At 44.3% G+C, this 52,430-nt stretch carries 43 protein-coding genes and 3 tRNA genes (1 of these 46 running past the window's edge); 37 read left to right on the plus strand and 9 right to left on the minus strand.

The window, feature by feature from the left end; translation table 11 throughout:
* A protein-coding gene (gene nadB, locus ACED60_RS13325) for an L-aspartate oxidase (RefSeq protein WP_009847657.1) crosses the window boundary here: on the minus strand, window positions 1-467 show its beginning. It extends 1,150 nt beyond the left edge of the window; only the first 467 of its 1,617 coding nucleotides appear in the window; its start codon is at window positions 465-467; the stop codon falls past the left edge of the window.
* Between the two features lie 389 nt (window positions 468-856).
* Here nadB and rpoE point away from each other — a divergent pair, with 389 nt between their 5' ends.
* The 11 genes from rpoE to acpS all read left to right on the plus strand — a co-directional run bounded on the left by rpoE (window position 857) and on the right by acpS (window position 10,291).
* Window positions 857-1,435 (plus strand): RNA polymerase sigma factor RpoE, encoded by a 579-nt coding sequence (gene rpoE / locus ACED60_RS13330; protein ID WP_004735377.1) that lies wholly within the window; start codon window positions 857-859, stop codon window positions 1,433-1,435.
* Between the two features lie 26 nt (window positions 1,436-1,461).
* Complete coding sequence (locus ACED60_RS13335) at window positions 1,462-2,085, plus strand: sigma-E factor negative regulatory protein (protein ID WP_029223850.1); 624 nt, start codon at window positions 1,462-1,464, stop codon at window positions 2,083-2,085.
* Complete coding sequence (gene rseB / locus ACED60_RS13340) at window positions 2,082-3,044, plus strand: sigma-E factor regulatory protein RseB (protein ID WP_009847655.1); 963 nt, start codon at window positions 2,082-2,084, stop codon at window positions 3,042-3,044. The genes ACED60_RS13335 and rseB overlap by 4 nt, the downstream gene beginning before the upstream one ends.
* Window positions 3,041-3,511 (plus strand): SoxR reducing system RseC family protein, encoded by a 471-nt coding sequence (locus ACED60_RS13345; protein WP_009847654.1) that lies wholly within the window; start codon window positions 3,041-3,043, stop codon window positions 3,509-3,511. Before rseB ends, ACED60_RS13345 begins: the two co-directional genes overlap by 4 nt.
* 137 nt (window positions 3,512-3,648) lie before the next feature.
* Window positions 3,649-5,442, plus strand: coding sequence for a translation elongation factor 4 (gene lepA / locus ACED60_RS13350; RefSeq protein WP_009847653.1), 1,794 nt, complete (start codon window positions 3,649-3,651; stop codon window positions 5,440-5,442).
* 245 nt (window positions 5,443-5,687) lie between these two features.
* Window positions 5,688-6,584, plus strand: a complete 897-nt coding sequence (gene lepB, locus ACED60_RS13355; protein WP_017103267.1) for a signal peptidase I — start codon at window positions 5,688-5,690, stop codon at window positions 6,582-6,584.
* A gap of 26 nt (window positions 6,585-6,610) precedes the next feature.
* Window positions 6,611-7,288, plus strand: coding sequence for a ribonuclease III (gene rnc / locus ACED60_RS13360; RefSeq protein WP_004735383.1), 678 nt, complete (start codon window positions 6,611-6,613; stop codon window positions 7,286-7,288).
* A complete protein-coding gene (era, locus tag ACED60_RS13365) occupies window positions 7,281-8,252 on the plus strand; it encodes a GTPase Era (protein ID WP_004735384.1) in 972 nt (323 codons plus the stop codon). The genes rnc and era overlap by 8 nt, the downstream gene beginning before the upstream one ends.
* A gap of 102 nt (window positions 8,253-8,354) precedes the next feature.
* Entirely contained in the window at window positions 8,355-9,083 is a 729-nt protein-coding gene (gene recO, locus ACED60_RS13370) for a DNA repair protein RecO (RefSeq protein WP_012604785.1), read from the plus strand.
* Complete coding sequence (gene pdxJ / locus ACED60_RS13375) at window positions 9,080-9,817, plus strand: pyridoxine 5'-phosphate synthase (protein ID WP_009847651.1); 738 nt, start codon at window positions 9,080-9,082, stop codon at window positions 9,815-9,817. The genes recO and pdxJ overlap by 4 nt, the downstream gene beginning before the upstream one ends.
* 93 nt (window positions 9,818-9,910) lie before the next feature.
* Window positions 9,911-10,291: a holo-ACP synthase gene (acpS, locus tag ACED60_RS13380; RefSeq protein ID WP_009847650.1), complete on the plus strand. Its 381-nt coding sequence runs from the start codon at window positions 9,911-9,913 to the stop codon at window positions 10,289-10,291.
* 288 nt (window positions 10,292-10,579) lie between these two features.
* On the opposite strand, the gene barA is transcribed toward acpS, so the two are convergent.
* The gene (barA, locus tag ACED60_RS13385; protein ID WP_371727745.1) at window positions 10,580-13,393 is read right to left on the minus strand and encodes a two-component sensor histidine kinase BarA; all 2,814 of its coding nucleotides are present in this window, start codon (window positions 13,391-13,393) and stop codon (window positions 10,580-10,582) included.
* 165 nt (window positions 13,394-13,558) lie between these two features.
* On the opposite strand from barA, the gene rlmD reads away from it, so the two are divergent.
* From rlmD to rpoS, 13 genes are all read left to right on the plus strand, one after another.
* On the plus strand, window positions 13,559-14,878 hold the full coding sequence (rlmD, locus tag ACED60_RS13390) for a 23S rRNA (uracil(1939)-C(5))-methyltransferase RlmD (RefSeq protein WP_371727746.1): 1,320 nt from the start codon (window positions 13,559-13,561) through the stop codon (window positions 14,876-14,878).
* Between the two features lie 136 nt (window positions 14,879-15,014).
* Window positions 15,015-17,240: a GTP diphosphokinase gene (gene relA, locus ACED60_RS13395; protein ID WP_009847647.1), complete on the plus strand. Its 2,226-nt coding sequence runs from the start codon at window positions 15,015-15,017 to the stop codon at window positions 17,238-17,240.
* Window positions 17,241-17,572: 332 nt separating this feature from the next.
* Window positions 17,573-18,388, plus strand: coding sequence for a nucleoside triphosphate pyrophosphohydrolase (mazG, locus tag ACED60_RS13400; RefSeq protein WP_029223900.1), 816 nt, complete (start codon window positions 17,573-17,575; stop codon window positions 18,386-18,388).
* A gap of 132 nt (window positions 18,389-18,520) precedes the next feature.
* Window positions 18,521-20,161: a CTP synthase gene (locus tag ACED60_RS13405; RefSeq protein WP_012604779.1), complete on the plus strand. Its 1,641-nt coding sequence runs from the start codon at window positions 18,521-18,523 to the stop codon at window positions 20,159-20,161.
* An 81-nt stretch (window positions 20,162-20,242) separates the two neighbouring features.
* Window positions 20,243-21,541, plus strand: coding sequence for a phosphopyruvate hydratase (gene eno / locus ACED60_RS13410; RefSeq protein ID WP_009847644.1), 1,299 nt, complete (start codon window positions 20,243-20,245; stop codon window positions 21,539-21,541).
* A gap of 463 nt (window positions 21,542-22,004) precedes the next feature.
* The gene (gene ftsB, locus ACED60_RS13415) at window positions 22,005-22,286 is read left to right on the plus strand and encodes a cell division protein FtsB (protein ID WP_012604777.1); all 282 of its coding nucleotides are present in this window, start codon (window positions 22,005-22,007) and stop codon (window positions 22,284-22,286) included.
* The gene (ispD, locus tag ACED60_RS13420; RefSeq protein WP_009847642.1) at window positions 22,286-22,987 is read left to right on the plus strand and encodes a 2-C-methyl-D-erythritol 4-phosphate cytidylyltransferase; all 702 of its coding nucleotides are present in this window, start codon (window positions 22,286-22,288) and stop codon (window positions 22,985-22,987) included. Before ftsB ends, ispD begins: the two co-directional genes overlap by 1 nt.
* Before the next feature lie 2 nt (window positions 22,988-22,989).
* The gene (ispF, locus tag ACED60_RS13425) at window positions 22,990-23,469 is read left to right on the plus strand and encodes a 2-C-methyl-D-erythritol 2,4-cyclodiphosphate synthase (RefSeq protein ID WP_041472915.1); all 480 of its coding nucleotides are present in this window, start codon (window positions 22,990-22,992) and stop codon (window positions 23,467-23,469) included.
* A gap of 22 nt (window positions 23,470-23,491) precedes the next feature.
* A complete protein-coding gene (gene truD, locus ACED60_RS13430; protein WP_371727747.1) occupies window positions 23,492-24,538 on the plus strand; it encodes a tRNA pseudouridine(13) synthase TruD in 1,047 nt (348 codons plus the stop codon).
* A gap of 98 nt (window positions 24,539-24,636) precedes the next feature.
* The gene (gene surE, locus ACED60_RS13435; RefSeq protein ID WP_065678044.1) at window positions 24,637-25,380 is read left to right on the plus strand and encodes a 5'/3'-nucleotidase SurE; all 744 of its coding nucleotides are present in this window, start codon (window positions 24,637-24,639) and stop codon (window positions 25,378-25,380) included.
* Window positions 25,381-26,007, plus strand: coding sequence for a protein-L-isoaspartate(D-aspartate) O-methyltransferase (locus ACED60_RS13440; protein ID WP_009847638.1), 627 nt, complete (start codon window positions 25,381-25,383; stop codon window positions 26,005-26,007).
* A gap of 35 nt (window positions 26,008-26,042) precedes the next feature.
* A complete protein-coding gene (locus tag ACED60_RS13445; protein WP_371727748.1) occupies window positions 26,043-26,981 on the plus strand; it encodes a peptidoglycan DD-metalloendopeptidase family protein in 939 nt (312 codons plus the stop codon).
* Window positions 26,982-27,079: 98 nt separating this feature from the next.
* Window positions 27,080-28,060 (plus strand): RNA polymerase sigma factor RpoS, encoded by a 981-nt coding sequence (gene rpoS / locus ACED60_RS13450; protein ID WP_041472911.1) that lies wholly within the window; start codon window positions 27,080-27,082, stop codon window positions 28,058-28,060.
* 142 nt (window positions 28,061-28,202) lie between these two features.
* Here the strand turns inward: rpoS and mutS are convergent, their stop codons facing one another.
* Window positions 28,203-30,764 carry a DNA mismatch repair protein MutS gene (gene mutS / locus ACED60_RS13455; RefSeq protein WP_371727749.1) on the minus strand — a complete coding sequence of 854 codons (2,562 nt, stop codon included), beginning with the start codon at window positions 30,762-30,764 and terminating at the stop codon, window positions 28,203-28,205.
* A gap of 124 nt (window positions 30,765-30,888) precedes the next feature.
* Here mutS and ACED60_RS13460 point away from each other — a divergent pair, with 124 nt between their 5' ends.
* Window positions 30,889-31,383 carry a CinA family protein gene (locus tag ACED60_RS13460; RefSeq protein ID WP_029225457.1) on the plus strand — a complete coding sequence of 165 codons (495 nt, stop codon included), beginning with the start codon at window positions 30,889-30,891 and terminating at the stop codon, window positions 31,381-31,383.
* A 139-nt stretch (window positions 31,384-31,522) separates the two neighbouring features.
* On the plus strand, window positions 31,523-32,563 hold the full coding sequence (gene recA / locus ACED60_RS13465) for a recombinase RecA (protein WP_009847633.1): 1,041 nt from the start codon (window positions 31,523-31,525) through the stop codon (window positions 32,561-32,563).
* 299 nt (window positions 32,564-32,862) lie between these two features.
* On the opposite strand, the gene ACED60_RS13470 is transcribed toward recA, so the two are convergent.
* The 6 genes from ACED60_RS13470 to ACED60_RS13495 all read right to left on the minus strand — a co-directional run bounded on the left by ACED60_RS13470 (window position 32,863) and on the right by ACED60_RS13495 (window position 40,137).
* Window positions 32,863-33,663, minus strand: coding sequence for a TrmB family transcriptional regulator (locus tag ACED60_RS13470; protein WP_009847632.1), 801 nt, complete (start codon window positions 33,661-33,663; stop codon window positions 32,863-32,865).
* A 54-nt stretch (window positions 33,664-33,717) separates the two neighbouring features.
* A complete protein-coding gene (locus ACED60_RS13475; RefSeq protein ID WP_371727750.1) occupies window positions 33,718-34,779 on the minus strand; it encodes an ROK family protein in 1,062 nt (353 codons plus the stop codon).
* Window positions 34,763-36,601, minus strand: a complete 1,839-nt coding sequence (locus ACED60_RS13480) for a glycoside hydrolase family 13 protein (RefSeq protein ID WP_371727751.1) — start codon at window positions 36,599-36,601, stop codon at window positions 34,763-34,765. Before ACED60_RS13480 ends, ACED60_RS13475 begins: the two co-directional genes overlap by 17 nt.
* Before the next feature lie 9 nt (window positions 36,602-36,610).
* Complete coding sequence (locus ACED60_RS13485; protein ID WP_029223077.1) at window positions 36,611-37,444, minus strand: sugar ABC transporter permease; 834 nt, start codon at window positions 37,442-37,444, stop codon at window positions 36,611-36,613.
* A 37-nt stretch (window positions 37,445-37,481) separates the two neighbouring features.
* Window positions 37,482-38,765, minus strand: a complete 1,284-nt coding sequence (locus tag ACED60_RS13490; protein ID WP_371727753.1) for a carbohydrate ABC transporter permease — start codon at window positions 38,763-38,765, stop codon at window positions 37,482-37,484.
* Between the two features lie 127 nt (window positions 38,766-38,892).
* Window positions 38,893-40,137 carry a maltose ABC transporter substrate-binding protein gene (locus tag ACED60_RS13495; RefSeq protein ID WP_017100763.1) on the minus strand — a complete coding sequence of 415 codons (1,245 nt, stop codon included), beginning with the start codon at window positions 40,135-40,137 and terminating at the stop codon, window positions 38,893-38,895.
* A 500-nt stretch (window positions 40,138-40,637) separates the two neighbouring features.
* On the opposite strand from ACED60_RS13495, the gene ACED60_RS13500 reads away from it, so the two are divergent.
* The 11 genes from ACED60_RS13500 to ACED60_RS13550 all read left to right on the plus strand — a co-directional run bounded on the left by ACED60_RS13500 (window position 40,638) and on the right by ACED60_RS13550 (window position 52,292).
* Complete coding sequence (locus ACED60_RS13500) at window positions 40,638-41,669, plus strand: hypothetical protein (protein ID WP_009847626.1); 1,032 nt, start codon at window positions 40,638-40,640, stop codon at window positions 41,667-41,669.
* A 37-nt stretch (window positions 41,670-41,706) separates the two neighbouring features.
* Window positions 41,707-42,747, plus strand: a complete 1,041-nt coding sequence (gene lpxD / locus ACED60_RS13505; protein ID WP_371710402.1) for a UDP-3-O-(3-hydroxymyristoyl)glucosamine N-acyltransferase — start codon at window positions 41,707-41,709, stop codon at window positions 42,745-42,747.
* Between the two features lie 98 nt (window positions 42,748-42,845).
* On the plus strand, window positions 42,846-43,328 hold the full coding sequence (locus ACED60_RS13510) for a glycosidase (RefSeq protein WP_371727754.1): 483 nt from the start codon (window positions 42,846-42,848) through the stop codon (window positions 43,326-43,328).
* A 255-nt stretch (window positions 43,329-43,583) separates the two neighbouring features.
* A complete protein-coding gene (locus ACED60_RS13515; protein ID WP_012604763.1) occupies window positions 43,584-44,705 on the plus strand; it encodes an ABC transporter ATP-binding protein in 1,122 nt (373 codons plus the stop codon).
* A gap of 363 nt (window positions 44,706-45,068) precedes the next feature.
* Window positions 45,069-46,940, plus strand: coding sequence for an alpha-amylase family glycosyl hydrolase (locus tag ACED60_RS13520; protein WP_371727755.1), 1,872 nt, complete (start codon window positions 45,069-45,071; stop codon window positions 46,938-46,940).
* A gap of 250 nt (window positions 46,941-47,190) precedes the next feature.
* Complete coding sequence (gene alaS / locus ACED60_RS13525) at window positions 47,191-49,773, plus strand: alanine--tRNA ligase (protein ID WP_371727756.1); 2,583 nt, start codon at window positions 47,191-47,193, stop codon at window positions 49,771-49,773.
* A gap of 220 nt (window positions 49,774-49,993) precedes the next feature.
* Entirely contained in the window at window positions 49,994-51,175 is a 1,182-nt protein-coding gene (locus ACED60_RS13530) for an aspartate kinase (RefSeq protein WP_371727757.1), read from the plus strand.
* A gap of 92 nt (window positions 51,176-51,267) precedes the next feature.
* On the plus strand, window positions 51,268-51,465 hold the full coding sequence (gene csrA, locus ACED60_RS13535) for a carbon storage regulator CsrA (RefSeq protein WP_009847619.1): 198 nt from the start codon (window positions 51,268-51,270) through the stop codon (window positions 51,463-51,465).
* Window positions 51,466-51,939: 474 nt separating this feature from the next.
* Window positions 51,940-52,032, plus strand: a tRNA-Ser gene (locus ACED60_RS13540).
* Window positions 52,033-52,078: 46 nt separating this feature from the next.
* Window positions 52,079-52,155: transfer RNA gene (locus ACED60_RS13545), tRNA-Arg, on the plus strand.
* Window positions 52,156-52,199: 44 nt separating this feature from the next.
* Window positions 52,200-52,292: transfer RNA gene (locus tag ACED60_RS13550), tRNA-Ser, on the plus strand.
* Window positions 52,293-52,430 lie beyond the last annotated feature (138 nt).

The following is a 52,430-nucleotide window of genomic DNA, read 5'->3' on the forward strand; positions in this document are numbered from 1 at the left end:
TCGATGTTTGGGTGATTCTTGACGTTATCTTGCAGTGAGGTTTGCATCGCCATGCCAGTTGCATCGGCAGCGTGCAGAATTCTGCGGTGACTGTGGCCGCCCTCACGAGTGAGGTGATATTTTGGTTGGCCTTCTGTGCTGTTCTCATCTTTATCAAATGGAACACCACCATCAATCAGCCATTGCACACACTCTTTAGCATTTTCAGCAATGAATTGAACTGTATCTTCTTCGCATAACCCAGCCCCAGCAATTTGAGTATCTTCTACATGAGACTCAATACTGTCCGATTCATCGAACACCGCCGCAATACCACCTTGTGCGTAATACGTCGATCCTTCGCTGCGTGGTCCTTTGCTTAATACAATTACTTTTGCATGTTCTGCTACGCGTAAGGCTAATGACAAGCCTGCCGCACCACTTCCTACCACTAATACATCACACTGATGTTCACGGTTTGCGTTCATAAAACTTATTAAATCCCGGGCTATAGTCGAGTTGTCCATGCTCAATTGACTTCGTCTTGTTTTAGGAGTTTGGGTAAGACTGTTATAATCTTTCCCTAGTCATCCTAAAACACGACACAAAATCAATATATAGACAGCTATCTAGAAATATTTAATTGCTCAATACCATTGCTTTTGCTCAAGTTTCCCCAAATTGATAGGGATAACTATTTTTATTACATCACATTGTGAAACAATAATGGCAAATAATTTTAGGAAAGTTGGAACTTTCGGTATTTGGCTTAGTCACAATAGTGCTCTTGTAGACGGTGGTGTCAATACTACATTTCGCATAATTAGTACCCATATCTGTGAAGGTAAGGGTTATAACAATAGGAGTACCCGCTCGAATGAACGAGCAGCTAACCGATCAAGTGTTGATTGAGCGAGTTCAGAGTGGAGATAAGCAGGCATTTAACTTATTAGTGGTTAAGTATCAAAACAAAGTTTGTAATCTTATCTCTCGATACGTGAATAATTCCGGTGATGTACCTGATGTAGCACAAGAAGCTTTTATTAAAGCTTACCGCGCGATACCTAACTTTCGTGGTGAGAGTGCTTTCTATACATGGTTGTACCGAATTGCCGTGAACACCGCTAAAAATCATATTGTTGCCCAGAGCCGCAGGCCGCCAGCAACAGATGTAGATGCAGAAGATGCAGAATATTACGAAACAGGCAGCGCGTTAAAAGAAATATCGAACCCTGAGAACTTAACGCTGTCAAACGAATTGAAACAAGTTGTTTTTGGAGCGATTGAAGCGCTACCCGAAGACTTAAAAACTGCAATGACGTTGCGTGAGCTCGAAGGTTTGAGCTACGAAGAGATTGCAGAAGTAATGGATTGCCCTGTAGGAACCGTACGTTCGCGTATTTTCCGAGCTCGTGAAGCGGTAGAAAAGAAAATTAAACCTCTTTTACAACGCTAGAACTTGTAATAATTATGGTGAAAATAATGGCTGATAAAGAAAAGCTTTCGGCACTCATGGATGGTGAAACGATCGATAAAGCTCTCATAGTAGATCTCGAATCTGATCAAGAAAGCATGGATACCTGGCAGAGTTACCATTTAATTGGTGATGTTATGCGTGGGGATGCGCCAGAAACTCCAGAGTGGAACATTGCTAACAGTGTAGCGGCAGCGCTTGATGATGAGCCTGCACATGGTTCAATGTCGAACCTGCACCAAGTGAATGTTGAACCTATTGTTGCTCCGATAGAAGAGCAGCCTAAACCTCAGCAAGCGAAGCGTCAGCTTCCTGCGTGGTTACAACAGTTTGGACAAGTTGCCGTGGCAGCGTGTGTTTCATTAGCAGTTGTATTAGGTGTTCAGCAATACGGCGGCAGCGATCCCGCAGCTCCAGAGCAGTTGCCTGTACTCCAGACGATTCCATTTGCAGGTTCTGCGGAACCAGTAAGCTTAACGCGTGACTCTGTTGAGAGACCTGCATCTGAAGCTAACATGCAAGAGCAACGCAAACGCGTTCATGCATTGTTAGAAGATTATGAGCTACAACTAAGATTAAACAGTGATGCATCGCCAATGGAAGATGCACACCTAGAATCGGATATTGAATGAAGAAAATCCTGGTCAGTGCACTGACACTGTTCAGCTTGATGTCTCCAACAGCCTTTGCAGAGGAAACCACTGCAAAGGCCTTGTTACATCAAATGAACGAGGCCAGTCAGCATCTAAATTACGAACTCTCCTACATATTGATAAAGAAGAGCAGTATTGAACCTCTGCTTTATCGTCATGCAGTTAACGACGACCAACAACTTGCACACCTTGTTTATCTAAGCGGCCCTGTTCGTGAGGTTATTCGACGTGGCAATGAAGTTAGCTACATCGAACCGGGTACAGAGCCATTTACTATTCAGTCTGGCAGCATGGTTGCACCTGTCATTCCGATGATTAATCGAGATATCGATTCTCTCAACCAATACTACGATTTTGTAAAAGTTGGGCGTTCTCGTGAGGCGGGCAGTACCACGCAAGTATTACGCGTCGTGCCGAAAGACGGCCTTCGATACTCTTATGTGGTTTGGGTCGACGAGAAAACCAACCTTCCTTTGCGTGCCGATCTTTTGGATCGTGATGGCGAAGTGCTGGAGCAGTACCGCACTATCTCTTATGTCGTGAACGATAAAATTGCAGAAGCAATGGGCGGCTTGAATCAAGCTAAATTGCCGAAGGTTTTGTCATTGCCAGAAGGCTTGGTGAGTGAGACCGACTGGCAAGCCTCGTGGGTGCCAGAAGGATTTAAATCGAAAGAACTCAGCCGTTACCAAATGGCTGCGACCGAGAAAATGGTTGAAAGCCAGCTTTTCAGTGATGGATTATTTAGCTTTTCGGTTTATATCGCCGATAAAGACGAACATTCATTGAAAGGACAGCTGGTACGCCAAGGGCGAAGAACCTTGCACAGCTTAGTGATTGGCGACAAAGAAATCTCTGTGGTTGGTGATATTCCGCCAGCAACGGCCAAGCGTATCGCTCAATCCGTCACGTTCAATAAACCGGCACCAGCGCAATGATGACTGCGTTGGCAACCGTTAGCTCAGTCGAACAAAAAGGTAAGCAATATTTTGTTCAACTGAGCTGCGAACAACAAACCAGTTGCAGTAGCTGCTCATCTCAAAAAAGCTGCGGAACGGGTATTGTGACCAAGGCTGTTGGCAATAAATCCTTGTTTTGGCAGCTTAAAACCCAAAGCTTAGTTAAAGCAGGCCAGATCGTAGAAATTGGCTTTCCAGAAAAAAGCCTACTTCAGTCTGCGGCTATTGTTTATCTTATCCCGCTTTTCATGTTGATGGTTGGTGCTGGTTTTGGACAACTCTTGTTACAACCCTTACTCCAAGGGGGCGAGGGCATTGTTATCTTAACTGCAGCGCTGTTTACTGCTGGTGGTATTGGTTTGGCGAAGCGCTTAGCTAAACCAATGGAAGACAAATCCAAGCAAGAAGTTGTCTTGATTAGAATCCTAGGCAAGTCTCTCATCTAATTTATGATGCTTATTGCCCTTAAATTGGGTAGAATCTGCCAACTTGATTGAAATGCCGCCACCAATGCTGACTGTAGATTGGACGCGTTGCGGCTTTCTTATTATCCCTATTCAAAGAGTTTAGTCACACCAAGCCTATGAAGCACATTCGTAATTTTTCGATTATCGCCCACATCGACCACGGTAAGTCGACCCTTTCTGACCGCTTAATCCAAGTTTGTGGAGGGTTAAGTGAACGTGAGATGGCAGCTCAAGTCCTCGATTCTATGGATATAGAACGCGAGCGTGGTATTACAATTAAAGCGCAGAGTGTGACTTTAGATTACAAAGCTAAAGATGGTGAAACTTACCAACTTAACTTTATCGATACCCCTGGACACGTAGACTTCTCTTATGAAGTATCTCGCTCTCTAGCCGCTTGTGAAGGCGCGCTTCTTGTAGTGGATGCCGGCCAAGGTGTTGAAGCTCAAACTCTAGCAAACTGTTACACCGCGATCGAAATGGAACTGGAAGTAGTGCCAATCTTGAACAAGATTGACTTACCTGCTGCTGAACCTGAACGAGTTGCTGAAGAAATCGAAGAGATCGTTGGTATCGATGCGATGGAAGCGACGCGTTGTTCTGCAAAAACCGGTATCGGTGTTGATGACGTTCTTGAAAACATCGTAACGGCTATCCCGCCACCGGAAGGTGATCCAGAAGCGCCACTACAGGCTCTGATCATTGACTCTTGGTTCGATAACTACCTAGGCGTTGTTTCTTTGGTTCGTATCAAGAACGGTAAGCTGAAGAAGAACGACAAGATTAAAGTAATGTCGACAGACCAAGTTTGGGGTGTTGACCGTCTAGGTATCTTCACACCTAAGCAAATCGACACAACTGAGCTAAATACTGGCGAAGTTGGCTGGGTTGTTTGTGGTATTAAAGACATCCTTGGCGCACCTGTTGGTGATACGTTGACGCTTGCAAAAGGCGGCAGCACAGAACGTCTACCTGGTTTCCAAAAAGTGAAGCCTCAGGTATACGCAGGTCTATTCCCAGTATCGTCTGATGACTACGAAAACTTCCGTGACGCACTAGGCAAACTAAGCCTGAACGATGCATCACTATTTTACGAACCAGAAAGTTCAGCAGCACTTGGCTTTGGTTTCCGTTGTGGCTTCTTAGGAATGCTTCACATGGAGATCATCCAAGAGCGTTTAGAGCGTGAATACGACCTAGACCTAATCACAACGGCACCAACCGTAGTGTACGAAGTTGTAAAAACGGATGGCACAATTCTCTATGTTGATAGCCCGGCTAAACTGCCTGCTATTAATGACTTAGAAGAAATTCGTGAACCGATTGCTCGCTGTAATATTCTGGTACCTTCGGATTACCTAGGCAACGTGATCACACTGTGTGTTGAGAAGCGTGGCGTGCAAGTCGACATGGTTTATCACGGTAACCAAGTTGCTGTGACGTACGATCTTCCAATGGCTGAGGTGGTTCTAGACTTCTTCGACCGTCTGAAGTCAACGTCTCGCGGGTACGCATCATTGGATTACAACTTCCAACGTTACGAAGCATCAAACATGGTACGTGTAGATGTATTGTTGAATGGTGAAACGGTTGATGCACTGGCGATCATTACACACAAAGATATTGCCCAGTCTCGTGGTCGTCTACTGGTTGAGAAGATGAAAGAATTCATCCCTCGCCAGATGTTTGATATCGCGATTCAAGCCGCGATTGGTAACCACATTATTGCTCGTTCTACAGTGAAACAACTGCGTAAGAACGTAATCGCAAAATGTTACGGTGGTGATATCAGTCGTAAGAAGAAACTTCTTAAGAAACAAAAAGAAGGTAAGAAGCGTATGAAGCAGATCGGTAACGTTGAACTGCCTCAAGAGGCATTCTTAGCAATCCTTCATGTTGGCAAAGACTAGGTATCAATCGCACTAACTATCTGCTGAACATTACTGGTTAAAATCGTTTATTTCTTTGTTGCAAAGATTGCAATTAGGCCCACTAGTCACTGCACTTTGCGCCTCGAACTAAACGATTTTTCCTGCGTAATCTTCCCAGCATTTAGTCAGCATGATTGATACAAATTAGAAATATTAAGCAGAGTGAAAGAGTTATGCTCTTTCACTTTCGTTATTTTTAAAGAAATGAAATTTAAGGGATATCAATGGCTAATACATTTTCGCTTATCTTAGTGATCGTAACTCTAGTGACTGGCATTGTATGGGCGTTGGAAAAGTTTGTGTGGGCGAAGAAGCGCCAACAAAAACTGGCTGACGTTGAAGCACAGTCGAATGGCCTAGACGCTGCAACCAGCGCAAAAGTTACGGCTCAGCCTTGGTGGGTTGAGAACAGTGTGTCCATTTTCCCTGTAATTGCATTTGTTTTGGTTTTGCGTTCATTTATTTATGAACCGTTTCAAATTCCATCTGGCTCGATGATGCCAACACTATTGGTTGGTGATTTCATCTTGGTAGAAAAGTACGCTTATGGTCTAAAAGATCCTGTATGGCGCACTCAATTGGTAGAAACAGGCAAACCAGAACGTGGTGATTCAATCGTATTCAAATACCCACCTCAGCCGAATATCGACTACATCAAGCGTGTTATTGGTATGCCGGGTGATACCATTCGCTACAGCAGCAATAAAGAAATCTGTATTCAAGCGAAGGGTGGCAGTAGCTGTAAACCAGTGAAGTTGAGTAACGTTGAAGAAAGCCAATTTATTCAAGATGGTGTGCCTCTAATTCAGTTGAATGAACAACTGGGTGACGTGGAGCACCAAATCTTAGTTAACCCATTACGCCGTGATCGTGTGCAAGCATATCAACCTCGCAATGGTGTTAACGAGTGGATCGTTCCAGAAGGCCAATACTTTGTTATGGGTGATAACCGTGACAACAGTGCTGACAGCCGTTACTGGGGCTTTGTCCCTGAAGCAAACCTTGTTGGTAAGGCCGTTGCTATTTGGATCAGCTTCGAATTCGAACGCGGTTCAGACAGTGTACTTCCAACATGGATTCCTACTGGTGTGCGTTTTAATCGCATCGGTGGGATTCACTAATCGATCACATAACACATCGAGAGAGCATGAATTCTCCAATTGATAAACTAGAGAGAAAGATTGGCTATCAGTTTAATGATGCCGATCTTATCCATTTGGCGCTGACTCACCGCAGTGCCGCAGGTAAACACAACGAACGTCTTGAGTTTCTGGGCGATTCAATTTTAAGTTTTGTTATCGCTGATGATCTTTACCACCGTTTCCCTAAGGTAAACGAAGGTGATATGAGCCGCATGCGCGCAACATTAGTACGTGGTCATACATTGGCAGAACTAGGTCGTGAATTCGAACTAGGAGATTACTTAAAATTAGGTCCAGGTGAGTTGAAGAGTGGCGGTTTCCGTCGTGATTCTATTCTAGCGGATGCGGTTGAAGCGATCATCGGCGCTGTCTATTTAGATAGTGATACCGAGGTTGTTCGCCGTATTATTTTAAGCTGGTACCAATCTCGCCTAGAGTCTATTCAGCCTGGTGTATCTCAAAAAGATCCAAAAACTCGCTTACAAGAGTTTTTACAAGGTCGAAGAAATCCCCTACCTGTCTACACAGTGACTAATATTAAAGGTGAAGCACACAACCAAGAGTTTACGGTTGAGTGTGAAGTGGCAGGTGTGGATAAACCTGTTATCGGTAAAGGCACTAGCCGCCGCAAGGCAGAACAAGCGGCTGCTGAAACAGCATTAGAGCAACTAAGCAATGTCTGATAACAATCAAGATTTCGATATCGATGCATTCTTTTCATCTGATAGCAAAAAAACGGGCCTACCGGAAAACCAACACTGTGGCTTCATCGCTATCGTGGGTCGACCAAACGTAGGTAAATCGACGCTTCTGAACCATATTTTGGGCCAGAAAATCTCGATCACATCACGTAAACCTCAGACGACACGCCACCGTATTATGGGCGTAGAAACTGAAGGTGATTACCAAGCGATCTACGTTGATACTCCTGGACTTCATATCGAAGAAAAGCGTGCAATCAACCGTTTGATGAACCGTGCGGCGAACAGCTCACTGAGTGATGTGAACCTAGTATTCTTCCTTGTTGACGGTACTCACTGGACTGACGACGATGAAATGGTACTGAACAAGCTGAGAAAAACAGATTTCCCAGTCGTCCTTTGTATTAACAAAGTCGACAACGTTCAAGACCGTACAGACGTGATGCAACATATGATGGAAGTGTCTAAGAAGATGGACTTCCTTGATGTTGTGCCAATCTCAGCGAAGCAAGGTAAGAATATCGATGTACTGCGTAAGCACGTTCGTAATTCTTTACCAAAAGCGACGCACCACTTCCCTGAAGAGTACGTAACGGATCGCTCACAGCGCTTTATGGCCTCTGAAATCATCCGTGAAAAACTGATGCGATTCACAGGCGAAGAGCTACCTTACTCAGTAACGGTTGAGATCGAGCGTTTTGATTACAACCCAGATAACGATGGTTTCCACATCAATGCTTTGATTCTTGTTGAACGTACTGGTCAGAAGAAGATGGTAATTGGTAAAGCGGGCGAGAAGATCAAAACGATTGGTCGTGAAGCTCGTATCGACATGGAAGAACTGTTCGGTCGTAAGGTTTACCTAGAGACTTGGGTTAAAGTTAAGTCTGGTTGGGCTGACGATGAGCGTGCACTTCGCTCGTTAGGCTACATCGACGATCTATAATATATTGAACGTCACTTTCTGATATTAAGAAAGTTGAATTGAATATAAATACAAGAGAGAGTGCGAACTCTCTCTTTTTGTATCTGTAAGAAGGGTAAGTGATTGAGCGAAGGGTTACAGCGATGCTTTGTGTTGCACCGTCGACCATACAGTGAGTCGAGCCTGATTCTGGACGTCTTCAGCGAAGAGTACGGTCGGGTGACGTTGATGTCTAAAGGTGCGCGGAGTAAGCGTTCTAATTTGAAAGGTGCATTGCAACCTTTTACGCCGCTACTGCTTAAGTGGTCTGGCAATGGTTCAATGAAAACGTTGCGCCAAGCTGAACCGATCAGCTTGGGGCTTCCTCTTGCTGGCATTAATCTGTATTCAGCAATGTACGTTAATGAATTAGTTGGGCGAGTGTTGATGGCCGAAGTGGCCATGCCCGCATTTTTTCATGACTATCTTCATGCCTTAACAGAACTCGCTCATAATGAGAACCCTGAGCCAGCACTGCGTCGTTTTGAATTGGCTCTACTTTCCGCTATGGGGTATGGCGTCGACTTTTTACACTGCGCGGGCACTGGCGAAGCGATTGATCCGAGCATGACTTATCGCTATCGAGAGCAGAAAGGCTTCATCGCTTCGGTGCGTCGAGATAACCTGACTTTTATGGGCGATGAACTTATCGCAATCAGTGAGCGTAGGTTTATCACTAAAGAGCAGTTAAAAGCGGCAAAACGCTTTACACGCATAGCCTTAAAGCCGTATCTTGGCGGCAAACCATTAAAAAGTAGAGAGCTATTTATGCCAACAATAGCCCTCTCTAGAGCACGGAGTATTGGAAAATGAGCTCAATCCTTTTAGGCGTTAATATCGACCATATTGCAACTCTACGTAATGCACGTGGTACTAAATATCCAGACCCAGTACACGCAGCTGAAATTGCTGAACGTGCGGGTGCTGACGGCATTACGATTCACTTGCGTGAAGATCGCCGTCATATTGTTGATCGCGATGTACGTATTCTTGCTGAGACAATCCAGACTCGCATGAACTTAGAGATGGCCGTAACGGACGAGATGGTTCAAATTGCACTCGATACTAATCCTGAGTTCGTTTGCTTAGTTCCAGAAAAACGCGAAGAGCTAACGACTGAAGGTGGCTTGGATGTAGTTGGTCAACTTGAAAAGATCAAAGCGGCGACCGAAAAATTGTCGGCTGCTGGTATCAAAGTATCTCTGTTTATCGATGCCGATCGTGAGCAAATCGATGCTGCGAAAGCGTGTGGCGCACCGTTCATTGAACTGCACACTGGCCACTATGCTGATGCTAAAACTGAAGAAGACCAACAAGACGAGCTTAAAAAGATTGCTGCAGGTGCAAGCTACGCAGACGACCTTGGTATTACAGTGAATGCGGGTCACGGTCTGACTTACCATAACGTAGCGCCAATTGCGGCACTTCCTGAGATTTACGAGTTGAACATCGGTCACTCGATCATGGGCCGCGCAGTCTTTGATGGTTTGAATAAAGCCGTTGCAGACATGAAAGCCGTGATGGAAACAGCGCGCAACAACGCTTAGTTCTTTAACTCGGCATTCGTTTAGTTGTAAGCGTTAAGCGGTTAATCAGTAGAATCGAAAAGTTAATAGATAGAAGTTGGTAGTAGGGTAAACATGGCTGTTGTTGGATTAGGTACAGATATCGCAGAAATTGAACGTGTTGAAAAGGCATTATCGCGAAGTGGTGAGGCTTTCGCTCAGCGTATTTTGACCGATTCTGAATTTGAAGTATTCCAGCAACTTAAGCAAAAAGGGCGTTACCTTGCAAAGCGTTTTGCTGCAAAAGAGGCGGCGTCTAAGGCATTAGGCACAGGCATCGCTCTTGGTGTGACCTTCCACGATTTCGAGATTTCAAACGATGAGCATGGCAAGCCAGTTCTAAGCCTGCATAAAAAAGCGCGTGAAATCGCAGATGCGAGTGGTACAAAGTCGATTCACCTGACTATCTCTGATGAGCGCCATTATGCGGTGGCGACGGTACTACTCGAGTCGTAAATAGATTACCGCTACTTTATACCAATCGTAGTAAATAACTGTTCACCCTAGCTTGTTAAAAAACTCGATAACTTCGTTAGAATTTTTGATTGTAGAATAACTACTTATCGAAAAATCCTGCCTTGTTCTCAAGCTTTTTTCCTACGCTATTTTTGATCACTTACTTACTGTGATTGGTATTATATCTAGCACCCTAGGTTCTAGACAGAAAAAAGCAGAGCTCATGAGCTCTGCTTTTTTATTGGCTGGTAAATCGTTTAATGAATATTTGTGAGTAAGAAATATTCGCTAGGTCTTGGCTGGTTTCAAATAATGAATCGCGGTTGCTTGAACCTTATCTAATTCATCCTGAAGTTCAAAAAGCTCCGGTTCAATGTCTTCAACAGAAGTGCCTGAACGAAGTTCTTTCTCTATCGTTGCACATACCGACTTAAGCCTTGGTACCCCACTGTATGAGCTGCTGCCATGCATCTTGTGGATGATGTGTGTCAGCGCTTCAACGGGGTAGTCACTGTCTTCGATCGCTTTTTCCGCGGCTTCATAAACTTCAGGAATAAAATCTACGAGCATTTGCAGCATATCGCGTGCGAGGTCTTCTTTATTGGCGGCTTGTTTCAAAGCAGCTTGCCAATCAATGATGATGTTCTTGTGCTCGCTGGCTTCAACTTCTGAAACAGAGTTGTGGTCGATTTCAGCAGAGACCGCCGGGTGATCTGGGTCTATTTTATCAATGTGCTCAATCTCAGAGGTAGGGCTCCAATGAATAAGAACCTGTTGTAACACATGCTCTTCGATAGGCTTGGTTAGGTAGTCATCCATACCTGCTTCAAGTAGTCGGTCACGCTCTCCCATCATTGCATGCGCAGTAACAGCAATCACAGGCGTGTTTGCATTGTTCGCCAACGCCTTAATTTTTTGGCAAGCGGTCACGCCGTCCATCTGCGGCATTTGAATATCCATGAAAATGACATCAAATGGAGTCTCTGTCGCTTTGTCGAGAGCTTTCTGACCACTAGTACAACTGATCACTGTCTCTACGCGCTCTTTTAGCAGCGCAGTAATCAGTTTAAGGTTGGCTGGGTTGTCGTCGACCGCCAAAACCGTAAGCGGTAGTTTCTCTTCTGAATGTGTTTCAATAGCGGGTGCAATTAAGGTTGGCGCTTGATTTGATACCAAAGTTTGCAGCAACTTCTTGCGAGAGAGAGGCTTAGTAATGCATTGAACATCGACCTCTTTCATCAATTGCTCACCCAACGCTAGCTCGGTACTTGGTGTACCAATAATCACGTTCTGAGCGATCTTCTTCGCGCCAATCGCCCAACCACTCACGGTATCAAATTGATACTCTTGGTTCGCGGCTAAGTTAAGTAGAACGTAGTCATACGAGGTAGATTCGTCAGGCATAACCGAACGGTACGTTACCACCAAGCCTTCTTGGGTTAGGATCTGCTGAGTAATTGATGCCGCTTGCATGTTTGGCTCGATAAGCAGCAGTTGCTTGTCTTGCAGGCACTGAGTCTCAATTAATTCTGTCATCGGCATATCGGTAGTCGATAGTCTCAGGGTGAACCAGAAGGTGGAGCCTTGGTGAAGACGACTGGTTAGGCTGATCTCTCCGCCCATTTGGCTGACCAGTTTTTGGGTGATTACCAGACCTAAGCCTGTACCACCATAACGACGAGAGATGCTCGCATCGGCTTGGCTGAAGGCTTGGAAAAGTTGTGCTTGTTGGCGCTCTGAGATACCAATGCCCGTATCTCGAACCATAAACTGCAGCTCAATGCTGTCTTCGCTTTGTGAACGAAGTTCAACGCTGATGTCAATGTTGCCACGCTCGGTAAACTTGATCGAGTTACCCACGAGGTTAGTCAGGATCTGTTGGATACGCAGTGGATCACCAACAACGCCTGGTGGTACTTTCGGGTCGATGTTAAGCGTAAGCTCAAGACCTTTTTCATGAGCATTAGTGGCTTGAAGGTTAACCACCTCTTCTAGGCTCGCTTGGAACTCAAATGGGATGTTCTCGAGCGCTAATTTACCGGCTTCCAGTTTCGAGAAATCAAGAATATCGTTGATGATGCTGAGTAGATTATTTGCTGAACGTTCAATGGTCTGCAGGTAATCGGTTTGGCTGTTCGATAGGTGTGTCTTGAGCATCTGACGAGTAAAGCCAATCACACCGTTAAGCGGTGTTCTCAATTCGTGAGACATGTTAGCCAAGAACTCAGATTTAACACGTGCCGCTTCTTGAGCGCGTTTTTTCGCAATGTCTAACTCAACGTTTTGAATCTCTAATTGCTCTAGGGTTTCACGCAGATCAGATGTTGCTTGGTCGATGCTGTGTTGCATCTCGACGTGATATTCTGATAGCGAGACCGCCATCGCGTTGATACCGTTTTTCAGTGAATCAAGCTCGCCATGCATTTTGCCTTCGATACGCACATCTAAGTGGCCACGACGAATTCGGTCGACCATGTTTTTCATGTGTGTGATCGGTTGGGTTACATCGTGCATCAAGCGGAAGGCAAATACCCCAGAAAGCCCAAGACCGAGGATCAGCACCAAGAAGGCAGAGAACACTTCTTGATATTGCTGCAATCGAAGTGACGACAAGTCTAACTCTATCGCAATATAACCGATCGCTTGGTTCGCTTGAGACTGGCCATTAGCTGAGTTGATGTATTGTCCCTCAGCGATGATGGGTGTCCTAAGAATCAGCGTGTTATCGAGCAGGTTCGATGAGCTTAAATGCGGAATCGGTTTATCTTTCGGATAGGTCAGGCTTTCAAAATCAGGATGGAAGTTTGACGTTACAAACAACTCATGGCGTTCATCAAACACCGCAATACTGCGCACTAACTTAGAATTTTTTCGATGTGCATAGCTAATCAGCTGACGAACAGACTCTCGACTTTCGAGCTTCATGCCAGACTCACTCGCAATCGCTAGTGGTTCAATGATGCTAGTACCAGTGTTAACCACTTGACCCTCAAGGTCTTGATAGCGGTTAAATGAGAAAAATGCACTCAATAGCAGCCCAATAATCAGGGTTGGAGCTAGAGTTAAGGTAATTACACGGGCTCTTAAGCCATATCTGGTCATGTTCTTTAATTACATCGAGGTCTGGATATGGGAAAATAACGCACACAATGGCGGTTAAGTGAACGGTAAGCTTAATCAAAGCCGTGACGTTCGACAATGATTCCAAGACAGAATAGTGAGTCCTGGATACCAATTACTTATTAAAAGATACATTAGGCACAAGCAATGGCACGTTTTTTCCAACCAAAAAAGAAAACTCAACTCGAGACCAAGCATCAATCGGTTTTGGTTGAACGAATGGATCACAATGGCGCTGGCATCGCTTATCAGAAGAACAAACCCGTTTTCATTGATGGCGCATTGCCCGGTGAGCAGGTGGTTATTCAACTTACTGAGAGCAAAAGTAAGTTTTCTCGAGCAAAACTCATCAAATTACTTCAACCGAGTGAGCTGCGTTTAAAGCCATTCTGTAAGCACTTTAATCAGTGTGGTGGCTGTCATCTTCAACATCTCGATTACTCATCTCAGGTTGAGCATAAATCACAATCTTTGACGCACCTGATGAGCAAATACCAAACGGCTAACACCGAAGTCGCCCAGCCGATTGTCGGTGATGAAACCGGTTATCGTCGTCGCGCGCGTATCAGTCTGTTTGTTGATAAGAAGACACAGCTGCTTCAGTTTGGTTTCCGTAAGAAACAAAGTAAACAGATTGAAAACATCACCGACTGCGCGGTGCTTGACCCTCGCCTTAATGTATTGCTGCCAAAACTGAAAAGTTTACTGAACACTTTCAGTAGCCTTACGTCTTTAGGACATGTTGAATTGGTGTTGGGTGATACTGGCCCTGTTATGGTGCTGCGTCACCTTAAACCTTTGGTTGAAAAAGATGAGCAAGCGTTGATGACGCTCGCGAAAGAAGAAGGTGTAACGCTGTACTCGATGCCAGAAACCGATAAGTTGGTTCGTTTGGTGGGTGATTCGCCAAGCTATAGTGAAACCGGTGTAACCTTACCTTTTGAGCCAAACCACTTTATACAAGTTAACCAGAAAGTGAACCAACAGATGGTTGCTCAAGCGATTGAGTGGTTAGAGCCTCAAGCGGATGAGCGTGTGCTTGACCTGTTTTGTGGTTTAGGCAACTTCAGTCTGCCTATCGCACAACAATCGGCGTTTGTCGTTGGTGTGGAAGGCGTTGATGAAATGGTTCAACAGGCAACGGCTAATGCGGCGTTAAACCAGTTAAGCAATACGGAGTTTTATCAAGCGAACCTCGAAGAAGATTTATCTTCACAGCTTTGGGCAAAAGAGAAATTCGATAAAGTATTACTTGACCCTGCACGTGCTGGAGCGAGTGGGATCGTTGATCAAATTTCAGCGTTAGGAGCGAAGCGTGTGGTTTATGTTTCGTGTAATCCTGCTACTCTAGCGAGAGATTCTGAGAGTTTAGAAAAACAAGGCTATCAATTAGCCAAACTTGGTATGTTGGATATGTTTCCCCATACCAGTCATTTAGAATCGATGGCTCTCTTTATCAAGGCTTAGAAGCCCTTAAATAAGGCTTAAAAATGAATCACAAAGGCGCAGGGAAGCCTGCGCTGATATCAATATGAGTCGAACTAACTTGGAATCAGTTAGTCATATTGAATTGGGTATAAAACATAATAACTAGGAAGGCATGATGGTTGCGGTACGAAGCGCACATTTAAACCCAAGCGAACAGTTTGAGCTAGAAAGTTGGATTGCGTCACTGAATCAAGACGTAAAAACCTCGAATAAACTGACCAAAGTTTATCGTCACTGTGAAGAGCTATTAAAAGATCACGAGCAAGCGTCGCTCCTGCTTTGGCGTGGACGTGAGATGATCGAAATCTTGGTTACGTTGTCGATGGACCGTGCCACTTTAATTGCAGCGCAACTTTTCCCCGTTGTTTCAAGCGGCGTTTTTGGACGTGAAGCGTTTGAAGAAAGCTACGGTAAAGAAACCGTAAAGTTAATTGATGGCGTTGAAGAAATGGCAGCTTTGGGCCAGCTCAACGTTACCCTTGAAGGCAGTGCTGCCTCGGGACAAGTAGATAACGTTCGTCGAATGTTACTGGCCATGGTCGATGATTTCCGCTGCGTCGTCATCAAGCTAGCAGAACGAATTTGCAACCTCATCGAGGTAAAAAAGGCCCCTGATGCTGTTCGCCGTGCGGCAGCAAAAGAGTGTGCTAACATCTATGCGCCTCTTGCAAACCGTTTGGGCATTGGTCAGCTAAAGTGGGAAATTGAAGATTACGCTTTCCGCTATCAACAACCAGATACCTACAAGCAGATTGCCAAACAGCTGTCAGAGCGTCGTATCGTGCGCGAACAATACATCACTGACTTTGTTGATGACCTAACATCAGAAATGAACCGTTCAAGCATCAATGCTGAAGTCAGCGGTCGTCCCAAACACATCTACAGCATCTGGCGTAAAATGCAGAAAAAGGGCTTAGAGTTTGATGAGCTTTTTGACGTGCGTGCGGTACGTATTATTGCTGACCAACTGCAAGATTGTTATGCCGGTCTAGGTGTGGTTCACACAAAATATAAACATCTTCCAAGTGAATTTGATGACTATGTGGCGAATCCTAAGCCCAATGGTTACCAATCGATTCATACCGTGGTTCTTGGCCCTGAAGGCAAGACCATCGAAATTCAGATCCGTACCAAGCAAATGCACGAAGACTCTGAGTTAGGTGTGGCTGCGCACTGGAAGTATAAAGAAGGTGCTTCTAGCGGTGTACGCAGTGGCTACGATGAGAAAATCACGTGGTTGCGTAAGCTTATCGACTGGCAAGAAGAGATGTCAGATTCTGGCGAAATGCTGGATGAAGTACGTAGCCAAGTCTTTGATGACCGAGTCTATGCCTTTACACCACGCGGTGATGTGGTCGATTTACCAATGGGTGCAACGCCGTTGGATTTTGCTTACCACATTCACTCGATGGTTGGACACCGTTGTATCGGTGCCAAAGTCGCAGGTCGAATCGTTCCGTTTACTCATAAGTTGGCGATGGGCGATCAAGTTGAGATCATTACTCAAAAAGAACCGAATCCATCACGTGATTGGTTAAATCCGACCACAGGTTTTGTTCATTCAAGTCGAGCTCGAGCAAAAATTAACGCTTGGTTCCGCGCTCAGAGTCGTGAGAAAAACCTCGAAGCTGGACGAGACATCCTAGAAGTCGAGCTAGGCAGAGTCGGCGCAACACTGAAAGATGCTGAGCAATATGCGCTGAAACGATTCAACGTCAATACACCTGATGAATTGTATGCAGGTATTGGTAGCGGCGATTTGCGTATTAACCAAGTGGTTAATCACATCAATGCTCTGGTCAATAAGCCGACGGCTGAAGAAGAAGATAAGAAAGCACTCGAGAAGTTGCTTGAGTCTGACAATAAGCCAGCGCATCAGAGCCGTCCGAAAAAGGATGCTGTCGTTGTTGAAGGTGTTGATAACCTAATGACCCACTTGGCTCGTTGTTGTCAGCCTATCCCGGGGGATGTGATCAAAGGTTACATTACTCAAGGGCGTGGTATCTCAGTACACCGCAGCGATTGTGAGCAGTTAAGTGAACTTAACCTACATGCCCCTGAACGTATCATCGATACGGTGTGGGGAGATGGTTTTGTAGGCTCGTATATCTTAACACTGCGTGTAGAGGCGCTAGAACGTACCGGCTTGTTGAAAGACATCACATCCCTGTTCTTGAACGAAAAAGTCAGTGTGACGACAATGAAGAGCCGTATTGACTATAAACGTCAGCTGTCGGTGATGGATTTCGATTTGGAAGTGACCAATATTGAAATTCTGAGTCGAGTGACAAGCCGAGTAGAACAGATCAAAGATGTTATGAGCGTAAAACGCCTAGGCTAGTTTTTACGTCGTACTTGGCCTTCTAACTGTGTTAACTGCACTATACTCGCTTCATCACATAGGCAAGCTATGCTCAGAAGTCTCGTAAGTTTGTTGCCTTGTTAGAAGAGCCAATTACTTAGTAAAACAAAGATAGTCGTCATTCCCTACAGTGAGGGACGAACGTGGATAGGGAATCTCTCCAAGCGATTTGAGATCCCCAACTCGCTCATTCTTCGCTCTTGAGGATGACCGAAAAAATAGAAAGGTGAGTGGTTTTGGCTACTCACCTTTTTTAGTTTTAGAAGACGGTATAAATTTAAAAATCAAAGACAGTGAATAGGAATAAAACGATGAATCACCCGATTGAACAACTTGAACAGATCATGACTAAGCTGCGCGATCCTGAAGGTGGCTGTCCTTGGGATTTGAAACAAAATTTTGAAACAATTGTGCCGCATACTATCGAAGAGACCTACGAGGTGGTGGACGCGATTCACAACAAAGATTGGCCAAACCTGCAAGAAGAGTTGGGTGACCTGTTGTTTCAGGTGATCTTCTACAGTCAATTAGCAAAAGAGCAGGGCTTGTTTGAGTTCTCTGATGTGGTCGACGGTATCAATGAGAAGCTAACGCGCCGTCATCCACACGTATTTTCTGATACAGAGTTTGCCAGTGATGACGAAATTAATGCCAACTGGGAAGCTGAAAAAGCCAAAGAGAAAGCACAGGCAGGCAAAACTCAAGAAAGTATTCTAGACTCAATACCAAACTCTCTACCTGCACTTTCGCGTGCTACAAAAATTCAAAAGCAAGTCGCGAAATTTGGCTTTGATTGGGATTCTATTGGTCCAGTCGCCGACAAGGTTTTAGAGGAAGTTGATGAGGTGCTAGAAGAAGCGCTTCAAGTAACGCCAAACGAAGATTTAGTTGAAGAAGAACTGGGTGATTTGTTGTTTGCTACCGTCAATTTAGTGCGACATTTGGGTAAAAATCCAGAAACGGCTCTCAATAAAGCCAATCTGAAATTTTCACGCCGCTTTAAAGGTGTGGAACAAAAAGTTCGTCAGCAAGATAAAATTTTGACCGACTTTTCTCTACAACAGCTTGATTCCATATGGGATGAAGTCAAAGTGGCGGAGAAAAGATCATCAAAGCTTTTATCATGAATTGATTTGAAGCAAAAAATAAAAAATAGCAGTGTGATAGATTTCACGTTGTGGCGATAAGGGGCTTCTGGTATATTTTCATCCCGTCCAGAAGTAATCCATTTCCCTCATTCAACCAATTTCAGGTTAAACATGACGACAAATTACATTTTTGTTACTGGCGGGGTTGTATCCTCTCTAGGTAAAGGTATTGCAGCAGCATCTCTTGCGGCTATTTTAGAAGCTCGTGGTCTTAAAGTGACTATGATGAAGCTTGACCCTTACATCAACGTTGATCCAGGCACAATGAGCCCGACTCAACACGGTGAAGTGTTCGTTACGGAAGATGGCGCTGAAACTGACCTTGACCTTGGTCACTACGAGCGATTCATTCGCACCAAGATGACTAAGCGTAACAACTTCACTGCAGGTCGTGTTTACTCAGACGTACTCGCTAAAGAGCGTCGCGGTGATTACCTAGGTGCAACTATTCAGGTTATCCCGCACATCACTAACTCTATCAAAGAACGTGTAATTTCTGGCGCAGCTGGCCACGATATCGCGCTAGTTGAAGTTGGTGGTACGGTTGGTGATATCGAATCTCTACCATTCATGGAAGCGATTCGTCAGCTAGCAGTAGAGCTAGGCCGTGAACGCGCAATGTTCATGCACCTTACTCTAGTGCCATACCTAGCAGCTGCGGGCGAAGTGAAAACTAAGCCAACGCAACACTCTGTAAAAGAGCTGCTGTCTATTGGTATTCAGCCAGACATTCTAGTTTGTCGTTCAGACCGCAACATTCCTTCGAACGAGCGTAAGAAAATTGCTCTGTTCTGTAATGTGCAAGAAAATGCAGTTATTTCTATGCGCGATGTTGACTCTATCTACAAGATCCCTCAGCTTATTAAAGCTCAAGGCACTGATGAACTTGTATGTAAGCGTTTCGGCATCACAGCTCCAGAAGCAGACCTGTCTGAATGGGAACAAGTAATTTACGAAGAAGCTAACCCAACGGGTGAAGTGACGATTGGTATGGTTGGTAAGTACATTGAACTACCAGACGCATACAAATCAGTAAATGAAGCGCTAAAACACGCGGGCTTGAAAAATCGCCTAAGCGTTAATATTAAATACGTAGATTCACAAGACGTTGAGTCTCGTGGCGTAGAAGTTTTAGAAGGCCTAGATGCAATCCTAGTTCCTGGTGGCTTTGGTGATCGTGGTGTTGAAGGTAAGATTCTTGCTGCTCAATACGCTCGTGAAAACAAAGTACCTTACTTAGGTATCTGTCTAGGTATGCAAGTAGCACTTATCGAGTACGCTCGTAACGTTGCGAAAATGGAAGGGGCACACTCTTCTGAATTCTGTACTGAAACTAAGTACCCAGTTGTTGGTCTTATCACTGAGTGGACTGATGGCGAAGGTAAAGTTGAAGAGCGTACAGAAACATCTGACCTTGGCGGCACAATGCGTCTTGGTTCACAGCTTTGTCACCTAGCGAAAGGGACAAAAGCTTACGAATTATACGGTAGCGCGACGATCCATGAACGTCATCGTCACCGTTACGAAGTGAACAACAATCTTCGTCCACAAATTGAAAAAGCGGGCCTAAAAGTATCGGGTCTATCTGCGGACAAGAAACTGGTTGAAGTTATCGAGAACCCGAATCATCCATGGTTCGTTGCTGCTCAATTCCACCCAGAGTTCACTTCAACACCTCGCGATGGTCACCCATTGTTTGCAGGTTTCGTTAAAGCAGCTGGCGAGTTCCAGCGCGGCGAATTAGAGAAGTAAAAAGGAATACAGGTAGCTGCGTAAGTTGTGCTGCTACCTTTAAATTTGACATTTATATATTCAACGAGAAGGAAACATTCAATGTCTAAGATCGTTAAAGTTCTAGGTCGTGAAATCATCGATTCACGTGGTAACCCAACTGTAGAAGCTGAAGTACACCTAGAAGGCGGTTTCGTAGGTATGGCTGCTGCTCCATCTGGCGCATCTACTGGTTCACGCGAAGCTCTTGAGCTACGTGACGGCGACAAATCACGTTTCCTAGGTAAAGGTGTTCTTAAAGCTATTGAAGCTGTAAACGGCCCAATCGCTGAAGCTCTAGTAGGTTCTGACGCTAAAGCACAAGCTGACGTTGACCAAATCATGCTTGACCTAGACGGTACTGAAAACAAGTCTAAGTTCGGTGCGAACGCTATCCTAGCTGTATCTCTAGCTAACGCAAAAGCTGCTGCTGCTGCGAAAGGCATGCCTCTTTACGAGCACATTGCTGAGCTAAACGGTACTGCTGGTCAATTCTCTATGCCTCTACCAATGATGAACATCATCAACGGTGGTGAGCACGCAGATAACAACGTTGACATCCAAGAGTTCATGATCCAACCAGTTGGCGCTAAGACTCTTAAAGAAGGTCTACGTATCGGCGCTGAAGTATTCCACAACCTAGCTAAAGTTCTTAAGTCTAAAGGCTACAGCACTGCAGTTGGTGATGAAGGTGGTTTCGCTCCTAACCTTAAGTCTAACGCTGAAGCTCTAGAAGTTATCGCAGAAGCTGTTGCAGCTGCTGGTTACGAACTAGGTAAAGACGTTACTCTTGCTATGGACTGTGCAGCATCTGAGTTCTTCGACAAAGAAGCTGGTATCTACAACATGAAGGGCGAAGGTAAAACTTTCACTTCTGTAGAGTTCAACCACTACCTAGCTGAGCTAGCGAACAACTTCCCAATCGTTTCTATCGAAGATGGTCTTGACGAGTCTGATTGGGATGGCTTCAAGCACCAAACTGAACTTCTAGGCGACAAGCTTCAAATCGTTGGTGACGATCTGTTCGTTACAAACACGAAGATTCTTGCTGAAGGTATCGAGAAAGGCGTAGCTAACTCTATCCTTATCAAGTTCAACCAAATCGGTTCTCTAACAGAGACTCTAGCTGCTATCAAGATGGCTAAAGACGCTGGCTACACTGCAGTAATCTCTCACCGTTCTGGCGAAACTGAAGATGCAACTATCGCTGATCTAGCGGTAGGTACAGCTGCAGGTCAAATCAAAACTGGTTCTATGAGCCGTTCTGACCGTGTTGCTAAGTACAACCAACTTATCCGTATCGAAGAAGCTCTAGGTTCTAAAGCTCCTTACAACGGTCTTAAAGAAGTTAAAGGTCAATAATTCCTAGCGAATTATTAATCTAAGCTTTTTAAATGCCTCGCTTATGCGGGGCATTTTTTTGTCTGTAGAAAATGACGGGAAGAAGCTCTAGGTTCTAAAACTCCTCCTTTTTACAACGAAAGCGGTCTTAAAGACGTTAAAGGTCAGCACTTTCTTCAAGACTTAAAGCCTCGTGAATTATTAGCTTAAAGCTTTTGAAAACGCTCTACTTCGGTAGGGCGTTTTTTTTGCTTGTAGGAAAGTGAGATCTAATTTCTAAAGCTCCTCCTCGTTACATCTAAAGTTCGTTATTCCCTAGACTGACGAAGGAAGGAGTAGGGAATCTCATTGTTACCATATCTATCCCGACAATAATTCTCCGACTTATTGATTCCCTAACACCACATATCTCGCACCAATAAGCTCATTATGGTATATATGTGCCTTATTCTAGTTCCTTCTTTTTCAACCGGCGAAAGGTGTTATGCGAATTTTTGCTTTAGTACTGCTCATAGTGTTTGGCTGGCTACAACACACACTGTGGCTCGGTAAAAATGGTATTTCTGATTACTACGGTGTGAACAACGAAATCCAAGTTCAACAGCAAGTAAACGAAAAGCTCCATCTTCGTAACGCAGAGATGTTTGCGGAAATCGATGATCTACGCCAAGGCTTAGACGCGATAGAAGAGCGCGCACGTCATGAGCTTGGAATGGTAAAAGAAGGCGAAACGTTTTTCCGCATCATTGGTGAGGAATCCCATTAATGTCGACTCAACTTCAAAGTGTGATTGCCGTTGTACCTGCAGCGGGCGTCGGTAGCCGAATGAAAGCAGACCGCCCTAAGCAATATCTTAAGATTAACGGCAAAACGATTTTAGAGCACACCATTGAGAAATTACTGTCTCATCCACAAGTCTCTCAAATTGTCGTTGCGATCAGCGATGATGACCCCTATTACCCGGAGTTAGCACTCAACCAGAATCCCAAAGTGGTCAGAGTGTCTGGCGGAAGCGAACGAGCGGATTCGGTACTCTCTGCGCTAAACTGTATCGCTGAGCAGCAGCTTAGCGATTGGGTAATGGTTCACGATGCGGCAAGGCCTTGTGTTCAACTCAGTGATATCGACAAGCTAATTTCCGGCGCGATGAGCCATGATGTAGGGGCTATTTTAGCGGCGCCAGTTCGTGACACGATGAAGCGAGGTGCCCAAGGGCAGATCGAACATACCGTTGAGCGAGCCGATCTATGGCATGCACTTACGCCGCAAATGTTCAGAGCAAAGCCTCTGTGGAATGCATTAAGCGAGGCGTTGCAACAAGGCGTTTCGATTACCGATGAAGCCTCAGCCTTTGAATGGAAAGGTTTATCGCCCGCTTTAGTGGCAGGGCGTTCAGATAATTTTAAGATTACTCAGCCTGAAGATTTAGCACTTGCTGAGTTCTATTTAAGTCAGAATAAGGAATAATGATGATTCGTATTGGCCATGGCTTTGATGTACATAAGTTTGGTGGTGAAGGTCCGGTAATTATAGGTGGCGTTAGAGTCCCTTATGAGCAGGGTCTTATCGCACACTCAGATGGTGATGTTGCCCTTCATGCGTTGAGTGACGCTTTATTAGGTGCGATTGCTGCCGGTGATATTGGTCGTCATTTCCCCGATACTGATGATGAGTGGAAAGGCGCGGATAGCCGTGAACTTCTAAAAGATGTTTATCGTCGAGTAAAAGAACAAGGCTACGTGATTGGTAATGCCGATATTACTATCATGGCGCAAGCTCCAAAGATGGCGCCTCATATAGACTCTATGTGCCACGCTATCGCACAAGATTTAGAAACCAGCATTAGCAATGTGAATGTAAAAGCGACGACCACTGAGCGTTTAGGTTTTACAGGTCGCAAAGAGGGCATCGCATGTGAAGCGGTGGTCCTAATTACTAAAAGTGCGTAAGCACCAACACGAAAAGAACAGCATGTCAGATATTTTATCTTCATTGGCTTATCTAAACGGTAAACCAACTGCGAAAGCAAAACTAAAAGCAAAAGCCGAACACTTTGTCGTTAATGAAGACTTAGGTTTTGAGTTCACTGGTGAAGGCGAACACCTTATGGTTCGTATTCGTAAAACGGGTGAGAACACGAGCTTTGTAGCAAACGAGCTGGCTAAAGCGTGTGGTGTTAAGTCGAAAGACGTGAGTTGGGCTGGTTTGAAAGACCGTCATGCTGTGACAGAACAGTGGTTGAGCGTGCATCTACCAAAAGGTGAACCTGACTTTTCTGCTTTTCTTGCACAATACCCAAGCATTGAGATTTTGGCGACAGCACGCCACAACAAAAAGTTACGTCCAGGCGATTTAGTTGGCAACCAATTCGAGCTAACTTTGTCTGAAGTAACGGACTGCGATGATGTAGTCAAACGTTTGGAAAAAGTCGCTCAAGTGGGCGTGCCAAATTACTTTGGTGCTCAGAGGTTTGGCAATGAAGGTAACAACTTATCTGAAGCTCGTCGTTGGGGGCGTGAAAACGTTCGTACGCGTAATCAAAATAAGCGCAGCTTGTACCTCTCTGCAGCTCGTTCTTGGATCTACAACTTAATTCTTTCTGACCGTATTGAGCACGATGCGTTTGCTTCGGCATTGGTCGGCGATATTGTAGTTAAAAACGATGCTCAACTTGCTGTGACAGCCGCTAATATCGAAGCTGTAAACCAAGATATCGCCAATGGTTCTGCGTTTATTACCGTTGCTTTAGCTGGAGATAATGCGTTACCGACGACGGATGCGTCTCAAGCTCTAGAGCAGAAACACCTTGATGCTGAACCGGATCTAATGGCGCTTATTTGTGGCAACCGTATGCGCCATGATCGCCGTGAAGCCTCGTTGAAGCCGATGGGTTTAGTGTGGAAAGTAAACGAAGACAATGTCACTCTTAAATTCTCTCTGGACGCAGGCTGCTTCGCAACCGCTATCGTTCGTGAGTTAGTTGAAGAAGTACACGTAGAAAGAACCTACGAGCAATAATGATTCTGCTTGGGTCTAAGTCACTTTATATTGATATTTAAGTGACTTTATATCGGTATTTAAGTGACTTGGCATTGGTACAAAAGAAAGGATACAAGATGAAGATTTTACTCAGCAACGATGATGGTGTGCATGCTCAAGGTATTCATGAGCTGGCAAATGAATTACGTGATCTTGCTGAAGTTATCATTGTGGCACCTGACCGTAATCGCTCTGGTGCTTCAAATTCATTAACTTTGGAACAGCCTTTGCGTGTTCAAGAGATTGCTAGAAATACCTATTCGGTACAAGGAACACCGACCGACTGTGTACATTTCGCATTGAACGAACTCCTAAAGAGTGACATGCCTGATCTGGTTTTAACGGGTATTAATCACGGAGCTAACCTTGGTGATGACGTGCTTTATTCAGGTACAGTCGCAGCAGCAATGGAAGGCCACTTTTTAGGTGTTCAATCGGTGGCATTTTCTCTGGTTGGAAAACAACATTTTAAGACAGCGGCAGCGGTTGCTCGCCGTATTGTCGAACAACATTTAGCAAACCCAATCCCGACCAATCGCCTGTTAAACGTGAACGTCCCTGACTTAGCATTAGACCAAATATCGGGTACTCAGGTGACACGTCTAGGTGCTCGTCACCATGCTGAAGATATGATTAAGCAGAAAGACCCACGTGGTCATGATATCTATTGGCTTGGCCCTCCGGGTAAGGAGCAAGATGCTGGTGAGGGTACTGATTTTTACGCCATTGAACATGGTTTTGTGTCGGTAACACCACTACAAGTTGATCTGACGGCACATGAGTCGTTGGGTGCGATGACTACATGGTTAGGGGATAAATAAGTGAGTAATCCACAAGCTGAGCGCTTAGTTACTTTTCTGATAGAAAATGGTATTCAGGATCAAAAGGTTCTTGATGCTATTTACTTACTACCGAGAGAGAGCTTTTTATCACAGGCTATGCATCATCAGGCCTATGATAATAATGCGCTGCCTATCGGGCAGGGGCAGACAATTTCTCAGCCTTACATTGTTGCTAAAATGACCGAGCTGCTTGAGTTACAACAAGACAGCCGCGTTTTGGAGATCGGAACGGGTTCTGGTTATCAAACGGCTGTTTTGGCTCAGTTGGTTGATCACGTGTATTCGGTTGAAAGAATAAAGTCGCTACAATGGGATGCTAAGCGTAGGTTGAAGCAACTCGATTTCTACAACATCTCAACCAAGCACGGTGATGGTTGGCAAGGTTGGTCTTCTAAGGCGCCTTTTGATGCGATTATTGTCACCGCTGCTGCAGAGTCGATCCCTCAAGCGCTTTTGCAGCAGTTGAAAGATGGAGGCCGCTTATTAATTCCGGTCGGAGATGACGAACAGCAACTGTTGAAGATTGTTCGCCACGGTGATGAGTTCTTATCGAGTGTTATCGAGATGGTGCGATTTGTACCTCTTGTACCTGGTGAGTTAGCTTAATAAAATTATTAATGGTGTAGGTGGATAGAAAGTCGATGCGTTCGAAGGTTTTTAAAGGAAGTTCTCTACTGCTTAGCTGTGCACTTGTTGGGTGTGCTGCGAATTCGCCTGCGCCAGTTTCAAGCTTAAACAAGAATTACTCATCGATTGATCGTGGTAGTTATCGTGGTAGTTATCGTGGTAGTTATCGTGGTAGTTACTATGAAGTGAAAAAAGGCGATACCCTTTATTTTATTGCTTACGTAACAAATAAAGATGTTAAAGAGCTGATTCGCTATAACAATCTGTCTGCACCTTATACCATCCATCCCGGACAGAGCCTTAAGTTATGGCGTCCTAGCTACAACGCTCCAGCGTATGGTAAATCAACGGTAGCGGTTGCAGCCGTCGCTGCGCCTGTTGCCGCATCCACAACTTTGTTGGCCTCAAGCAAACCTAAAACAACACCTCAAAAGAGTAAAAAATCTAAACCTGCGCCCGCTCAAACAACCACCAAAGTGGCGAAAAAAGATCTACAAAAGAAGGTTGTACAATCCAAATCAAAGGAGTATGTTGGTTCTAAAGGTAAACAGAATGTTACACCGCCAACAAAACCAACGAGTAACAAAGTATCCAAATGGTTATGGCCAACGAAAGGGAGAGTAATTAAGAATTTCTCTGTAGGCGAACAAGGAAATAAAGGCATAGACATAGCAGGACAGCGAGGTCAGCCAATAGTATCTACTGCAGGGGGAACGGTTGTTTATTCGGGTAATGCATTACGAGGCTACGGCAATCTAGTGATTGTGAAGCACAATGATAATTACTTAAGTGCATACGCGCATAACGACCGACTATTAGTATCTGAAGGGCAAAGTGTGAAACCAGGGCAGAAGATTGCAACAATGGGAAGCTCTGGAGCCAGCAGTGTCAGGCTGCACTTTGAGATTCGTTACCAAGGTAAATCAGTTAATCCCAAACGGTATTTACCTTAAATACAATATGTAAAAATTACGTATTGTATGGAGTGACATAGTCATTTAGCGACATATGAAGTTGTAATGTCATGCTAATTTCGCCAGGGGGAGGCGTTATGAGTATAAGCAATGCAGTAACCAAAGAAGAGTTCGATCTTAGCCAAGCAACCACGGAACAGGAAGCTCTTGGAAAAGCAAAACGAACAGTCACTAAGAAAACCGAAGCGAAAGAAGAGACTGAAGTTACGTCTAAAAGCTTAGATGCGACTCAACTCTACTTAGGCGAAATCGGTTTCTCACCACTATTAACCGCTGAAGAAGAAGTGCTTTATGCACGTCGAGCTCTACGCGGTGATGAAGCAGCACGCAAACGCATGATCGAAAGTAACCTGCGTTTGGTCGTAAAAATTTCTCGTCGTTATAGCAACCGTGGTCTTGCACTTCTCGATCTTATTGAAGAAGGCAACCTAGGTTTGATTCGCGCCGTAGAGAAGTTTGACCCAGAGCGTGGCTTCCGTTTCTCAACTTACGCAACATGGTGGATTCGTCAAACCATTGAACGTGCGCTAATGAATCAGACTCGCACTATCCGTTTGCCAATCCATGTTGTGAAAGAGCTGAACATCTACCTACGTACCGCAAGAGAACTTTCACAAAAACTTGACCATGAACCAACGGCAGAAGAAATTGCTTCTAAGCTAGACAAACCTGTTGGTGATGTGAGCAAGATGCTTCGTCTAAACGAAAGAGTGAGCTCTGTTGATACGCCTATTGGTGGTGATGGTGAGAAAGCGCTACTGGATATAATTCCGGACATCAACAACTCAGACCCTGAGGTTTCAACTCAAGATAGCGATATTAAGAACTCGTTGATCTTCTGGCTTGATGAGCTGAATCCGAAGCAGAAAGAAGTGCTTGCACGTCGATTTGGACTATTAGGTTATGAACCGTCAACATTAGAAGAAGTAGGCCGTGAAATCAGCCTGACTCGTGAACGTGTTCGTCAAATCCAAGTTGAAGGTCTTCGCCGTCTACGTGAGATTCTTATCAAGCAAGGTCTGAATATGGAAAACCTGTTCAACGTAGAAAACGACTAATTGAACAGATGATGCTGCTTCTCTAAATAGAAGGCAAATAAAAACGCTGACTTAAAGTCAGCGTTTTTTTGTTTGTGGCTTTGGTATTTCATGCCGTCTAATCAAAATCACGGACGGCAATAACAAGCTACTTGATAAGAAACTAAAGCAGCTTCTTCAAGCGGTAGAGTTCTTCTAATGCTTGGCGAGGTGTCAGATCATCAGGATCAACATTCGCAAGTGCTTGTTCTACTTCACTTGGTTCAGGTATCAGGCTCAGTTGGTTCGCGATATCAACGCCACTTGGCTTTGATGTCGGAGAGTCGATACTCAATGCTTCTAGCTGAGTCAGCTTCGCACGTGCGTTTTTGATCACTGCTTTAGGCACGCCAGCCAATCCTGCAACCGCAAGGCCGTAAGATTTACTTGCGGCACCTTCTTGAACTGCGTGCATAAAGGCAATGCTGTCGCCGTGTTCTACCGCGTCTAGGTGCACGTTAGCCAGTGTTGGAAGTTGGTTAGGCAGCTCAGTTAGCTCAAAGTAGTGCGTTGCAAATAGTGTCATCGCATTGATTTGATTAGCTAGCCATTCCGCACTTGCCCAAGCCAGAGACAGACCATCGTAAGTACTGGTACCACGACCGATTTCATCCATTAACACAAGGCTATTTGGTGTTGCATTGTGCAGGATATTCGCGGTCTCTGTCATCTCAACCATGAAGGTTGAACGACCCGAAGCTAAGTCATCGGATGCGCCAATACGCGTAAAGATACGGTCGATAGAACCAATCGTCGCGCTTTCTGCTGGAACATAACAACCAATATGAGCCATCAGCGCAATGAGTGCAGTCTGACGCATGTAGGTCGACTTACCACCCATGTTTGGACCTGTGATGATCAGCATCTTACGTTGATCATTGAGGTCGATAGGGTTAGCAATAAAGGGTTCGTCCATCACTTGTTCAACAACGGGGTGACGACCGGCCTGAATTTGTACGCCAGCAGACTCTGTCATGGTTGGACGACAGTAATCAAGGGTGTCTGCACGTTCAGCTAAGTTTTGTAGAACATCCAGTTGAGACACTGAAGAAGCAATGTTTTGTAGTCGCTCTAGATAAGGCAGTAACAAATCAAACAACTCATCCCACAACTTCTTCTCGATAGCTAGGGCTTTCGATTTAGAGCTAAGCACTTTGTCTTCGTGCTCTTTTAGCTCAGGAATGATGTAACGCTCTGCATTTTTCAGCGTTTGACGGCGAACATAGTGTGGTGGCACAAGGTGGCTTTGTCCGCGGCTTACTTGAATGAAGAAACCGTGTACGTTGTTGTAGCCCACTTTAAGTGTATCGATACCATGACGTTCGCGCTCTTCTTGCTCAAGTTTATCAAGAAATTCGGTTGCGCCAGCTGCAAGGTCGCGCCATTCGTCTAACTCGGAATTGTAGCCTTCTGCAATTACACCGCCGTCACGGATAACCACGGGAGGGTTCTCTTTGATCGCTAGCTCAAGTAGTTCAGAAACCTCATCCACAGGCGAGGCATATTGAGCAAGTTGAGTTAGGTATGGGTGCTTCAATTGCGTCAGTGTTTCTGCAAGTTCTGGCAAATATTCCATCGCTTGGCGAAGTCGTGCCATATCACGAGGACGAGCTGAGCGAAGTGCTAGTCGAGCAAGAATACGTTCGATATCCCCGATCTGTTTCAAGGTTGGCTGTAGCTCTGTAAAGAGAGCCAAATCTTTCATTTCACCAATAGCATCTAGGCGCTGATCGAGTGCAGAGATATTGCGCATTGGTTGATGTAACCAGCGCTTAAGCATACGGCTACCCATAGCCGTCGCGGTGTGATCAAGTACTTCGGCAAGGGTGTTATCAGTACCACCAGCAAGATTTTGCGTGATCTCCAAATTACGGCGAGTCGCTGCATCGAGGATCACCGAGTGATCTTGCTTATCCATCGTCAGTGAACGGATATGTGGAAGGGCAGTACGTTGGGTATCTTTCACGTATTGGATCAAACAACCAGCCGCACATAAGCCTAGTTTCGCGCCTTCTACGCCAAAGCCAACCAGATCGCGAGTACCAAACTGCTTATTCAATTGCTGCTTCGCGGTATCTAATTCAAATTCCCATACCGGGCGGCGGCGATTGCCATTACGGCTTGCCATTAGATTTACAGGTTCGAAATCTTCAGGGAACAGTAGCTCACGAGGTGAGGTTCTCTGCAGTTCTGCCGCCATTGCTTCTTCGGTTTCCGGCTCACATAGCTGGAATCGGCCAGAAGTAATATCAAGCGTCGCGTAGCCAAATTTACCATTGTGGTGGTAAATAGAGGCAATCAGGTTATCAATGCGCTCAGAAAGCAAAGCCTCATCGGTCACGGTACCGGGTGTAACGATACGTACGACAGCACGCTCAACCGGGCCCTTTGAAGTTGCTGGATTACCAATCTGCTCACAAATCGCTACGGACTCGCCCAACTGCACTAACTTCGCAAGGTAACCTTCAACGGCGTGGTATGGAACGCCCGCCATAGGAATAGGCTCACCGTTTGAAGAGCCACGCTTGGTTAGCGAAATATCGAGGAGTTGAGAGGCTTTTTTAGCATCATCGTAGAAAAGCTCGTAGAAATCGCCCATGCGGTAGAACAGCAGAATTTCTGGATTTTCTGCTTTTAGCTTTAGGTACTGCTGCATCATGGGAGTATGTTTTTGATCGGCTTTCACAGTTAACTTCTTTCGTTTATTTCTATTGCGGCTTAGGATACGTGAAAGCGTTTCGTGCGAAAAGCGACACATGCGAAAAGATGCGAATCCGAATGATATGACAGTAGATAAAGGGAAGTTGATGATGCAGATGACTCAAGATCTTAGTGAACAGCTTGGATACTTACTTGCTAAACATAAACACGTTTTAGTGACGGCTGAATCTTGCACTGGCGGTGGGGTTGCTAGTGCGGTGACGGATATCGCAGGGAGCTCTGGTTGGTTTGATCGCGCTTTTGTTACCTACAGCAATGAAGCGAAGCAAGAGATGATCGGCGTACAGCTTAAAACCTTAGTTGAGTTCGGTGCGGTGAGTGAGCCTGTCGTAATAGAAATGGCGAGCGGGGCATTGCAACATTCAAATGGGACTATCTCTGTATCGATCAGTGGTATTGCTGGCCCAGGTGGCGCGACCGAAGATAAGCCTGTTGGAACGGTATGTTTCGCTTGGAAAGCACTAAACGGTTGGGATAAAGTAGAAACGCATGTATTTACAGGCGACAGATCACAAGTACGCCAACAAGCCACGCACCATGCCCTACAAGTTATTTATGATTACCTATCAATGGAAGGTAAGTAACATTTGTACAAATTATTTTCATACAGGTATAGACACTGTATGAATCAACAGTATAATAAAAGCCAATTAGTCACCCCTATGTGGGTTAGAAATAGATTCTAGATCGCTTGTTAAGACAACCGATTATGTGGAGATAGTAATGGACGAGAATAAACAAAAAGCGTTAGCCGCAGCCCTTGGTCAGATTGAAAAGCAATTTGGTAAAGGTTCAATCATGCGTCTTGGTGATAACCGCACAATGGACGTAGAAACTATTTCTACAGGTTCTCTATCTCTAGATATCGCACTAGGTGCTGGTGGCCTACCTATGGGACGTATCGTAGAAGTTTACGGTCCGGAATCATCAGGTAAAACAACGCTAACGCTTGAGCTTATCGCAGCAGCACAGAAAGTGGGTAAAACGTGTGCATTCGTCGATGCCGAGCACGCACTTGACCCTATCTACGCTCAAAAGCTGGGTGTTGATATCGACGCTTTGCTTGTGTCTCAACCAGATACGGGTGAGCAAGCGCTTGAAATCTGTGATGCACTGGCTCGTTCAGGTGCTATCGATGTTCTTGTTATTGACTCGGTTGCTGCACTAACACCTAAAGCTGAGATCGAAGGCGAAATGGGCGATAGCCACATGGGTCTGCAAGCTCGTATGCTTTCTCAAGCAATGCGTAAGCTAACAGGTAACCTTAAGCAGTCAAACTGTATGGCTATTTTCATTAACCAAATTCGTATGAAAATTGGTGTAATGTTCGGTAACCCAGAAACAACAACAGGTGGTAATGCACTTAAGTTCTACGCATCTGTTCGTCTTGATATTCGCCGTACTGGTGCAATCAAAGATGGTGATGAAGTTGTTGGTAACGAGACTCGTATCAAGGTTGTTAAGAACAAGATTGCTGCACCATTCAAACAAGCTGAAACTCAAATCCTTTACGGCAAGGGCTTCAACCGCGAAGGTGAGCTTATCGACTTAGGTGTTAAGAATAAGCTAGTAGAAAAAGCAGGCGCTTGGTACAGCTACAAAGGCGACAAGATCGGCCAAGGTAAAGCAAACGCTGGTAAATACCTGCGTGAAAACCCAGAAGTTGCTCTAGAAATTGATACTAAACTTCGTGAGTTACTGCTAACTCCTGCTGTGCTTGAAGAGAAGGGTGCAGAGAAGGAAGAAGAAAACGAAGAGCTATAAGCTAACGTTTTGTTAAGTCATCTTCAAAGAATGCATGACTTTGAAAGATTTTAAAGCCTCGAATTTTCGAGGCTTTATTGTTTTAGTCGTAAAAATGTAAAGTATTTGATTGTTTAGAGGAAAGTGACGGTAGGTTGGCTGCTCTAGATGACTTATAGTTATGCACTCATAAATCTATTCTTTATCAAATAACCAAAGAAACCCTTTGGATTAAATAGATTCCCGTCAAAATTTCTTTCCCCGAAAGGCCTATTACTAGACCTTTGTTCGTATCTTATTATTGAATTCGATCTGCTGAGTTAGTGCTTCTTAAGCTCGTCGAGTACCATGGCATTATGCTGTTCGTGAATCGTATTTACTCTGACGTGTTGGTGCTGATTAGGAGCCAGGCGCTCGTATTCTGTTAGGTAAATATCGCTGTGAATATGCTCTGCTATCATTTTTACAATTAAGCGATTATTGGCATACAAACCTAAGGTTTCTTCACGGTGTGAGAACATGAGGGCGAGCTTCATATCGGCTACGCACATAAAGCGGTGTGAAGGGTATTCGGTTTCTTCATTTTCAGAACGCGAATGTAGTTCTATCTTTTCATGTGGGCTCGCCATTTTGTTGAATGAAAAGCCAATCACTCGTACTCCACGTTCCACGGCGTCGCATAATTCTTTGCCAAACAACTCAAGGTTAAAATCGGTATTCAGGTAAATTTCTAGATTTGCCTGATTAATGATTTCCTTGGCCTTTTGAAGTAAGTTGTCGAACCCCGATACGTTGTAAACAAACTCTTTTTCCTCTTTCAGCATCATCTTAGATAATTCTGATTTAAGGAAATTAATATTGGTGACGGTCTTTTTTTCTATCTGGCTGAAAATCAAGTCTGGTGATTTAGCTTCGTACTCTTTAGTGTCGCCATCAGACATGAAAATGTAGCCATTGGCGTAAAGATTATCGATAGACGAGTAAACAGAAGAGCGGGAGATAGAGATCTCTTTCGCGATTTTATATCCGCTGGATTGGCCATTTTTGAGTAAATTAATATAAACAAGCGCATCGGTTTTGGTAAACCCAAAATCCATTAATTTGGTGACTAGCTCTGACACGGGTTGTCCTCTGAAACTATTCAATATCTTCTCCTTCTAAGGTTACCATTCTTGTCACGACGAGCGTAAATGATTGTTGTGATTTTTTTCAGCGATGAGAAACGCTCCGCGAGCAAAGGTGAATTCATCTTGTTTTGGGTGAATAATCACTGGAATTTCATTAACGTGAATGTAGCGAGACAATGCGACTTTTAAATCTGCCGTTAATGTAGGGTAGGTCGTTGCTTCGCCTGATAATACGAGTCGTGTGGGCTGTAATTGCTGAATGGGATTAACTAAACTGCGCGCCAATTGGTCGATATAAGTACGATATATGCGCGATGCATGCGGTTCACTTAGGTCTACGCCTGAAAAAATTTGCGTTAAAGTTTGGTCTTTTAGCACGACTTGATGATATTGCCGCTCAATACTTGGTGCGGATAAAAACTGTTCAATGCAGGCCTCATTTCCACAGCGACATACAGGAGTTAAGCCATCAACGAGCCATTGAAAATTAGGCAACCTTGAATGTGCCCAATGTGAGCTTAATGGGTGGTGCACTTGCTCGTTATTTTGATAAAAACTTATGCCACAACCATCGCCCAAAAATACGCTGAGTATGGCCTCTTTGTATAAATCTCTAGCCCTCTTATTTAGACTTGAACCTGCCGAGAGTGGTTGTTCAATTGAGTCAGCGCTTTTCATGGCGTTACTAATAGCGTCGCACGCAATGGCCGCACTGTGTGAATGCATCACAAGCGAGCAGTCGACCTTGAAATGCTGATTCAGGTTTCGTGTTAATTGGGTGATTTCTGTCGAGTGAGTAGGACTTGATTTTGCAACTTTATGTACGGATTGGCGATGAGATAAAAAAAACTCAGATACACTTATGCCTATCGCGGCGATACGTCCATAGCGGTAGCTGACGCTTGATATTCGGCTTATCAAATGTTGAGTCAAGTGGGCAAGGTCGCCAGGAGTGCGCTGCACCATTCTATACACCTCTTGTCCGTTAGAGGTGCTGGCGACCGAGTAAATAGAGTGGGAATCAATCGCGATTCCCATCACTATATTTGGTTCTGCTTTAATGAGCATGATTTGATTAATGACACACTTGGATTTAGTTCGCTTGCTCAATCACGTAGCCATAAGCGCTAATGGTCAGTGATTTTCCATCGAGCATGATCTGTTTATCTTTATCGCTGTTGTTTAGAACAAACATTAAATTGCCACGGAGGTAAGCGATACACTCTTTGTCTGCCGTCCCTTTTTCATCCTCCACGTTTAACCAGTCAATGCTAGGCTGATTAAAATCGGGATTGGCTTTACGCAAAGCGATCATTTCTTGAATGAAGTTTTTGAATTCTAAGTCTTGCTCTGATTCTTCCCATATCATACATTTTCGGTTGTCTTCGCTGCCCATGCCGCGGCCGCCATCCATACCAATTTCGCCACCATAATAAATGCATGGAGCACCGACTTGAGTGAACATAAATAAATAAGCTAATTTAGCTTTACGTTTGTCGCCCTGGCATAAAGAGATAATGCGAGTGGTGTCATGGCTATCTAATAAGTTAAACATCGCTTCGTTTACGTTGCGTGGGTATGCCATGTACGACGCGTTCACTGCATTTACAAAGCTCTCTTTATCAACGTCGCCAAGACCAAAGTAGTCGGTAATGGCTTGTGTCAGCGGGTAATTCATCAACGAATCGTATTGGTCGCCGCGTAGCCAAGGCATACCTTCGTGCCAAATCTCTCCAAGAATGTAGCAGTCTGGGTTGGCATCTTTTACGACTTTACGGAAGTCACGCCAAAACGCGTGGTCCACTTCGTTGGCTACGTCTAAACGCCATCCATCAATGTTGAACTCTTCTACCCAGTGGCGCGCCACGTCTAATAAGTATGCGCGACACTCTTCATTTTCAGTATTCAGCTTTGGCATTTCGACGACGTTGGCGAAGGTTTCGTAGTTTAAGTTCCAGAAATCCCAGTCTTCTTTTGGCGTATCTGGGTATACAGGGAACTGATTGATCCAAAACCAGTCGGCGTATTTGGACTTTGCCCCGTTATTCACAACGTCTAGCCATAGTGGTGATTGAGACCCAATGTGGTTGAACACCGCGTCGAGCATAATTTTCATGCCGCGTTTATGGGCTTCATCGACGAGTGCTTTAAAAGCTTCATTGCCGCCAAAGTGAGGGTCTACATTGTAGTAGTCGACAGTGTCGTATTTATGGTTGGCGTTGGCTGTGAAAATAGGGCACAAATACAAACCATTCACGCCAAGATCTTGCAGGTAATCGAGTTTATCGATCACGCCCCATAAATCGCCACCCATAAAGTTGTCGGATACAGGTCTGGTTCCCCAAGGCTGTACGTTGGCAGGTGATGTTTCAGGGCGACCATTAGCAAAGCGCTCGGGGAATATTTGGTACCAAATAGTGTCTTTTATCCACGTCGGTGTCTTTAAAACGTCACGAGGGTTTATGTAAGGAAAACAGAAGAAATTACTTAAGTTGCTCAGCTCGATTTCTGCGTTTTCAGTCGTTGAAATGTCGGCGCAGCGTTTTTCTCCAAATAGAATCTTTTCGCCGCCTTTTCCGTACAAAATAAAGCCATAACGGCTACGACGTTTCGGTGGAGTAAACTCTGCAAACCAGTGGTCGTGATACTCGGTTTCCCCTTCATGAATCATGGTCACTTCATTGCCACCCACCCAACCGTGTGCATCACTGCCACCTAGATTGCCACCATCGAGGCCGCCTTCTGCCCAGTGGTACGGGTCGCCGATCCAAAGTGAAACCTTGTCTAGTTCGCCTTTTGCACTGCGTAAGCGAAGGTGAAGCGTTTCATTGTTGTAAGCGTAGCTGTCTGCACTTTTTGCTGAGTGAGTCAGCGAGCTTTTTGTAATCGGTTTGTTGATAACTGAATTTGTAATAGCCATAGCGGAAATCATCCCTAATTATTATTCTTTAACTGCACCGCTGACGAGGCCGGTAGTAATGTGTTTTTGAGTCGCAACAAATAGCAAAGTGATGGGCACTGCAACCAATAATGAACCCGCGGCAAACAGCGTGAAATTCTCCGCTGAGTTAGATGAAATCCAACTGAAAATACCGATGGCTAGCGTCATTTTTTCTTCGCTGCGTAAGATAAGCGTAGGTAAAATGAAGTCCATCCAAGGTGCGGTGAAAGACACTAAACCAACAAACACTAAGATAGGTTTCGCGAGAGGGAGAATGATCTCGAGGAAAATCGTCATGTGGCCTGCGCCATCAATTTTTGCTGCTTCATCTAATGAAGTGGGAATGGCATCGAAATAACCTTTCACCAACCAAATCATGAATGGTAATGAGCCCGTTACATACACAAATAACAAGCCAGCATAGGTATCAATCAATCCCATTTTTGATAGCAAGATGTAGATAGCCGTCATTGAAAGAAAGGCCGGGAACATCTGCAATACAAGAATGCTCATCATAATGTTGCGCTTACCATTGAAGCGGTAGCGAGAGAACACAAACGCTGAAATAGTCACGACAACCAGTGAGATAACCATATTCGCTGTCGCGAGAAGAAAGGTGTTTTTATACCAGTCTAAATAGGGTGTGTCCGTGAACAATGCGCGGTAGTGGTCGAGCGTAAAGTCAATGCTTGTGAAAGAAGAACTGAATAAGTTATTCCCCGTTTTGAATGAAGCTAGCACTGTCCAAATCACTGGTCCAAGTACTAATAATGCGTTGGCAATGAGAAATAGGTACACGACTAGGGTGCCTATTTTGCCAATGTATTTGTCCATGTTAATTAACTTATTCGTACTATTTAAATTAGCCATGTTACATACCTACATCGTCTTTGAATGACTTCATGCGGCTGAATTGCCATATCGCAATACCAGACAAGAACAAGAAGATAATGATTGAGATAACCGAAGCGATTTGATACTGCTGGAAGTCGAGCGTGAGCTTGTAAATCCAAGTGATCAGAATGTCGGTGTGCCCTGCGAATCGATATTCAGGGTTGATAGGACCCCCTTCGGTTAACAGGTAAATCGCCCCAAAGTTATTGAAGTTATGGGCAAAGGTCATGACCAACGATGGGGCCACTTGGTGCAACACCATAGGCAGGGTGATTTCTTTAAATTGCTGGAACTTGCTTGCACTATCGACTTCACTGGCTTCATAAAGTTCGCTTGAAATGTTAGTCAGTGCCCCTGCAATAAGCAGCATAAAGTAAGGTGCGCCAACCCAAACACTCACCGCGATAACGGTAATTTTTGCGGTGAAAGGGTCTGATAAGAAGGCAATCGAATCAAAGCCCCACGAGTTTAACGTTGCGTTGACTGGTCCAATACCATTCAGTAGCAAGCGGAACATCAATAAGGTCACGAAAGCAGGAATGGCATAAGGGAGAATAAAGATAAAGCGCCATGCTTTTTTTGCTTTAATGTTTCGATTTTGTAGCGCAAGCGCCAGTAAAAAACCAAACCCACAAGTACATATGGTGGCAAAAAATGCCCACAGAACCGTCCAAGAAGCGACACCGAAGAAAGTGCTCGACCATATTTTCAGTTCAAATAGTGAAACAAAGTTTTTAAACCCCACCCAATCTACAAGGTTTCTTGGTGGGATATGATGAGGTGCCGAATAGTTAGTGAAAGAGACGAGTACCGTAATTATGATTGGTAAAATAATGAATGCGATACTGGCAATAAAAGCTGGCGATAGCATGATGAACGCGAACTTTTGGTCGTAAATGTCTTTAAATTGTTCTCGAAGGTTCAGTCGTGACTTAAGGCTGACTTTTGCATCTTGGACATTAGCGATGTACAGACAGATGAATAAGAAGCTGTAGAGTAGGGCTATGACCCCTTCGACCAACATAAAGACCGAGTTATCGCCCTGTAATATTTTAAAGCCTTCACGAACTTGAGCGACATCTCCTAAAGTGACTAAGCCTTTTAGCGAGGCCAACAGCTCCGGGAGAATCAACAATGTGATTAGCTGCATGGCTAAAAATACACCGCCTTTTATCCAATGACCTTTTACGATCTGTGTACTCCCCATAATAAGGAGTGAAGCGGGCATTCGCGATGCCGGCTGATTCTCTGTTAACAACATTGTTTATCTCTATTGTTTAGGTTGTCGTTATGTATTCGTTTTCTGGTCACGCCCTGAACTAGCGCTGTGGCTTTATGACACAGCGCATGAGCTAAGTCGCTTGTGAGTCGCGACGGGAGTTCAGAGGTTACTCTTGTAATTCTATTTGTTCTTCGATGATCGAAAGCGCACGGTCTAGAACAGAACTCGCAGGTTTATCGTTTACCCAGTAGTCTGTAATAGCACTGGCCATTGGTGACCAAATGAAGCCCATTTCAGGAATAGATGGCATTGCGTCTGAGTAGAAACCTTGCGTAATAATGGCGTAAGTTGCTTCATCGGCATCAACAATGATCTCTTCCATAACTGACTGGATAGGAGGGAGTGCTCTTGACATCTCATAGCGTTTTTTCAGCATCGCGTCGGAAGTAAGGTAGTCAGCAAATAATTGTGCGGCTTTCGGATACTCAGTGTAAGAAGACACAACCGCAAGACGAACAGTTGCAAAAGTGCGTGGTTGTTGGCCTGCTAATTTTGGCATAGGTACAACACCAAGATTTATACCTGATTCTTGATACCCTTCGATTGCCCAAGGGCCGTCGATAATAGCGGCGACTTTTCCTTCATTAAATAAGCCACGACGTACTTGCGGGTTGCGCATATCAACTGGATTTGAATTGTTGGCCACTTGCAGGGTTTTCATTGCTTCTAAGCCTTGTTGGGCTTTTTCAGAGTTGATGCCGATGTCTTTTGCATCGGTACCGTTATTACCAAATTCGTATGCGCCGTAAAGCGTGACAAACATACGAGACTCGTAATAGTTCTGTATGTCCCAAAGCAGTGCGTATTTATGCTCTTGCTTATTGTTGAAAGTTTTTGAAAATTCAATAATTTCTTCAAAAGTTTCAGGTGCTTTAGTCAGTAAATCTTTATTGTAGAACAGAGCGGTAGTGGCGAAGCTAACTGGGAAGCCATAGCTCACCCCTTCAGCTTGAGACGCATTAATCGCATTTGGCATAAAAGTATTCGAGATACGTTCGGCAGATACCAGATTCTCCATCGCCCCACCTGCCACGACTAATCGCCCCAATAAGTCATGTTCAATCTCTACCACATCTGCCACGCGAGCAGAGCCGCCATCCTGAATCAAACGAGAAGCGGCATCGATAGGCGCTAACCCACGGAATGAAAAATCAATATCGTATCCTAACTCCTTATTAAAGGACTGAGCGGCGTACTCCATGTAGTCGAGTGTTGTTTTGTCGGTCCAGATTAACAACTCAGCCCCATTTTCTGGCTGAATTGTGTCTGCGTTTGCATCGGCTGCAGCCGCTAATGTACTGGTCGTTAACGTTGCCGCCATTAAGGCTGCCGCGAATAGATTCTTTTTCATTCCTGAATTTTTCATACTGACACCGCGCTATTTAAATTCTTAGTAGTCGTTCGTTAAGTACTACTATGGTATGTCTCGCCGACAATATGTCAACATTACCTGGTTAAAATGTCAGCGTATTTGTGATGGTTATCACCTTCTGTTTGTGCTTTTTACATCTGGTAGCTATAGGGTTTTATGTCTTGTTTATTGGGGCTTTTGAACGGTGCTTTGTTCGTTTTGATACTTAGATTAATGAAAAGCCTACCGTTTGTGATGGTGATCAATAATCTCTGCAGTCAAGGGTGATTGATCTCTCATTTCTAAATTCAATAGGAAGCAAAACATTTATAATTCTAGAACAATAAATAGGCGTTCATTACGGACGACTATGTTTTTCTGGTTAAATGTTGCGAAATCAGCAAGCCTATCAAGAGACACAGTGGATAGATAAAGAGAAACAGTGAACAAAAATAACCCTACAAATAACAACAAATGATTCAGTGAAGAATCAATAAGGAATGACCGTGAAAAAAACATTATTGTCTGTAGTGATCACCAACACTTTACTTATTAGTGCTGGCGCTTCGGCTGCTGATGACCGAACTATGTCTCCAAGTGATATCTTTTTTTATGACGCTTTAAAATTTGGTGGGCATGTTGGAACATCGATTGAAGTCGAAGAGAAAAACATCACTGATTTTGCATCATGGGGTGGCGGCAAGTCTAAAGAGCGTACAACGACTCATGAAGTGTTTAACGTCTTCTATAACAACGCTGCGTGGAATGCGACAGCACTTTACGCGTTCAAACTTGAAAATCGTAAGAAAAAGAAAGGCGCATACGCAGAAACAGAAAATGGATATAAGCACTTATTATCATTAAACAAAAGTTTTCAACTAGGAAATGGTTGGGGAACGGGCTTGATCTATGAGTTGGAATATACAAAGGGTGATATTGTTACCTCTGCGAAAGTAGACGGCTTGAAAACCACGAAAGCTGAGCACAGTATTCGTCCATACCTTACGTACTGGAATAATGAATATTCAGCGGGTTTCTATTCAAACCTAGAGTACCTATACAACGATTCAGATAAGAGTGCTTGGGGTTCTCGTGAAGAGGAAGGTTACAGCCTCTTATTTAAACCTTACAAGCGCTTTGGTCAGTGGGAAGTTGCAGCTGAGCTCTACTATCAAGTTAAAGAAAATAAAGCGAAAACCGGAAACGGTTCACTCAATGAAGCCAGCGATTTCACCGAGATGTATATTGAACCAATCGTTCAGTACAGCTTTGAAGAAGCCGGCACTATGTACGTTCGTGCTCGTATTGGTGAAAACGAAACGAAACATACAGACGGTTGGGCAAAGAACGAAACTTTCTTCAAAGATATTCGTAAGGCAACTTTAGGCTATGAGCAAGCAATTGGCGACGATTGGTTGGTAAAAGGCGAACTTGAGTGGGCTAAAGACACAGAGACCTTCTCTAAGCTGAAAGGCGAAGAGAAAACTGTAGAACAAGAAACAATGTACCTACAAGCGCTTTACCGCTTCTAAGTGGTATTAATCACAACTCAAATGACAGAGTAATATTATGATCAAAGTTTCAGATATCGCCCAAATCGTTGGTGGAAAAATTGAAGGTGATAACACGGTAGAAATATCGAAGATTCGCCCAGTTTCCAGCGTAGAAGAGGGCGGCTTAGCCATTGTCTTTGCTAAAGCCGATTTAAAAGGGCTATCTGAAACTTTGGCTGATGTCATTGTTGGGCCAGAAGCCATTTTACAGACTAAAGCAAAAACAAAAATCGTGATTGAGAAGCTCGAAGCTGAGAAGCTCAATCAACTAATGCGTCATTATAAAGTTCAAAAATATCAATTGTTTGATCAAGGGAATACATCAGATACTCCCGATGTTTATATCGGAAAGCATTGTCAAATAGGTGAAGGTTGCCATTTCATGCCCGGTGTTAAAATCATGAACGGTGTAACAATCGGCAATAACGTTGCAATTCATGCCAATACAGTCATCAAAGAAGGCACTGTGATTGGTAACAATGTCACCATCGACTCTAACAACTCCATTGGTAATTACAGCTTCGAATACATGACCGGGCACAACACCCGTTATGAACGCGTGGAAAGTGTGGGTCGAGTGATCATTGGTGATGAAGTTGAAATTGGCTGTAATAACACCATCGACAGAGGCACTTTAGGCGACACCGTTATTGGTCGTGGAACCAAAATAGATAACCTAGTGCAAATAGGGCATGACTGCAAAATAGGCCAGCATTGTTTACTGGTATCTCAGGCTGGTTTTGCGGGCCACACTACCTTGGAAGATCATGTCATTGTTCATGGTCAAGCCGGTACCGCAGGGCATCTTACTATCGGTAAAAACTCCGTTATTAAAGCCAAATCAGGTGTGAGCCACTCTTTCCCTGCCAATAGTGATCTGTTCGGTTATCCGGCGAAAGATGCACGTTCTTATTATAAAAACTTAGCCGTATTGAACAAATTAACTCATCAAAAAAACAGTAACCCCCGTCCAAACTCTAAATCGTTAGAACTTGATAGAGACAAAAGAGCGGTGGTACCGAAAAAGAGCTTAATAGCGAGACTATTTCGTTTATAGGTTGCCGAAGCGAGAGCTTTAAAAAATTAAAGCCCTAACTCGCGATGACTAAGACGGAATAGAACCCTACATATATAAAAAATAATAAGGAAATGACAATGAAACGTACTCTACTTGTAGCCGCACTTTTATCTTCAGCGTTAATGGGCTGTGCGAGCACAGCTGACACGCCAGCAGCTGATCAAATGAAAGCAACAGGTCCTTTCGCCGATTGTAATCTCGCCACGGTGGAAGATCGCGGGCCAATTCGTCCTTCACTTTATGTTATAGGCACTTTCCCTGATGGCCAGTGGATCCACATGGAAAGCCGTCAAATGTCGCATAAAGGCAAAGGTATTTACCAAGTGGTAAGCGAAGAAAAAGCGGGCAACGTAAGTTTGCAGTTCGCAACGATGGGCTGGTCTCCACAATTTACCGCAGCTGGCATGTCGATGACGGCAGGTTATGAGAAAGCGCTAAAACGCGGTGGCTTTGCAAAAAACACAACCGTTAATATTCCAGAAGATGGCAAATATTTATGGAGTGTTGAAATTAGCGAAGATAAGAAGCCAGTTCGTGCATTGGTTAAAGCGTGTAAATAAGCGATGTAGCCAACCGACATAACTCACTCTATATCACCATTTATAACCACGCTATAACACCGTTTATAAACTCGTGGTTGACGCAGTGATACAGATGAAAGGTGCTCTGAATATCAGAGTGCCTATGTTTTAAACATAAACCTTAAATGTTCAATGATTAACGTTTACGTCTTTTTAGCCAGTAACTTGAGAGCTCCAGTCACTGGCTAAAAAGATTTTTACCTATCAAGATTTAACCCGTATTCGGAGTTTCAAATGGCAACAGTTAGCCTGCGTAAAGTAGAAAAACAGTACGATAATGGTTTTAAAGCCGTACACGGAATTGACTTAGATATTCACGAAGGTGAGTTCATGGTATTTGTGGGGCCGTCTGGTTGCGCCAAATCTACCACATTGCGAATGATTGCTGGCTTAGAAGATATCTCGGCAGGTGAAGTGCGTATTGGCGATAGAGTGGTGAATGATTTAGCGCCTAAAGAGCGTGGTATTGCCATGGTATTCCAAAACTATGCGTTGTACCCACACAAAACGGTCTTCGATAACATGGCCTTTGGTTTGAAAATGCAAAAGCGACCAAAAGAAGAGATCAAACAACGCGTAGAAGATGCCGCTGAAAAACTAGAAATTACTGATCTCCTGTATCGTAAGCCTAAAGAAATGTCGGGTGGTCAGCGTCAGCGTGTCGCGGTGGGACGAGCCATTGTTCGTAAACCAGACGTGTTCTTATTTGATGAGCCTCTATCCAATCTTGATGCCAAACTGCGTGTTTCGATGCGTGTAAAAATTGCACAACTACACAAGTCTCTTAAAGATGAAGGTAACCCTGCGACCATGATTTATGTCACGCACGATCAAACGGAAGCTTTAACCTTAGGCGACCGAATTTGTGTATTAAATCAAGGTAACATTATGCAAGTGGACACGCCGACCAACTTGTACAACGCACCGCAGAACAAGTTTGTGGCGGGTTTTATCGGCTCCCCAGCCATGAATCTAGTGAACACAACCCTACGCAAGTTAGGTGATGATATTTACGTGGAACTTGCCCCTAACGCCCAAATTATTATTCCTAAACGTTTGCAAGAAAAGCTTGTGGATCATATTGATAAGCCTGTGTGTCTAGGCATTCGACCTGAACACATAAATATTGCCGCTGATGATGAGATGGTGAACGTACACCCTGGTGAGCTGACCGTGGTTGAAAACTTAGGGAATGAAAAATACCTGTATTTCAAATTGGGTGATAACGAAATTGTTGCGCGAGTGAATAACCAAAGCATAAGTACATCAGATATTGGCAGCCAAGTACGCTTTAATTTTGATTCTGCGTTTTGTCATATTTTTGATGGTGAAACCGAACAGAACCTGACGTTGTAAAATCAGGCCTTATTGGCATTAACTATCGTAGATGAATGGTTTCAATAGAACGTTCTAACACCTCTCCTTAATAATATGCCCTAAGTATCTCACTTTGGCTTAAGGGCATAATAAAAATATAAATGAATCCTGAGAACTCATTCTCAAGATACTGTCGCGCCTCAATTAAATAGAACTTATATAAGGAAGGTTTTATTCGTACAGCTGACTTCATCGCTTCTGACCTTATTTAACGCGGCCGTAATGGTTGTATGGGAGGGATACTATATAGCATGCTCACGAAACACGACCTGATAGTTAAATCGCGTGACAAGAATATAAAACAATAACCTACACCAACATAACGTGAATAAAGGACGACACATGAAGAATAAGCTTATTGTGCTATCAGCATTACTGGCTTCCCTACCTGCTATGGCAGATTGGAACCAGGCCTATTTCCGTGGTACCGCCAATAACTGGCAAGCTGAATCTATGGTTAAAGTGAAAGCAAACCACTGGCAAATAGTGAAAAAATTTAACACCGGTGATGGAACGAACTCTCCTAGTTTTAAGGTTGATCGCTTTGGTGATTGGTCTGAAAACTACCCTCTATCAAATTTCTCTGTTGACCCTAATAAAACCTACGAAATTAATTTCTATGACGACACGAATAAAGTGGTGGTCCATGAAAAGCTTCCCTTTGATATGCGTGATGAAACCATGTATTTCGTGTTTCTTGACCGATTCTATGATGGCGATTCAGCCAATAATACATCGACGGGTGCCGACATGTATTCGGCAGACAAATCGGATTTCAAAAAATACTTTGGTGGTGACTTAAAAGGTTTAACCGCAAAGCTAGATTACTTGCATGATATGGGGATCACGGCCATTTGGATAACGCCTCCAGCTGATAACATTAACGTACCTGACAGTCGGGGTGGAGCGGGTTACCACGGCTACTGGGGACGTGACTTCTTTAAAGTTGATGAGCACCTAGGTACCGTTGAAGATTTTAAAGCATTAAAGACGAAAATGAACAGCTACGGCATGAAACTCGTGCTGGATTATGCGCCTAACCACTCTAATCCTGATGATGAAGGTGAATACGGTGCGCTGTATAAAAATGGTGTCCGTATTACCGATTATAAAAACGATAATAGTAGCTATTACCACCACAACGGCGCGATTGCTGCTAATGGCCAAGGTTGGGAATGGGATGACGCAAGGGCGGTTCGCGATAAAACCTTATTCAACTTAACCGATTTTGATCAACGTAAAGATGGCCCTGCGCGTCAGTATTTGATTGATGGTGCGAAATTCTGGGTTGATTTAGGGGTAGATGCGATCCGTATTGATGCGGTGAAACATATGGATAAAGAGTTTATCCAAGATTTTACTGGCCAAATAAACGCATACGCGAAGAAAAGCCAAGGTAAAGATTTCTATTTCTTTGGTGAGTGGATGGATTCAGGCGCTGACGCAACGGGATCAAACTTTGCTTCTATCGATTTTGCCAATACATCAGGTTCAGCACTGCTTGACTTTGGATTACGTAATACGATTGAAAATGCATTACTTCACCATAACAATATTGGTATGTACGCTATTAATAATTACATGAAATTACGTGACCAAAAATTCACAAGCAGTGATTGGCAAGTGGTGTTTTTGGATAACCATGACGCGTCTCGTATCTCTACCGTTTTACGCTCAGACGCGAAGAACTTTGGCGCAGGTAAAGACAAGTGGGGTGGTCGTCAAAGTGTTGCATTTGCACAAGACAGAGTGGAGCTGGGTTTAGCGCTTATCATGACCTCTCGTGGTATCCCATGTATTTACTATGGAACAGAGCACTACGCAGCTAACTTCACTACCAACGGTTTTGGCCAGCAAGGTAACGACCCATACAACCGTGAAATGATGCCAAGCTTTGATAAAACGACCAATGCTTACAAGATGATAAAAACATTAAGTAAGCTTCGTAAGGACAGCTATGCGGTTCAGCAAGGTGATTATATCGAGCGTTGGATAAGCAATGATGTATTGGTATATGAACGTAACGCAGGCGATGACGTAGTTGTGGTTGCAATGAACCTCGGTCAAGGTACATCGGTTAACGCGGTGAATTTAGGATTGGCAAACGGAACTTACGACAGTGTATTAGGCACTGACCAAGTGGTTGTTTCTAATGGCAGTGGCACATTTAATCTAGACCAAAATGAAGTGGTTATCTTACGCACTAAGCACTAACAGGTAATACAGGCTATTGATAACGGTTTTACTGGTTTTTGATTGAGTATCAACAGCATAAACCTCGTACATAGTGTGCGAGGTTTTTTTTATTTTTCTTCGCTTGAGCTAGTGGAATATTCTTCATTTTATCGAATTCCAACTAAAATCCTGCCCAAGGGTGTCTTTTCTACAAGAAAACTAGTCGAAGCCTTAACCATGATCTACAATACGGCAAAATTCTAACTCGACTATTTTCAGGAAGAGCTGCATGTACATGAGCACTGATGAGGTTCGCAACGCGTTCCTTAAGTTCTTTGAGAGCAAAGAACACCAAATCGTAGACAGTTCATCGTTAGTTCCACATAACGATCCAACCCTGCTATTTACTAACGCAGGCATGAACCAATTCAAAGATTGCTTCTTAGGCGCCGAAAAACGTGCCTACACTCGAGCAACTACGGCTCAGCGTTGTGTACGTGCGGGTGGTAAACACAATGACCTTGAAAACGTAGGTTTCACGGCTCGTCACCATACATTCTTCGAAATGCTAGGTAACTTCAGCTTTGGTGATTACTTCAAAGAAGAAGCGATTGGGTTTGCTTGGGAATTCCTGACTGAAACACTAGGTCTGCCAAAAGATCGCCTGTTAGTAACGGTTTACGAGACAGATGACGAAGCATTCGAAATCTGGAACAAGAAAGTGGGCATCCCAGCTGACAAGATTGTTCGCATCGGCGACAAAGAAGGTGGCAAGAAGTTTGAATCTGATAACTTCTGGACAATGGGTGACACAGGTCCTTGTGGTCCATGTACTGAAATCTTCTACGATCACGGTGAGCACATCTGGGGCGGTCGTCCTGGTACACCTGAAGAAGATGGTGACCGTTTCATCGAGATTTGGAACAACGTATTTATGCAGTTCAACCGTCATGCTGACGGCACTATGGAACCGCTACCTAAGCCAGCTGTAGATACTGGTATGGGTATTGAGCGTATCTCTGCAATCATGCAGGGCGTTCACTCTAACTACGAAATTGATGTATTCCAAAAGCTAATCAAGGCGACAGCAGAAGTAGTAGGTCACGACGACCTATCTAACCAATCGCTGCGCGTTATCGCTGACCACATCCGTTCTTGTTCATTCCTAATCGCTGATGGCGTAATGCCTTCAAACGAAGGTCGTGGCTACGTTCTACGTCGTATTATTCGTCGTGCAGTGCGTCACGGTAACAAGATTGGTGCACAAGGCGTGTTCTTCCACAAACTTGTGGGTGTACTGGCTGAAGTGATGGGTTCTGCAGCTGAAGAGCTTAAGAAACAGCAAGAGCTTGTTGAAAAAGTACTTCGCATCGAAGAAGAGAACTTTGGTCGTACGCTAGAGCGCGGCATGGTTATCCTAAACGACGCATTAGACGCACTTGAAGGCAAAGAGCTTGACGGTGAAACAGTCTTCAAACTTTACGACACATACGGCTTCCCGGCTGACCTTACTAACGATGTAGCTCGTGAACGCGACTTTACTATCGATGAAGAAGGCTTTGAGAAGGCGATGGAAGCACAGCGTAAGCGTGCACGTGAAGCGGGTCAGTTCGGTACTGATTACAACGCAACGATCAAAGTAGACACGAACACTGAGTTCTGTGGTTACACAGGTACTGAAGGTGCAGGAGAAATCTCTGCGTTATTCGTTGACGGCGAAGAAGTATCTTCACTATCGGCAGGCGACAAAGCAATCATCATCCTTGAAGAGACACCATTCTACGCTGAGTCAGGCGGTCAATGTGGTGACGCGGGTACGCTAAGCACAGCGTCGGGTCTGTTCAAAGTACAAGACACTCAGAAGCTAGGTAATGCATTTGCACACCACGGTGAGCTAGTTGAAGGTGTATTTACTCAAGGCGATAAAGTAGAAGCAACGGTTGATGCTGAGCGTCGTGCTGCTATCTCACTAAACCACTCTGCAACTCACTTACTTCACTCAGCATTGCGCGAAGTGCTAGGTGAGCACGTTGCTCAGAAAGGTTCTTTAGTTAAGCCAGACAACCTACGTTTTGACTTCTCTAACCTTGAAGCGGTAACACCAGCACAGATTAAAGAAGTAGAGCGTCTAGTTAACGCACAAGTTCGTAAGAACCATGTGATTGAAACTAACATCATGGACATCGAGTCAGCGAAAGAAAAAGGTGCGATGGCACTGTTTGGCGAGAAGTACGATGATGAAGTTCGCGTTCTGTCTATGGGCGATTTCTCTACTGAGCTTTGTGGTGGTATCCACGCAAGCAACACGGGTGATATCGGTCTATTCAAGATCATTTCAGAAGGTGGTATCGCTGCTGGTATTCGTCGTATTGAAGCGGTAACGGGTGAAGCAGCTCTAGATGCAGTAGAAGCTCAGGCTAACGCTTACGAAGAGAAGCTTGCTGAATCAGCTAAGAAAGCGAAATCGCTAGAGAAAGAAATCCAACTACTTAAAGAAAAGATGGCTGCAGCTGAAGGTGCAAACATCATGGGTAAAGTAGAAGAGCTCTCTGGTACTAAGGTACTGGTTGCTGCCATTGAAGGTGCAGATAACAAGAACCTACGTACTATGGTTGATAATGCTAAAAACCAAGTGGGTAGCGGCATCATCCTGATTGCGAACGTAGCAGACGGTAAAGTTGGCTTAATTGCTGGCGTAACCAAAGACCTTATCGGCAAAGTTAAAGCGGGTGACCTCGTTAAGATGGTTGCTGAGCAAGTTGGCGGTAAAGGCGGCGGTCGTCCAGATATGGCTCAAGCGGGTGGTACTGACGTTGAAGCGCTACCTGAAGCGCTTAAATCAGTACGTATTTGGCTTGAAGAGCGTCTTTAAGCTTAAGTAATTGATACAAAGATGCCCAATCAACTGATTGGGCATCTTTTATTTTGCCCATTGGAAGAACCTTTGAAAAAGGTTTGATTGAGATTAACCAAGAAGGCTAATGGTAACGTTAGACTCCTTGGTTAATTTTTTATTGCTTCGCCATGACGCGGAGTATGTGTTTTTTTGTCATATATAGACATTGGTCTTGGGAAGGTGAGGAAGGGTGAAAATGCCTCTTATCGTGCAGAAATTTGGTGGGACGTCGGTGGGTTCAATTGAACGAATCCATCATGTAGCAGAAAAAATCATTGAAGCGAAAAATGAAGGGAACCAGATCCTGGTTGTCGTTTCTGCTATGTCAGGTGAAACAAATCGGTTAGTTAACTTAGCTTCACAAGTTGATAGCGTACCAAACGCTAGAGAGTTGGATGTGCTGTTAACGGCCGGAGAACAAGTTTCCATGGCTTTGTTGGCGATGACGTTGCACAAGTTGGGTTATGAAGCGACATCGATGACTGGCTATCAAGCCAAAATACACACCGATTCTAATCATAATAATGCGACGATTGAGCGTATTGATACCGCTCCTATTAAAGCGCTGTTAGATGATGACCAGATTGTTATTGTTGCAGGTTTTCAAGGCGTTAATGCGAAAGGTGATATCACAACCTTAGGGCGAGGTGGTTCAGACACCACGGCCGTTGCGTTGGCGGGCGCCCTTCAAGCGAAAGAGTGTCAGATATATACCGATGTTGATGGCGTATATTCCTGCGACCCTAGAGTGGTTAAGCAATCTAAAAAATTAGATACCTTAGACTTTCCCTCTATGGAAGAAATGGCTCGCAGAGGCGCTAAGGTTTTACACCTTCCATGTGTTCAACATGCGTGGCGACACAATGTACCATTGAGAGTGCTTTCGAGCTTTGAAGAAGGCGAGGGAACACTTATCGCGGGTAATGACTGTTTGAATGATATTGCCGGGATAGCCATTCAAAGAGAGATGGTTCGCGTCGAGTGTTTGAATCAAGATTTACCGTCTCTCATGTCGCATTGCCATTTATTAGGGATTGAAGTCTGTAGTGTGATCGAGGAAGCAGAACGGGCAGCACTCATTATCAAACCGGACATAAGTGCTAAATTAAAACTAGTTTTTGACGAGAAAATCCGTAATAGTGAACAGGTTAGTTTGTTAACTGTGGTAGGAAGCCGAACACAAGAAATTGTGGTCAGTTCACATGGATTGTTGTCTGAAGGCGAAATTGATGTACAGCATCACTTATTGCAACAGCAGTCTTTAACTTTGGTGATATCACCAACGCAAGTCGATATGGCTGCTAACATATTACACAATGCATACATCGTAGCGCGTGAAACACAGGGTTATCCTAAAAAAGAAGTGCATTTTGGTTAAATAAACTCAATCGATAGTTTACGAAAATATAACTTTTGTTGGATAATGCTCGCGTAGCTAGATAAATTTAGAGATTACTCAAGGAGCAAAGAATGCTAATTTTGACTCGCCGCGTTGGCGAAACACTGATGATTGGTGACGAAGTAACAGTTACTGTACTAGGCGTTAAAGGTAACCAAGTACGTATTGGTGTTAACGCACCTAAAGAAGTATCTGTTCACCGTGAAGAGATCTACATGCGCATTCAAGCTGAAAAAGGTAATGGTAACGTTGCACCTGGCAACTACTAATACTTTTGCGTAGAGAAGAGGCTAGCATTGTTGCTAGCCTTTTTTGATCTTGGGGGAATGGAAATACGCATTTGAACATCGATGGGGTGGTAACGGGTTAGTCTTAACGCGGTGAAGTGAGAGCTTTATGACGTTATGAAATACAAATAGGATCGCTCATCGCTATTACACGGTATTTTGTCTGCGCAAACTCAAGATTTGTTAGCTTCCCCTATGGCGCAAATACGCATCCCGTAGTATTGTGCAAACAGCGGTAGCACTTGCTGCTGGATAAATTAGATAATTGTTTTCTGCTGTTTATTATTGCCAATCTTTCACCTTAATTTTTAAGGGAAAAAGCGCGATTTGAAGCTTATAAGTTCAATTTGCAAGCGCTTTGATTAAATAGCAAACGGTTGAGTGTTTTTGTCCAATTTTTTTCAATAAAGTGTTTGACATATTTTCGGTAAAACGTAATATGTGCCTCCGCAAGACGGTGAGGTGGCCGAGAGGCCGAAGGCGCTCCCCTGCTAAGGGAGTATGTGGTTTGTAGCCGCATCGAGGGTTCGAATCCCTCCCTCACCGCCATTTCTTGCACGTTTGAATTTGCAAGCAAACACAGAAGTAACAATGTGCGCCCTTAGCTCAGCTGGATAGAGTACCTGGTTACGAACCAGGCGGTCGGAGGTTCGAATCCTCCAGGGCGCACCATTCTCTTTACTCTTACTTGTAAGTGTTTCGAGAATAATGAATAAGGTGAGGTGGCCGAGTGGCCGAAGGCGCTCCCCTGCTAAGGGAGTATGTGGTTTGTAGCCGCATCGAGGGTTCGAATCCCTCCCTCACCGCCATTCATTATAGGCCTATGGCCTTTTTTTTGTTTCGTAGAAACAGAATGTGATATATTTCACAACTTCTTCTCTTGAAGATACCGTGCGCCCTTAGCTCAGCTGGATAGAGTACCTGGCTACGAACCAGGCGGTCGGAGG

The sequence above is a fragment of the Vibrio sp. 1F279 genome (assembly GCF_041439815.1).
Lineage (GTDB): Bacteria > Pseudomonadota > Gammaproteobacteria > Enterobacterales > Vibrionaceae > Vibrio > Vibrio tasmaniensis_A.

Coding starts and splice junctions, on each gene's coding strand:
- ACED60_RS13405 (WP_012604779.1), top strand. CDS start 18,521: ATGACGACAAATTACATTTTTGTTACTGGCGGGGTTGTATCCTCTCTA.
- eno (WP_009847644.1), top strand. CDS start 20,243: ATGTCTAAGATCGTTAAAGTTCTAGGTCGTGAAATCATCGATTCACGT.
- ispD (WP_009847642.1), top strand. CDS start 22,286: ATGTCGACTCAACTTCAAAGTGTGATTGCCGTTGTACCTGCAGCGGGC.
- ACED60_RS13515 (WP_012604763.1), top strand. CDS start 43,584: ATGGCAACAGTTAGCCTGCGTAAAGTAGAAAAACAGTACGATAATGGT.
- rpoE (WP_004735377.1), top strand. CDS start 857: ATGAACGAGCAGCTAACCGATCAAGTGTTGATTGAGCGAGTTCAGAGT.
- ACED60_RS13485 (WP_029223077.1), bottom strand. CDS start 37,444: ATGGACAAATACATTGGCAAAATAGGCACCCTAGTCGTGTACCTATTT.
- ACED60_RS13510 (WP_371727754.1), top strand. CDS start 42,846: ATGAAACGTACTCTACTTGTAGCCGCACTTTTATCTTCAGCGTTAATG.
- pdxJ (WP_009847651.1), top strand. CDS start 9,080: ATGAGCTCAATCCTTTTAGGCGTTAATATCGACCATATTGCAACTCTA.
- alaS (WP_371727756.1), top strand. CDS start 47,191: ATGTACATGAGCACTGATGAGGTTCGCAACGCGTTCCTTAAGTTCTTT.
- ACED60_RS13520 (WP_371727755.1), top strand. CDS start 45,069: ATGAAGAATAAGCTTATTGTGCTATCAGCATTACTGGCTTCCCTACCT.
- ACED60_RS13335 (WP_029223850.1), top strand. CDS start 1,462: ATGGCTGATAAAGAAAAGCTTTCGGCACTCATGGATGGTGAAACGATC.
- relA (WP_009847647.1), top strand. CDS start 15,015: ATGGTTGCGGTACGAAGCGCACATTTAAACCCAAGCGAACAGTTTGAG.
- mazG (WP_029223900.1), top strand. CDS start 17,573: ATGAATCACCCGATTGAACAACTTGAACAGATCATGACTAAGCTGCGC.
- ACED60_RS13445 (WP_371727748.1), top strand. CDS start 26,043: ATGCGTTCGAAGGTTTTTAAAGGAAGTTCTCTACTGCTTAGCTGTGCA.
- rseB (WP_009847655.1), top strand. CDS start 2,082: ATGAAGAAAATCCTGGTCAGTGCACTGACACTGTTCAGCTTGATGTCT.
- ACED60_RS13460 (WP_029225457.1), top strand. CDS start 30,889: ATGCAGATGACTCAAGATCTTAGTGAACAGCTTGGATACTTACTTGCT.
- lpxD (WP_371710402.1), top strand. CDS start 41,707: ATGATCAAAGTTTCAGATATCGCCCAAATCGTTGGTGGAAAAATTGAA.
- ACED60_RS13495 (WP_017100763.1), bottom strand. CDS start 40,137: ATGAAAAAGAATCTATTCGCGGCAGCCTTAATGGCGGCAACGTTAACG.
- lepA (WP_009847653.1), top strand. CDS start 3,649: ATGAAGCACATTCGTAATTTTTCGATTATCGCCCACATCGACCACGGT.
- surE (WP_065678044.1), top strand. CDS start 24,637: ATGAAGATTTTACTCAGCAACGATGATGGTGTGCATGCTCAAGGTATT.
- truD (WP_371727747.1), top strand. CDS start 23,492: ATGTCAGATATTTTATCTTCATTGGCTTATCTAAACGGTAAACCAACT.
- ACED60_RS13345 (WP_009847654.1), top strand. CDS start 3,041: ATGATGACTGCGTTGGCAACCGTTAGCTCAGTCGAACAAAAAGGTAAG.
- rnc (WP_004735383.1), top strand. CDS start 6,611: ATGAATTCTCCAATTGATAAACTAGAGAGAAAGATTGGCTATCAGTTT.
- ACED60_RS13490 (WP_371727753.1), bottom strand. CDS start 38,765: ATGTTGTTAACAGAGAATCAGCCGGCATCGCGAATGCCCGCTTCACTC.
- recA (WP_009847633.1), top strand. CDS start 31,523: ATGGACGAGAATAAACAAAAAGCGTTAGCCGCAGCCCTTGGTCAGATT.
- rpoS (WP_041472911.1), top strand. CDS start 27,080: ATGAGTATAAGCAATGCAGTAACCAAAGAAGAGTTCGATCTTAGCCAA.
- ispF (WP_041472915.1), top strand. CDS start 22,990: ATGATTCGTATTGGCCATGGCTTTGATGTACATAAGTTTGGTGGTGAA.
- rlmD (WP_371727746.1), top strand. CDS start 13,559: ATGGCACGTTTTTTCCAACCAAAAAAGAAAACTCAACTCGAGACCAAG.
- ACED60_RS13480 (WP_371727751.1), bottom strand. CDS start 36,601: ATGATTTCCGCTATGGCTATTACAAATTCAGTTATCAACAAACCGATT.
- ACED60_RS13500 (WP_009847626.1), top strand. CDS start 40,638: ATGACCGTGAAAAAAACATTATTGTCTGTAGTGATCACCAACACTTTA.
- acpS (WP_009847650.1), top strand. CDS start 9,911: ATGGCTGTTGTTGGATTAGGTACAGATATCGCAGAAATTGAACGTGTT.
- lepB (WP_017103267.1), top strand. CDS start 5,688: ATGGCTAATACATTTTCGCTTATCTTAGTGATCGTAACTCTAGTGACT.
- ftsB (WP_012604777.1), top strand. CDS start 22,005: ATGCGAATTTTTGCTTTAGTACTGCTCATAGTGTTTGGCTGGCTACAA.
- era (WP_004735384.1), top strand. CDS start 7,281: ATGTCTGATAACAATCAAGATTTCGATATCGATGCATTCTTTTCATCT.
- ACED60_RS13530 (WP_371727757.1), top strand. CDS start 49,994: ATGCCTCTTATCGTGCAGAAATTTGGTGGGACGTCGGTGGGTTCAATT.
- barA (WP_371727745.1), bottom strand. CDS start 13,393: ATGACCAGATATGGCTTAAGAGCCCGTGTAATTACCTTAACTCTAGCT.
- csrA (WP_009847619.1), top strand. CDS start 51,268: ATGCTAATTTTGACTCGCCGCGTTGGCGAAACACTGATGATTGGTGAC.